Annotated in this window: 57 protein-coding genes and 1 riboswitch (2 of these 58 running past the window's edge); of the genes, 43 read left to right on the top strand and 14 right to left on the bottom strand. The window is 39.1% G+C overall.

What is annotated here, in order from left to right:
• Together MUN87_RS10660 and MUN87_RS10655 are read right to left on the bottom strand one after the other, a co-directional pair.
• Nucleotides 1-273, bottom strand: partial view of a helix-turn-helix domain-containing protein gene (locus tag MUN87_RS10660; RefSeq protein ID WP_244747745.1) — the 5' end (the start) only. Its footprint begins 2025 nt before the window's first position; the window shows 273 of its 2298 coding nt (coding positions 1-273); the start codon lies at nucleotides 271-273; the stop codon falls past the left edge of the window.
• 45 nt (nucleotides 274-318) lie between these two features.
• On the bottom strand, nucleotides 319-978 hold the full coding sequence (locus tag MUN87_RS10655) for a YesL family protein (RefSeq protein WP_244747744.1): 660 nt from the start codon (nucleotides 976-978) through the stop codon (nucleotides 319-321).
• 356 nt (nucleotides 979-1334) lie between these two features.
• On the opposite strand from MUN87_RS10655, the gene MUN87_RS10650 reads away from it, so the two are divergent.
• The 12 genes from MUN87_RS10650 (at nucleotide 1335) to larC2 (ending at nucleotide 13627) form a co-directional block, all read left to right on the top strand.
• Nucleotides 1335-2876, top strand: coding sequence for an extracellular solute-binding protein (locus tag MUN87_RS10650; protein ID WP_439649651.1), 1542 nt, complete (start codon nucleotides 1335-1337; stop codon nucleotides 2874-2876).
• Between the two features lie 283 nt (nucleotides 2877-3159).
• Nucleotides 3160-4122, top strand: coding sequence for an ABC transporter permease (locus MUN87_RS10645; protein ID WP_305037452.1), 963 nt, complete (start codon nucleotides 3160-3162; stop codon nucleotides 4120-4122).
• A gap of 28 nt (nucleotides 4123-4150) precedes the next feature.
• Complete coding sequence (locus tag MUN87_RS10640) at nucleotides 4151-5029, top strand: carbohydrate ABC transporter permease (RefSeq protein WP_244747743.1); 879 nt, start codon at nucleotides 4151-4153, stop codon at nucleotides 5027-5029.
• Nucleotides 5030-5167: 138 nt separating this feature from the next.
• Nucleotides 5168-6376: an MFS transporter gene (locus MUN87_RS10635; RefSeq protein WP_244747742.1), complete on the top strand. Its 1209-nt coding sequence runs from the start codon at nucleotides 5168-5170 to the stop codon at nucleotides 6374-6376.
• Nucleotides 6376-6696, top strand: coding sequence for a cupin domain-containing protein (locus MUN87_RS10630; RefSeq protein WP_244747741.1), 321 nt, complete (start codon nucleotides 6376-6378; stop codon nucleotides 6694-6696). The genes MUN87_RS10635 and MUN87_RS10630 overlap by 1 nt, the downstream gene beginning before the upstream one ends.
• Nucleotide 6697: 1 nt before the next feature.
• Nucleotides 6698-8197, top strand: coding sequence for a glycoside hydrolase family 28 protein (locus tag MUN87_RS10625; protein ID WP_244747740.1), 1500 nt, complete (start codon nucleotides 6698-6700; stop codon nucleotides 8195-8197).
• Nucleotides 8194-9765 (top strand): glycoside hydrolase family 43 protein, encoded by a 1572-nt coding sequence (locus tag MUN87_RS10620; protein ID WP_244747739.1) that lies wholly within the window; start codon nucleotides 8194-8196, stop codon nucleotides 9763-9765. Before MUN87_RS10625 ends, MUN87_RS10620 begins: the two co-directional genes overlap by 4 nt.
• Nucleotides 9766-9787: 22 nt before the next feature.
• Nucleotides 9788-10480 (top strand): rhamnogalacturonan acetylesterase, encoded by a 693-nt coding sequence (locus MUN87_RS10615; RefSeq protein ID WP_244747738.1) that lies wholly within the window; start codon nucleotides 9788-9790, stop codon nucleotides 10478-10480.
• Between the two features lie 289 nt (nucleotides 10481-10769).
• On the top strand, nucleotides 10770-11588 hold the full coding sequence (locus tag MUN87_RS10610; RefSeq protein WP_244747737.1) for an amino acid ABC transporter substrate-binding protein: 819 nt from the start codon (nucleotides 10770-10772) through the stop codon (nucleotides 11586-11588).
• Nucleotides 11572-12276 (top strand): amino acid ABC transporter permease, encoded by a 705-nt coding sequence (locus MUN87_RS10605; protein ID WP_244747736.1) that lies wholly within the window; start codon nucleotides 11572-11574, stop codon nucleotides 12274-12276. The genes MUN87_RS10610 and MUN87_RS10605 overlap by 17 nt, the downstream gene beginning before the upstream one ends.
• 14 nt (nucleotides 12277-12290) lie before the next feature.
• Nucleotides 12291-13037, top strand: a complete 747-nt coding sequence (locus MUN87_RS10600; protein ID WP_244747950.1) for an amino acid ABC transporter ATP-binding protein — start codon at nucleotides 12291-12293, stop codon at nucleotides 13035-13037.
• A gap of 125 nt (nucleotides 13038-13162) precedes the next feature.
• Nucleotides 13163-13627, top strand: a complete 465-nt coding sequence (gene larC2, locus MUN87_RS10595) for a nickel pincer cofactor biosynthesis protein LarC2 (RefSeq protein ID WP_244747735.1) — start codon at nucleotides 13163-13165, stop codon at nucleotides 13625-13627.
• 282 nt (nucleotides 13628-13909) lie between these two features.
• Here the strand turns inward: larC2 and MUN87_RS10590 are convergent, their stop codons facing one another.
• Nucleotides 13910-14890 carry a LacI family DNA-binding transcriptional regulator gene (locus MUN87_RS10590; protein ID WP_244747734.1) on the bottom strand — a complete coding sequence of 327 codons (981 nt, stop codon included), beginning with the start codon at nucleotides 14888-14890 and terminating at the stop codon, nucleotides 13910-13912.
• 140 nt (nucleotides 14891-15030) lie between these two features.
• Between MUN87_RS10590 and MUN87_RS10585 the strand changes: the two genes are divergently transcribed.
• The 8 genes from MUN87_RS10585 to MUN87_RS10550 all read left to right on the top strand — a co-directional run bounded on the left by MUN87_RS10585 (nucleotide 15031) and on the right by MUN87_RS10550 (nucleotide 20717).
• Nucleotides 15031-16536 (top strand): tagaturonate epimerase family protein, encoded by a 1506-nt coding sequence (locus MUN87_RS10585; protein WP_244747733.1) that lies wholly within the window; start codon nucleotides 15031-15033, stop codon nucleotides 16534-16536.
• Nucleotides 16537-16561: 25 nt separating this feature from the next.
• Nucleotides 16562-17980: a glucuronate isomerase gene (gene uxaC, locus MUN87_RS10580; protein WP_244747732.1), complete on the top strand. Its 1419-nt coding sequence runs from the start codon at nucleotides 16562-16564 to the stop codon at nucleotides 17978-17980.
• 232 nt (nucleotides 17981-18212) lie between these two features.
• Nucleotides 18213-18539 (top strand): hypothetical protein, encoded by a 327-nt coding sequence (locus MUN87_RS10575; protein WP_244747731.1) that lies wholly within the window; start codon nucleotides 18213-18215, stop codon nucleotides 18537-18539.
• A 15-nt stretch (nucleotides 18540-18554) separates the two neighbouring features.
• The gene (locus MUN87_RS10570) at nucleotides 18555-18923 is read left to right on the top strand and encodes a nuclear transport factor 2 family protein (protein ID WP_244747730.1); all 369 of its coding nucleotides are present in this window, start codon (nucleotides 18555-18557) and stop codon (nucleotides 18921-18923) included.
• A gap of 11 nt (nucleotides 18924-18934) precedes the next feature.
• Nucleotides 18935-19414 carry a GNAT family N-acetyltransferase gene (locus MUN87_RS10565; RefSeq protein WP_244747729.1) on the top strand — a complete coding sequence of 160 codons (480 nt, stop codon included), beginning with the start codon at nucleotides 18935-18937 and terminating at the stop codon, nucleotides 19412-19414.
• Between the two features lie 19 nt (nucleotides 19415-19433).
• A complete protein-coding gene (locus MUN87_RS10560) occupies nucleotides 19434-19724 on the top strand; it encodes a hypothetical protein (protein WP_244747728.1) in 291 nt (96 codons plus the stop codon).
• 14 nt (nucleotides 19725-19738) lie between these two features.
• The gene (gene fosM, locus MUN87_RS10555; protein WP_244747727.1) at nucleotides 19739-20161 is read left to right on the top strand and encodes a FosM family fosfomycin resistance protein; all 423 of its coding nucleotides are present in this window, start codon (nucleotides 19739-19741) and stop codon (nucleotides 20159-20161) included.
• Nucleotides 20162-20213: 52 nt separating this feature from the next.
• The gene (locus MUN87_RS10550; protein ID WP_244747726.1) at nucleotides 20214-20717 is read left to right on the top strand and encodes a kinase; all 504 of its coding nucleotides are present in this window, start codon (nucleotides 20214-20216) and stop codon (nucleotides 20715-20717) included.
• A 346-nt stretch (nucleotides 20718-21063) separates the two neighbouring features.
• Here the strand turns inward: MUN87_RS10550 and MUN87_RS10545 are convergent, their stop codons facing one another.
• The 3 genes from MUN87_RS10545 to MUN87_RS10535 all read right to left on the bottom strand — a co-directional run bounded on the left by MUN87_RS10545 (nucleotide 21064) and on the right by MUN87_RS10535 (nucleotide 22502).
• Nucleotides 21064-21420: a hypothetical protein gene (locus tag MUN87_RS10545; RefSeq protein ID WP_244747725.1), complete on the bottom strand. Its 357-nt coding sequence runs from the start codon at nucleotides 21418-21420 to the stop codon at nucleotides 21064-21066.
• Nucleotides 21421-21431: 11 nt separating this feature from the next.
• Nucleotides 21432-21932 (bottom strand): GNAT family N-acetyltransferase, encoded by a 501-nt coding sequence (locus tag MUN87_RS10540; protein WP_244747724.1) that lies wholly within the window; start codon nucleotides 21930-21932, stop codon nucleotides 21432-21434.
• Nucleotides 21933-22196: 264 nt separating this feature from the next.
• Nucleotides 22197-22502 (bottom strand): DUF5316 family protein, encoded by a 306-nt coding sequence (locus tag MUN87_RS10535; protein ID WP_244747723.1) that lies wholly within the window; start codon nucleotides 22500-22502, stop codon nucleotides 22197-22199.
• Between the two features lie 199 nt (nucleotides 22503-22701).
• On the opposite strand from MUN87_RS10535, the gene MUN87_RS10530 reads away from it, so the two are divergent.
• Together MUN87_RS10530 and crcB are read left to right on the top strand one after the other, a co-directional pair.
• Nucleotides 22702-23103: a fluoride efflux transporter FluC gene (locus MUN87_RS10530; RefSeq protein WP_244747722.1), complete on the top strand. Its 402-nt coding sequence runs from the start codon at nucleotides 22702-22704 to the stop codon at nucleotides 23101-23103.
• On the top strand, nucleotides 23100-23477 hold the full coding sequence (gene crcB / locus MUN87_RS10525) for a fluoride efflux transporter CrcB (RefSeq protein WP_244747721.1): 378 nt from the start codon (nucleotides 23100-23102) through the stop codon (nucleotides 23475-23477). The genes MUN87_RS10530 and crcB overlap by 4 nt, the downstream gene beginning before the upstream one ends.
• Before the next feature lie 85 nt (nucleotides 23478-23562).
• Here the strand turns inward: crcB and MUN87_RS10520 are convergent, their stop codons facing one another.
• Nucleotides 23563-24252, bottom strand: a complete 690-nt coding sequence (locus MUN87_RS10520) for a CPBP family intramembrane glutamic endopeptidase (RefSeq protein WP_244747720.1) — start codon at nucleotides 24250-24252, stop codon at nucleotides 23563-23565.
• 88 nt (nucleotides 24253-24340) lie between these two features.
• Here MUN87_RS10520 and MUN87_RS10515 point away from each other — a divergent pair, with 88 nt between their 5' ends.
• Entirely contained in the window at nucleotides 24341-25102 is a 762-nt protein-coding gene (locus MUN87_RS10515; RefSeq protein WP_244747719.1) for a MerR family transcriptional regulator, read from the top strand.
• 29 nt (nucleotides 25103-25131) lie between these two features.
• Here the strand turns inward: MUN87_RS10515 and MUN87_RS10510 are convergent, their stop codons facing one another.
• Nucleotides 25132-25533 (bottom strand): secondary thiamine-phosphate synthase enzyme YjbQ, encoded by a 402-nt coding sequence (locus MUN87_RS10510; protein ID WP_244747718.1) that lies wholly within the window; start codon nucleotides 25531-25533, stop codon nucleotides 25132-25134.
• Between the two features lie 100 nt (nucleotides 25534-25633).
• Between MUN87_RS10510 and MUN87_RS10505 the strand changes: the two genes are divergently transcribed.
• The 5 genes from MUN87_RS10505 to MUN87_RS10485 all read left to right on the top strand — a co-directional run bounded on the left by MUN87_RS10505 (nucleotide 25634) and on the right by MUN87_RS10485 (nucleotide 29945).
• Nucleotides 25634-26014: a RidA family protein gene (locus MUN87_RS10505; RefSeq protein ID WP_244747717.1), complete on the top strand. Its 381-nt coding sequence runs from the start codon at nucleotides 25634-25636 to the stop codon at nucleotides 26012-26014.
• A gap of 247 nt (nucleotides 26015-26261) precedes the next feature.
• Entirely contained in the window at nucleotides 26262-27167 is a 906-nt protein-coding gene (locus MUN87_RS10500; RefSeq protein WP_244747716.1) for a DUF1002 domain-containing protein, read from the top strand.
• A gap of 815 nt (nucleotides 27168-27982) precedes the next feature.
• A complete protein-coding gene (locus MUN87_RS10495; RefSeq protein WP_244747715.1) occupies nucleotides 27983-28357 on the top strand; it encodes a GntR family transcriptional regulator in 375 nt (124 codons plus the stop codon).
• Nucleotides 28357-29232, top strand: coding sequence for an ATP-binding cassette domain-containing protein (locus MUN87_RS10490; protein ID WP_244747714.1), 876 nt, complete (start codon nucleotides 28357-28359; stop codon nucleotides 29230-29232). Before MUN87_RS10495 ends, MUN87_RS10490 begins: the two co-directional genes overlap by 1 nt.
• Complete coding sequence (locus MUN87_RS10485; RefSeq protein ID WP_244747713.1) at nucleotides 29229-29945, top strand: hypothetical protein; 717 nt, start codon at nucleotides 29229-29231, stop codon at nucleotides 29943-29945. The genes MUN87_RS10490 and MUN87_RS10485 overlap by 4 nt, the downstream gene beginning before the upstream one ends.
• Nucleotides 29946-30121: 176 nt before the next feature.
• On the opposite strand, the gene phnE (MUN87_RS10480) is transcribed toward MUN87_RS10485, so the two are convergent.
• The 4 genes from phnE (MUN87_RS10480) to MUN87_RS10465 all read right to left on the bottom strand — a co-directional run bounded on the left by phnE (MUN87_RS10480) (nucleotide 30122) and on the right by MUN87_RS10465 (nucleotide 33598).
• A complete protein-coding gene (phnE, locus tag MUN87_RS10480) occupies nucleotides 30122-30925 on the bottom strand; it encodes a phosphonate ABC transporter, permease protein PhnE (protein WP_244747712.1) in 804 nt (267 codons plus the stop codon).
• A complete protein-coding gene (gene phnE, locus MUN87_RS10475) occupies nucleotides 30925-31725 on the bottom strand; it encodes a phosphonate ABC transporter, permease protein PhnE (RefSeq protein WP_244747711.1) in 801 nt (266 codons plus the stop codon). The genes phnE (MUN87_RS10480) and phnE (MUN87_RS10475) overlap by 1 nt, the downstream gene beginning before the upstream one ends.
• Nucleotides 31718-32494, bottom strand: coding sequence for a phosphonate ABC transporter ATP-binding protein (gene phnC, locus MUN87_RS10470; protein WP_244747710.1), 777 nt, complete (start codon nucleotides 32492-32494; stop codon nucleotides 31718-31720). Before phnC ends, phnE (MUN87_RS10475) begins: the two co-directional genes overlap by 8 nt.
• Before the next feature lie 129 nt (nucleotides 32495-32623).
• A complete protein-coding gene (locus tag MUN87_RS10465) occupies nucleotides 32624-33598 on the bottom strand; it encodes a phosphate/phosphite/phosphonate ABC transporter substrate-binding protein (protein ID WP_244747709.1) in 975 nt (324 codons plus the stop codon).
• A 276-nt stretch (nucleotides 33599-33874) separates the two neighbouring features.
• Here MUN87_RS10465 and MUN87_RS10460 point away from each other — a divergent pair, with 276 nt between their 5' ends.
• The 6 genes from MUN87_RS10460 (at nucleotide 33875) to MUN87_RS10440 (ending at nucleotide 43120) form a co-directional block, all read left to right on the top strand.
• Complete coding sequence (locus MUN87_RS10460; protein ID WP_244747708.1) at nucleotides 33875-35599, top strand: ABC transporter ATP-binding protein; 1725 nt, start codon at nucleotides 33875-33877, stop codon at nucleotides 35597-35599.
• Nucleotides 35589-37400, top strand: a complete 1812-nt coding sequence (locus tag MUN87_RS10455) for an ABC transporter ATP-binding protein (RefSeq protein ID WP_244747707.1) — start codon at nucleotides 35589-35591, stop codon at nucleotides 37398-37400. The genes MUN87_RS10460 and MUN87_RS10455 overlap by 11 nt, the downstream gene beginning before the upstream one ends.
• 84 nt (nucleotides 37401-37484) lie before the next feature.
• Nucleotides 37485-39845 carry an RNA polymerase recycling motor HelD gene (gene helD / locus MUN87_RS10450; RefSeq protein WP_244747706.1) on the top strand — a complete coding sequence of 787 codons (2361 nt, stop codon included), beginning with the start codon at nucleotides 37485-37487 and terminating at the stop codon, nucleotides 39843-39845.
• Nucleotides 39846-40333: 488 nt separating this feature from the next.
• Nucleotides 40334-40378, top strand: a complete 45-nt coding sequence (locus MUN87_RS22430) for an erythromycin resistance leader peptide (protein WP_121128006.1) — start codon at nucleotides 40334-40336, stop codon at nucleotides 40376-40378.
• Between the two features lie 328 nt (nucleotides 40379-40706).
• Entirely contained in the window at nucleotides 40707-42158 is a 1452-nt protein-coding gene (locus MUN87_RS10445) for an Msr family ABC-F type ribosomal protection protein (RefSeq protein ID WP_244747705.1), read from the top strand.
• A 122-nt stretch (nucleotides 42159-42280) separates the two neighbouring features.
• The gene (locus MUN87_RS10440; protein WP_244747704.1) at nucleotides 42281-43120 is read left to right on the top strand and encodes an aldo/keto reductase; all 840 of its coding nucleotides are present in this window, start codon (nucleotides 42281-42283) and stop codon (nucleotides 43118-43120) included.
• A gap of 759 nt (nucleotides 43121-43879) precedes the next feature.
• On the opposite strand, the gene thiW is transcribed toward MUN87_RS10440, so the two are convergent.
• Nucleotides 43880-44380 (bottom strand): energy coupling factor transporter S component ThiW, encoded by a 501-nt coding sequence (gene thiW / locus MUN87_RS10435; RefSeq protein ID WP_244747703.1) that lies wholly within the window; start codon nucleotides 44378-44380, stop codon nucleotides 43880-43882.
• An 86-nt stretch (nucleotides 44381-44466) separates the two neighbouring features.
• Nucleotides 44467-44581: riboswitch (TPP riboswitch) on the bottom strand.
• Between the two features lie 118 nt (nucleotides 44582-44699).
• Between thiW and MUN87_RS10430 the strand changes: the two genes are divergently transcribed.
• From MUN87_RS10430 to MUN87_RS10390, 9 genes are all read left to right on the top strand, one after another.
• Complete coding sequence (locus tag MUN87_RS10430) at nucleotides 44700-45668, top strand: ring-cleaving dioxygenase (RefSeq protein ID WP_244747702.1); 969 nt, start codon at nucleotides 44700-44702, stop codon at nucleotides 45666-45668.
• 908 nt (nucleotides 45669-46576) lie between these two features.
• Nucleotides 46577-47434, top strand: a complete 858-nt coding sequence (locus tag MUN87_RS10425; protein WP_244747701.1) for an HAD family hydrolase — start codon at nucleotides 46577-46579, stop codon at nucleotides 47432-47434.
• Nucleotides 47435-47642: 208 nt separating this feature from the next.
• Nucleotides 47643-48413 carry a DeoR/GlpR family DNA-binding transcription regulator gene (locus tag MUN87_RS10420; RefSeq protein WP_244747700.1) on the top strand — a complete coding sequence of 257 codons (771 nt, stop codon included), beginning with the start codon at nucleotides 47643-47645 and terminating at the stop codon, nucleotides 48411-48413.
• Between the two features lie 815 nt (nucleotides 48414-49228).
• Nucleotides 49229-50959, top strand: a complete 1731-nt coding sequence (locus MUN87_RS10415) for a sensor histidine kinase (protein WP_244747699.1) — start codon at nucleotides 49229-49231, stop codon at nucleotides 50957-50959.
• Between the two features lie 15 nt (nucleotides 50960-50974).
• Nucleotides 50975-51754: a response regulator transcription factor gene (locus tag MUN87_RS10410; RefSeq protein WP_244747698.1), complete on the top strand. Its 780-nt coding sequence runs from the start codon at nucleotides 50975-50977 to the stop codon at nucleotides 51752-51754.
• A gap of 103 nt (nucleotides 51755-51857) precedes the next feature.
• Nucleotides 51858-53183, top strand: coding sequence for an ABC transporter substrate-binding protein (locus MUN87_RS10405; RefSeq protein WP_244747697.1), 1326 nt, complete (start codon nucleotides 51858-51860; stop codon nucleotides 53181-53183).
• Between the two features lie 87 nt (nucleotides 53184-53270).
• Nucleotides 53271-54149 carry a carbohydrate ABC transporter permease gene (locus MUN87_RS10400; protein WP_244747696.1) on the top strand — a complete coding sequence of 293 codons (879 nt, stop codon included), beginning with the start codon at nucleotides 53271-53273 and terminating at the stop codon, nucleotides 54147-54149.
• A gap of 87 nt (nucleotides 54150-54236) precedes the next feature.
• Nucleotides 54237-55046 (top strand): carbohydrate ABC transporter permease, encoded by an 810-nt coding sequence (locus tag MUN87_RS10395; RefSeq protein ID WP_244747949.1) that lies wholly within the window; start codon nucleotides 54237-54239, stop codon nucleotides 55044-55046.
• A gap of 13 nt (nucleotides 55047-55059) precedes the next feature.
• Entirely contained in the window at nucleotides 55060-57171 is a 2112-nt protein-coding gene (locus MUN87_RS10390; protein ID WP_244747695.1) for a glycoside hydrolase family 52 protein, read from the top strand.
• A 132-nt stretch (nucleotides 57172-57303) separates the two neighbouring features.
• Here MUN87_RS10390 and MUN87_RS10385 read toward each other — a convergent pair whose 3' ends face one another.
• Nucleotides 57304-57671 carry the 3' portion of a YesL family protein gene (locus MUN87_RS10385; RefSeq protein WP_244747694.1) on the bottom strand. 250 nt of this gene lie beyond the right edge of the window, so the window shows 368 of its 618 coding nt (coding positions 251-618); the start codon falls outside the window, past its right edge — the gene reads right to left on this strand; the stop codon is at nucleotides 57304-57306.

Here is a 57671-nt window from a genome sequence, read left to right as displayed (position 1 = left end):
GAAGGCCATTCCGTTCATTTCTTCATCCAGAAGTGATTTCGTCTGAGCAGAACGTACAAAATAAGTCGTGGATAAATCAATATAACGGAGCACCTGCTCTACGTTCGTTTGAATTTGAAAAATGTTTTGTTTCTTTTCATCGTTTGAATAATCAACAATCGCCTGTGAGGATTGCCAATAAGATAAAACACCTGTAATGATAACGGGAACGGTGCTTAGAATGATGAGTACAGATATTATTTTGAAATAATGTTTATCAGAAAATTTTTTCATAGGCAATCTTCCTTAATCGTGAAATTTAGTACGACCGGCAATTTGCTATGAAGCAGACACCGTTGTCTGATCTAATTGTTCCTGCTGTTTTTTGAATAGCTGTCTAAAGCCGATGTGCACAACAAACATTGTCACATATGCACTGATGCTAAATGTGAAAAACAACGTAACACCAGGGTATTTTAATGAAAGATAGTAAATCCCTGCCAAAACAGTCAATGCACATATAGAGTAATGTAAGTTTACAGCACCGATAGAGACGGCATATCGAATGTATTGCCAGAAGGACAGCTGGTAATGTACATAGACGGGACCTATATACAATACAAGCATGACATAAAGAAAAGCAGCAATAATAAAAATCCCTAATAATACAGGGTATACACTGCTATCACTCATTAGTCCTGTATATTTTAAGAATACAGACAAAAAGTAGCCAATAATATATAAGATGAGACCAAATAAGTTAGCACGAACGAAATTTTTCTTATATGCGTGCCAAAAAGTTTCTGCGACAGCGGTGTCATATTCTTTTAAAACCCATTTGCGGACAACGGTAAACATTGCAATAGTTGCTGGCATGATGCCGAAGAATACGAGACCAAGCAGGGTGAAACAGATCCACAAAATATTTAACCATGCGAAACGTGTAATCCAAACACTGATCCGGTAGAATCCACCCCAAAGTCCTGACATTTCCATCATTGTTATCACCTGTTTCCTAAATAAATGTTAATATATATAAGGATAACTTTTTTTCCTTAAATAGTAAATAGTACTATTGAAGCGCTTCCAAAAGTAATCATATGATAAGGGGGAAAGAACACTTGTGGTTAAAGGGTTTGATGAACAAATATAAGTAAAAATAATCATTATCTTATATGTTTCTTAAGTCTCATAAAATAATGATTATTTACTAAAAAAGATACGTTGATAGGTAAGCGTTTACACAAACTCTGTAAAAGTGATTATATACAAAATGGTAGCGCTTCCGTACTATTAATGGTGTACACAGCGAATGGCTGTGATACCAAAAAACAATTTTTTGGAGGGTGGTTAATTTGAGTAAGTGGAAAAAATTATTAGGTATTATGCTATTGCTTTTATTGCTTGCGTTAACAGCATGTAATAGTGATAGTGCATCTGAAGATGATGGATCCACAGAAGGTGATGATACTTCTGAAGAATCAGGAGATAGTGGTGAAGAAGGTTCTGATGAGCCTTATGCATTTACTATGATGGCAAACTTACACACACCAGAAGTTCCAAATGAAAAAGTATTAACAGAAATAGAATCAGCAACCAATACAGACATTGAAATTCAATGGGTTCCGGATAACAACTATGAAGACAGATTAAATACCGCATTTGCAACGAATTCATTACCAGAAGCAGTGTTCCTGAAGAACCAGACTTCTTTCATTCAATTCCGTGATGCGATGGAAGATGAGCAGTTCTGGGAAGTTGGTCAATATTTAGAAGAATTTGAAAACTTATCTAAATTGAAAGAGAATGTATTAGACAATACACGCGTAAATGGGAACTTATACACCTTATATCAAGGACGTCCTCTTTCAAGACAAGGTCTTATTTATCGTAAAGACTGGGCAGATAATTTAGGATTAGAAGCTCCTACAACAACAGAAGAATTTATGGAGATGGCTAGAGCATTTACAGAAGATGATCCAGACGGAAACGGTAAAGACGATACATTCGGTGTAACAGATCGAAGCGATTTAGTATATGGTGCATTTAAAACAGTTTCCTCATGGTTTGGTACGCCAAACAACTGGGGTGAACAAGACGGTCAATTATTACCAGAGTTTATGTTCGATGAATACAAAGAAACAATGGATTTTTTTAGAGAAATGCACGAGAACGAATATATTAACCAAGACTTTCCTGTAACAAGTAAACCAGATCAGCAAGAATTCTTCAAAAATGGTACAGCAGGTATGTATGTAGGTTCAATGGGCGATGTTGGCAGCTTGCACAATGATGCGGTAGCGATTAACCCTGACGTTGAATTTGATGTGCATAATAATATTGCTGGTCCGGATGGCGAATTTGGTATCTGGGCTATTCCAGGCTACGGAAGTTTAGTAATGTTTCCGAAAAGCTCTGTAGAAACAGAGGAAGAGTTAAAGAAAATCTTAGGTTTCTTTGACCAAATGATGACCCCTGAGGTAATTAATATTGCGTATTGGGGTATAGAAGGTGAGCACTATAATGTAAAAGAAGGAAAAGCATTGCCTGTTGAGGATCAAGATTTAACTGATCGTGAAGTAAAACCATATCAAGCAATCGAAATTGGTGAGCCTGAAACAAACGGGCGTTATGAAGGGTTCTTCGATTATGATGTGAAAGCAAAATCTGAAGAGTTATTTAAAGATAACGAGAACCATTTAATCGAAGATCCAACTGTACCTCTTTACTCTGAAACATACGTAAATGATGGTGCTAGATTACAAGAAATCATTACAGATGCGACTTATCAGTACATTCTTGGTCAAACTGACGAAGCTGGCTTTGATGAAGCTGTAGAGAAATGGAAATCTGAAGGTGGAGATGCCATTATCGAGGAATATAACGCATCTAAATAACTTATTCATGGAGCTGTCTCTCTCAGGCAGCTCCATATCTATCAATCAGCAGAATCAGAGGAGATGATCATTATGTTATGTTAGTTGCTTTAATTGATTAACAAACAAGCGAAACCCTTGAATGACAGCTGTTTCAGCAACTCGTAAGATAATGATTATTTACGTTATACCTGATTGTAGCGTACGATTTTGATAACACATTAATCGTGTTCAAAAAAAAGGACAAGAAGCTTTTTGAACATCCACTAATAGACAAGAAATTTTAAAAGAAAGGATACTGCTTATGGAAACAACAGCACTAACTGCAAAAGAAAATGCGAAACAGGCAAAAAAAATGAAACGCTCCGAAACTTGGAGAAGAATCAAACGAAACAAGATGATCTACTTAATGATTCTTCCCGGAATTATTTACTTTCTCATTTATAAATATTTACCAATGTATGGTCTGATTATCTCGTTTCAGGATTATAAACCGTACAAAGGGATTATGGGTAGTGAATGGGTTGGCTTTGAGCATTTCCAACGTTTATTTGAAAGTACTGAATTTTGGATGATTTTTAAGAACACGCTAGTATTGTTTGGATTACAGATCTTTATCTTTTTTCCGATTCCAATTATTATCTCTTTAATGTTAAATGAAGTGAGACACAGTTTCTTTAAACGAGGTGTCCAGACGCTTATTTATATTCCACACTTTATGTCATGGGTAGTTATCGTATCTATTAGTTATGTGATGCTTACACTTGATGGTGGTATTGTAAACGCTATCTTAGAAACGCTCGGTTTTGAAAAAATAAACTTCCTGTTGAATGAAGACTGGTTCAGGCCGATGTACATTCTTCAAGTTATCTGGCGTGAAGCCGGCTGGGGAACCATTATTTTCTTAGCGGCAATTACAGCTGTAGATCCTCAGCTGTACGAAGCTGCTCGAATGGATGGTGCCAATCGTTTCCGTCAAATGTGGCATATTACAATTCCGGCAATTCGTAACGTTATCATCGTTCTTCTTATTTTGAAAATTGGTGATGTATTAGAGCTTGGTTTTGAACACGTTTACTTATTATTGAATTCTTCTAACCGAAGTGTCGCGGAAATCTTTGATACGTATGTATATGTTGCTGGTCTGCAGCAAGGTCAGTTCAGTTACAGTACGGCAGTAGGCTTCTTTAAAGGTGGCGTCGGCCTTGCAATGGTAGTATTTGCAAACTGGTTAGCTCAAAAATTCGATGAAGAAGGTATTTACTAAGATAAACAACAATTGGCGAGGTGATAATATGGCAAAACAACGAATCTCTGCAGGCAGTAAAGTATTTGACTTTTTTAATTACTTCCTGCTCGCACTATTAGGTATCATTACCATACTTCCATTTATACACGTAGTAGGGAGCTCCTTCGCTACGAGTGCGGAAGTAGCAAACACAAAATTTTTACTTTTTCCAACTGAATTTTCAATAAAAGCTTATGAGTATATTTTCTCTACAGATACGATCTTTCGTGCATTAGGGGTATCCATACTTGTTACAGTCGGTGGGACGTTATGGAGTATGTTATTTTCTACTCTCACTGCATACGGCTTATCAAGAAGAGATCTTGTCGGCAGACGTGCTATTAACTTTATGATCGTATTCACCTTATTATTTAATGGTGGGATGATCCCGACTTTCTTGGTAGTTCAACAAACTGGGTTACTGAATTCTTTATGGGCTTTAATTATTCCTGTAACGATTAATGCCTTTAACATGATTATTTTACGAAGCTTCTTTATGAATCTGCCAGCAGGTTTAGAAGAATCAGCCAAAATTGATGGTGCTAATGATTTCAGCATTTTATTCCGAATTGTATTGCCGATCTCTTTACCGGCAATTGCGACCATTTCGCTATTTTATGCTGTAACTTACTGGAACACATATATGCACGCAATTCTTTATTTAGCTGATGCAGATAAGTGGCCGGTGCAAGTATTACTGCGACAAATCGTTGTACTGGCTAGTGGAATGAACTATGATGCAGAGACATATACAGATGTGCCACCACCAGAAGTTACTGTAAAAATGGCAACGATCGTTGTAGCTACTGTTCCTGTTCTGTTAGTTTATCCGTTCTTACAGAAATACTTTGCAAAAGGTGCATTGCTAGGATCTGTTAAGGGATAATCAACCTTGGCATAAGCCAATTTATATGTAACAGAGGCATTCTCTTTTTATAAGAAATGCCTCTTGCTTTTAACCAAAAATTTGAATAAGACCACCCTGCAATTACAGTAAATGAAAAAGAAGAAAGAAGTGTACATCTTGACACAAAAGAAAGGAAATAAAGAGAAGCGGTTATCCTCTCATGCGGTGCAGATTTTAATCAACCATGCCCTTTTTCAATTTGGAGGTTCCTTGTCGATCATTTTCGTTAATTTATATTTATGGCGTCTGACAAATAGTTTATGGATCAATGGGATGTATAACTTGTTTGCCATTTTTTCTCAGGCTGCCACTACCTTTTTGATTGGCAGGGTATCAAAGAAAAAAGGCAGAACAATTATTTATCGCTATGGGATATTGATGACTGCCGTGTTTTATTTAATGATTGTCATTGTTCAGGAAGCAATTGTTGATTATTTCTATATCTTTGCTTTATTACGCGGCATTGCACAGGGCTTGTATTGGGTTGCCTATTTTACGATTGTGCATGAAGTATCATCTGATCAGAATAGGCATCGTTATTTAGGATGGAATCAGATTGTCATGGGATCTACCAAATTGCTGGCACCAGTAATTTCGGGATATATTATTAGTTTATATACTGGTTTAACGGGTTATCTGATCGTTTTTTCAATGGCTTTTTTCATGTTCTTTATTGCAACGATTGGCAGTTTCAGAATAAAAAAAGAATCCATACGACACCGCACTTATTATATGAAATATCTAAGACAAATTATCGAGCGGCAGAAGTCATTTCGAAATGCTTTAATCGGTTGGTTTATTATAGGCTTTCCTCAAGGGATTCTGATGTATGTGCCGCCAATCCTTATCTATAGTATTTTTGAAAAAGAGAGTGTTGTAGGTTATTTGAATGCGGCCTTTCTTGCTGTCTCCATTGTGGCAAGTTACATTATTTCTCGTTTTGCAAAAGTTGGGCATACCACTGCTTATTTATGGGTAGCGGCGATTGGTTTATTCCTTTCCGGAACATTTTTAGCGTGGGAGATTGCAATCTGGAGTGTGGTTTTATTTATGATCACGAAAAATATGTTTAATCCTCTTCAGGCTAATGCTTATGCGGCGTATTATTTTCAATGGATTAATCGTCTTCCGTTAGGTTCAGAATTCCGTGTCGAATCCGTTGTATTAAGAGAAACCATTATTAATACGGGTAGAGGATTAGGTATTATTACGTTTATGATTTTTTCTAATGAAATAGATACGCATACGGTGGCTTATGTCATCATAGCGGCAATGGCGATCCAGGTTTTATTACCATTATTAACAAAAGTAAAGGAGGAAGGATAATGGCAGTGAATGAATGGGAGCAGGCAGAACCTGGTGTTACACGGAAAATTCATCCGCCGGGGGAACAACTGATGATGATGGAAGTAGCGTTTGAAGCAGGTGCAGAGGGTTCCACGCACTCTTACCCCCATGAACAGCTGACCTACTGTTTGGAAGGAAGTCTGATGTTCCATGTTGACGGGCAAGATATTACGATTCAAGCAGGAGAGTCTTTACGAATTCCTTCTAATGCAGTGCACGGGGTGAAAGCATTAATGAATAGTAAACTATTAGATGTCTTTACGCCATTAAGAGAGGATTTATTAAAAAGAGGTGAATAGTGTGAGTATATATAATATTAAAGAATTTGGAGCGGTATCAGGAAAGGATGCCACAGATGCGATTCAAGGCGCGATAGACAGTTGTGAACAACATGGTGGTGGTACGGTCTACATACCAGCAGGGACATATGAAACAGGTCCAATTGAGCTGAAAAGCAATATGACTTTGCATATAGAGAATGGTGCTCGTTTATCTTTTACCGATGACTTTGAGAGGTACCCGGTTGTTGAAACTCGTTGGTCCGGCTATGTATGCCAAGGTTTTATGCCGTTAATTTATGCCAATCAAGTTACGAATGTATCGATAAAAGGCGAGGGTGTGATTGATGGGAATGGTCGTGCTTGGTGGGAGATTAATAGCAGACTGCGTAAGGGAGAAAGCTATCAATCTCCTAGAACGAAAGAAATAGCGGAAGCGAATACGGACTTTACGGAGCCGGCAGATACCAATTTAGTAGAGTGGCCATCGCAATTCTTACGTCCACCGTTACTTCAGTTTTTTCGATCTGAGCATATCAAAATATCTGATGTAACGGTGTGCAATTCACCATTTTGGAATACACACCTTGTATTTTGTAACAATGTTTCAGTTCAACAGGTTCATTTTCAGAATCCTTCTGATACACCTAATGGTGATGGATTGGATATTGATTCATGCCAAAATGTTCGGATTACAGATTGTCATTTTGATGTTGGCGATGATTGTGTCGTGTTGAAATCAGGTATTAATGAAGACGGCAGGAAATATAATGTACCGACAAAGAATGTTACCGTTACCAATTGTACGATGCATCACGGGCATGGCGGGGTCGTGCTTGGCAGTGAAAATTCTGGTGGTATTGAAAATGTTACTGTTTCTAATTGTGTGTTTGATGGGACAGATCGTGGTATCCGAATCAAGACGAACCGAGAAAGGGGCAGCTACATTCGTAATCTGTTAGTACAAAATATTATGATGGATGACGTACTTTGTCCAATTGCGATCAATTCTTTCTACCGTCACGGAGTTAGCAAAAGTAATCCGGAGCTGCTGGATGCTGCACCTGTCGAGTTTTCCGAAAAAACGCCTGTTGTGGAACATATTAAATTATCTAATATTATTGCGAAGAATTGCCGGGCAGCAGCAGCGTTTATTTATGGCTTGCCTGAAATGCCTGTGAAACATGTCAGTCTGGAGCATGTCACGCTGGAGATGACAATGGATGAGTCAATACCTGGTGGAGAGCCTGATATGGTACGTGAAGGGATAGATATGGCTGGTGAAGGCATGTTCGCAAAATATGTTGAGAATTTATCTCTGCATCATGTCAAGGTACAGCCTCGCACTGGACCCGGATTACGATTAAGTCACGCAAATCATGTCGATATTGAAGCACTTTCCTATGTACAACGAGATGAGCAGGAAACACCTGTCATACTATATGAAGAAACAAGCGAATTGAATGTAAAAGATACTGCAGAAGCTCAAAATTTCATTCAAAAAGTAGGTGTAACAAAATGAAAATGTTTAAAAACCCAATCATACCAGGATTTTATCCAGATCCCTCGATCTGCAGAGTAGAAGATGATTATTATTTAGTCACGTCAAGCTTTGAATATTTTCCGGGAGTTCCTATTTTCCATAGTAAAGATTTAGTCAATTGGAAACAGATTGGCCATGTGTTAGATCGGCCAGAACAGCTAAATCTTGATCAGACTCCTAATTCAAGAGGTATTTATGCTCCGACGATTCGTTATCATCAAGGTACTTTTTATATGATTACGACTTTTGTTGTCAGTCAGACAGGTGCTCGTCGTAATTTTTATGTAACAGCAACAGACCCAGCAGGTCCATGGTCTGATCCGATTTGGCTGGAAGGCGCACCAGGGATTGATCCTTCCCTGTTATTCGATGATGATGGCAAGGTATATTATACCGGAAATCGCAAGCCGCCATCCGGGCAGCAATATAAGAAGCACAACGAGATCTGGCTGCAGGAGCTTGATTTAGAGAAGCAACAATTAGTAGGACCAACATATAGTTTGTGGGATGGTGCTTTAAAAAATGCCCACGCTCAAGAGGCACCCCATTTATATAAGATAGGGGATTGGTATTACTTAATTATTGCGGAAGGTGGAACAGGACATACGCATGCTGTCACTATTGCGAGAAGTAAGCATGTGACAGGACCATATGAGATGACAGAAACGAATCCAATTTTAACGCACAGGCATTTAGGCAGGAATTATCCGATTGTCAATGTCGGTCATGCTGATATCGTTCAAACACAAGATGGTGACTGGTGGATGGTTTGTCTTGCCTCGAGGCCATACGGTGGCTATTATCGTAATTTAGGGCGTGAAACGTTTCTCGTACCGTTTGTCTGGGAAGACGGCTGGCCAATTGTAAATCCAGGTCAAGGGAAAATAGAGACGGAGATGCCTTTTCCCAATTTAGAAGAGCATAAGTGGCCAGCATTGCCTGCGTGTGATTCATTTGAAGCGCAACAATTAGATGACAGGTGGAATTTCTTGCGAACACCTAGAGGAGCGTTCTGGTCCGTAACGAATCGCCCAGGCTACTTGCGCTTAAAGGCGAAGAAAGAAACCATTATGGAGGAAGAAAACCCAGCGTTTATTGGCAGAAGGCAACAGCATATTGATTTCTTTGCACAAACTGTTATGGAATTCGAGCCGAAAGCTGCGAATGAGTCTGCTGGACTTGTACTTCTGCAAAACCATGATTATCAGTTCCGTTTAGAAGTATTATTAGAGGGTGAGCAACAGGTTATTCAGCTTATTCGCCGTGAAGCGGGAGATGATCAAGTGCTCGCTAAAGAACCAATGGATCATTACCGTGTGTTCTTAAAGGTGGAAGCAGTTGGGCAGAATTATTCCTTTTTCTATGCGACAGAGCCGTTCGAGTGGCGTGAGCTGGCAATAGATGCAGATGGAAGAATCTTAAGTACAGACTTGGCTGGCGGGTTTATTGGATCTTATATCGGTCTGTATTGTTCAGGTAATGGGCAGGAAAGTGACCGTTATGCTGACTTTGATTGGTTTGAATATCAGGGAACAGAAACTGAATAAAAAATAAGAAAAGAGTGATAACATGCCAACTCGTTTATTTTTGGCAGGGGATTCTACGATGGCGGAAGCGGAGGATTTTAAATATCCACAGATGGGCTGGGGGCAGACGCTTCAACAATACTTTACGGAGGATCTAATTGTGAAAAATCATGCCTCATCCGGCCGCAGTACGAAGTCTTTTATAGATGAGGGACGTTGGGATGCTATCGAAAGAGAGTTCCAGGCTGGTGACTATGTCTTGATTCAGTTTGGTCACAATGATCAGAAGCCGGATGAAGAACGAGCAACAAAACCGTTTACCACCTATCAGGATAACTTGCGATTTTTTGTTCAGCGTGCCCGTTCTTATCAGGTGACACCTATATTATTGACTTCGATTGCCAGAAGACATTTCGATGAGTCTGGTGGGCTTAAAGCGACACACGGGGATTATCCAGAAGCGATGCGGGAACTAGCCGTTGCCGAGCAGGCAGATTGTATCGATATGCTGCTGCGAACTCGTGAAGCTCTGCAGCAGATGGGGGATGCAGATTCCAAACAATGGTTTATGCAATTAGCGCCAGGTGAGTATGACGCATATCCGAATGGTGAACAAGATGATACGCATTTGCACGAAAGGGGCGCACATCAGCATTGTCAGCTGTTTGCTCAGGAAATCCTACGCTTGGAACATCCCCTTGCCACTTATGTGCAGCAGCATGCGATAAAGGGATAAGTTCTGTTTACAGGTAGTAGAAGGCGGCCAGGATTTTTACTTATACAAGCATACTTTTTCTATAAAGAGAAGAAACTAACGATAATCGTTAACGTTTCTTCTCTTTATTTTTGTGAAATTATTTAGCTTGAAACTTTTAGTGTAGAGAATTCTTATAAGTCATAAGATCCGTAAGATAATGTTTGCTGTTGCAAATGCATATAAGCTATTCGTTTTACTTTGCTGATAGCGTACTGTATAATCACCAAAGGAAGTTAAATCCGACTAACATACTGGGGGTTTGAACAACATGAAGAAATTTCATCTCGTACTTATATTGATGCTGTTTATTAGTATTCTTACAGCATGTGGTACTTCTTCTGATGAAGAGAATGCAAGTAGTGGACAAGAGGAAGAATCCTCTAATTTATATGAAGAAATTCAGGAAAAAGGCGTCATAACGGTAGGCACAGAGGGAACGTATCCACCCTTTTCATTCCATAATGATAAGGATGAACTAACGGGGTACGATGTCGAAGTAATGTGTGAAGTAGCTTCCCGTCTCGGGTTAGAAGTAGAGTTCAATGAAACACAATGGGATTCAATGTTTGCCGGCTTGAATGCAGAGCGTTTTGACGTTATTGCCAATCAAGTAGGGATCAATGATGAACGATTAGAAAAGTATAATTTTTCTGATCCATATACGTATACAGGAGCGGTGCTGGTTGTACCATCTTCAAATGAAGAAATCACTGCCTTTGAAGATTTAGAAGGCAAAAAGTCAGCCCAGTCCTTAACTAGTAATTTTAAAGAGATTGCAACAGAATATGGAGCAGAGGTTGTTGGTGTAGAGGGAATGGCACAGGCTGTTGAAAATATTAAATTAGGTCGTGTGGATGTAACGGTGAACGATAAATTAGCTGTCTTACAATATATGAATGAAACAAACAATGAAGATGTCAAGATTGCAGCGGAATTAGACGATGTATCTGAAACGGCGTTTACCTTCCGCAAAGGAAATGAAGAGCTTGTAAATGCATTTAATGACGAATTAGCGGAAATGAAAGAGGATGGAACATTAGCAGAAATTTCGAAAGAATGGTTTGGTGAAGATGTTTCTGTCAAATAATTTAATTATGACGGTGACAAGTGGTGCAGAAGCATGGGATTTAATTTCCCGTGCTTTTGGTCCTATGGTCGAAGGAGCAATTAAATATACCATTCCGCTAACACTTATTTCCTTTGCAATCGGACTTCTTATCGCTTTATTGACAGCTGTGATGCGCTTATCTTCCTTGAAAATTGTTAGGGCGCCGGCTGTTTTTTACGTTTCGGCTGTGAGAGGAACCCCGTTACTTGTTCAATTATTTATTGTGTTTTACGGGCTTCCTTCTATTGGTCTAACGATTGATCCATTGCCGAGCGCTGTCATTGCTTTTTCATTAAATGTTGGGGCATATGCATCTGAAATTATTCGGGCCTCCATTTCTTCAATTCCTAAAGGACAATGGGAAGCGGGCTATACGATCGGGATGGGGTATGGAACGACATTAAGAAGAATAATTCTTCCCCAGGCAACAAGAGTATCGATACCACCACTTTCCAATACATTTATTAGTCTAGTAAAAGATACATCTTTAGCATCGATGATCTTAGTAACAGAATTATTCCGTGAAGCGCAGGAAATCGCATCTTCTACGTATGAGTTTATGATCTTGTATGTGGAAGCAGCTGTTCTGTATTGGGTTATATGCTTCATTTTATCGCTCATACAAGAAGTGGTCGAACGCAGGCTGGAGCGATATATTGCTAAATAAGGGGGGATATGATGCTGTTATCGATCAAGCAACTACAGAAAAGTTTTGGTTCATTAGATGTATTGAAAGATATATCCATTGATATTAATAAAGGGAAAGTTGTAACCATTATGGGGCCATCAGGGTCAGGGAAAACAACATTACTTCGTTGCTTAAATGGTCTGGAGATTCCTGACCATGGCCACTATCAATTCGACGATGGTTTTTCACTTGATTTTAGTGGCAAGCGTAGTAAAAAAGACATGCTGACTTTAAGAAGGAAAGCTGGCATGGTTTTTCAATCTTATAATTTGTTCCCTCATAAGACAGCTTTAGAGAATGTTACAGAAGGACCAGTTGTTGTGCAAGGTAAGGATAAACAAACAGCAGAAAAAGAGGCCAAGCATTTATTAGATAAAGTCGGTCTGGCTGATAAAATTGACTTGTATCCATATCAGTTGTCAGGTGGCCAGCAACAGCGGGTAGGCATTGCGCGTGCGCTTGCTATTGAACCGGAGTTAATGCTGTTTGATGAGCCGACCTCTGCATTGGATCCTGAGTTAATTGGCGATGTATTAGGTGTTATTAAAGAGCTAGCCAATGAAGGATGGACGATGGTAGTGGTCACACATGAAGTTTCTTTCGCGAAAGAAGTTTCCGATCATGTCCTGTTTATGGATGATGGTTACATTGTTGAACAAGGTACACCACGAGATGTTTTGGAAAATCCGAAAGAGCCAAGAACGAAGCAATTCCTGCAACGGATTTTACCTCACGTCTAATCTATGCTATTAATAGAGTATTCAATATGCAATAGGAGATCGCGTAAAGAACTTTAAGGTGAGGCAGCAATTAGAAATTCCACGCGGTTTATTTTGTACATCTTCTAAGGTTAGAGGTGAATCGAATGAGCAAGCACCCACCAGATCAAGAACACATTGATGAGAATATGATGAAGGTAGAAGTCAATTTAGATGATACACCTGGTGAATGGCTTGGTTACGTAATGGATAAGCTGTTCGATGCTGGTGCAAATGACGTATACTACACACCAATTTATATGAAAAAAAACAGACCTGCTGTACAACTTCAGCTATTGTGCAGTGAAGATCGCTTTGCGGAAATGAAAGATATTGTGCTTGCTGAGACGACGACACTTGGCATTCGCTACTACCCTATCTCCGTCTACCGAATGGAACGACAGATTCGAGAAGTAGATACTAAATGGGGACCGGTCACCGTTAAAGAAGGTTTGTTAAGAGATCGGGTTGTGAAAGCAGCGCCCGAATATGAACACTGTAAGGCATTAGCAGAGCAGCACCATGTTCCATTAAAGGATGTTTATCATGAAGTGTGGAAGCAATTAAAATAAGGGGAGGAATCGATGATTCTCCCCTTATTTTTTTATGATTAGATGGGATCGCGAATAAAAAGTGAAAGTCGCGAATAAATCGGCGGAATCGCGAATAAAAGGTGAAAGTCGCGAATAAATCGGCAGAATCGCGAATAAAAGATGAAAGTCGCGAATAAATCGGCGGAATCGCGAATAAAAGGTGAAAGTCGCGAATAAATTGGCAAAATCAAGAATAAATCGATGAAGTTGCGATTATTGGCAATCAGTTGGGGCAAAACCCCCACTGATTAAAGGCTCACTTTATGATTGTGGTGCAGGTCCAGCACTTTTTCTTTCGGTAAGTGATGGCGTTAACTTTTTAATGAATTCATCGCTTCCTTCTGATTCAATGTGGTGAATGATGGTAGAGACAATTTCTTCTGCAAGTAAATCGACAGGTACACCTATACAGGTCATAGGAATTTCCATCGTTTCCATCTGTGGAATATTATCATAGCTGACGACGGACATATCATTAGGAATGCTTACACCTTTTTCATGCAGTGAACGGACGATCCCGCCGCTAATGTCATAGCTCCCGCCAATAATAGCAGTAGGCTGGTGAGGCAGTTGTATGATCTCCTCTACTGCTAAGTAACCGTCATACCAATCCAATCCGCTGGTATCGATACTCTGTTGCTTCAGGTTGCGTTTTTTTATCGCCTTTTGATAACCTTCAGCTTTCTCTCGTTGCAGAGCATCCTCGGTATCCAAATGCCCAACGTATGCAATATGATGGTGACCTAAATCTGCTAAGTATTGAACGGCTTGTTCCATTGCTTGCTCGTGGTTGGCATCAATAATCGGATACGCTACTTTCCTTTTTCCAGAAACACCATACGCGACAAGCGGAATTGTGTCTTCAGGTACCATTTGATGAGATTCGGCAAAAACGATCATGCCATCGACCTGAAATTTTTTAAACGTATCCAGAGAAGTTTCCGCCGAGTCTACAGAGAGAATCATCGAATATTTGGTTGCTTCAAAGGCTTTGCTGATGTTCGTCACAAGGGTAGCGAGCACAATCCGTTCAATGGTTGGCCAGATTAAACCGATTACTTCGGTTTTTTTACGAACGAGCTGTTTGGCAGCCAGGTTTGGTTCGTAGCCCATTTCTTTGGCAACTCTTAATATTTTTTGTTTGGTTACTTCTTTAACTAAAGGACTATTATTTAATGCCTTAGAAACAGTGGAATAGCTGACATTCGCTTCTTTGGCAATATCTTTAATTGTTACACCCATGATTGCTCTCCTTTTTCTTTCGGTAAATTTTGTGTTTATTGTTGTGTTCTATTTTTAAATAGTATATCATAAAAATAACAACGTTGTTATAAAAACAAGAAAATGTTTTGAAACCGTTAACAAAAAAGGAGAGGATATCGGTGGAACAAGTGAAAACTGTAGAATTAAAAAATGTAGTGGAAGCATTAGGTGCAGGTAAATTACCGGAATCATCTGATACGGTTCATGTTTATGATCAGTCTTTTGAGCAGGTGGATGGATCATCTGTCGTGATGGTGAAAACAGGAACGGAAAAGTTTCTAGTTGTAGCAGGTGATGGTGCTTTATTTGATTCCTTACAAGGGGACGAAGTAGAGAATGGGAAAGTATGTCCGCTCACACATGAAAATGGTAGAGTATTGAACGAATTTTTTGTTTACACAAAACCACAAGCATTTGGGACAGAAATTGCCACAATGGGACTTGGTGACCGACTTGGTGTTGCCTCTCCAGGACATATTGAAACCGTTAAAGGTCGGAAAGTTAAACCGATTTTGGCACAGCAAAGTGTGCGTGAATTAACATTATTAAATCGTACGATGACAGATATTCTCGATGCAGCAACTTTTGCTGTTTTTCAAGAAGGATATAAGGATGGTTTCGGCGCAGATGCCGATCATATTAAATTAGAACGAGACATTGAGTATGCACTTGGATTGGGCTTTTCCTTTTTGACACTGGATTGTTCCGAGCAAATTCGCAATGATATCGAAGGGGCAACAGCGGAAGCGATTGAGAAGGAATTCGCTGATTTACCAGTTGATCGCAAGGAATATTTCCAAAGTCATTATTTAAATAAATCATTCGATGTGCAAGGTGTAACAGTCGCATTTGACGAAGCCAGCCTTCACAAAAATGTGCTTGTTTACGGAGAAGCAATTGATTTCATGGAACATGTGTATAACGAATATATCCAAAAGGCAGACAAAGCAATCGACTTCGAGATCTCGATTGATGAAACAGAGACTGTAACTGCACCGGAGGCTCATTTCTTTGTTGCTGAAGAATTGCGCAGAAGAGGCGTTACCGTTCAAAGTCTGGCACCACGATTCTGTGGAGAATTCCAGAAAGGGATCGACTACATCGGTGATCTGGCGCAATTTGAAAAAGAATTGCATGAGCATGCAGAAATTGCAAAATATTTTGGTTACAAATTAAGTATTCACTCCGGAAGTGATAAATTCAGTGTATTCCCGATCATCGGTAAATATACAGAAGGCTTATTGCATATCAAAACAGCGGGTACAAACTGGCTAGAAGCGGTTCGCGTGATCGCACAGGTTAATCCTGATTTATACCGTAGTATGCATGTGTATGCGGAAGACCATTTTGAAGAAACATTGAAGTACTATCATGTTACACCGGACTTGACCAGTTATGCACCGTTAGATGATACGTCTGACCAAGACTTGCCGTTATATATGGATAATGATGCATCACGTCAATTATTCCATGTGACCTACGGGATTTTGTTAACGGCAAAAGACCAAGCAGGAGAAGATCTTTTCCGAACAGAATTCTTCGATACATTAATGAACAATGAAGATACCTATCGAAATGGCTTAGTCAAACATATCGGTCGTCACTTAGATTTATTAGGTTTATAAAAAAGATAGAAAGTAGGGATAGGATATGATAGAGAGTAAACAAAAGAAGGCATTTATGGATGAAAACTTTGTATTGCATAACGAAACAGCAGAAAAGCTGTATCATAACTATGCCAAGGACCTGCCAATCATCGATTATCACTGCCACCTAAGCCCGCAGGAAATCTATGAAAATACGCAGTTTGAAAACATTACAAAGGTTTGGCTGTACGGTGATCACTACAAATGGCGTGCGATGCGTGCCAACGGAATTGAAGAGAAATTTGTAACAGGTGATGCCAGTGATTATGATAAGTTTCTGGCATGGGCAAAAACTGTCCCGCAATTGATCGGGAATCCGCTCTATCACTGGACACACTTGGAATTAAAGCGTTATTTCGGAGTAGAAGAACCGTTAAATGAGAAGTCTGCTCCTGCAATTTGGGAACAAGTAAATGAGTTATTAAACAGTGGAGAATGGAATGTACGTGATTTTATTGTGAAGTCTGGTGTCGAAGTCGTGTGTACAACAGATGATCCGACTGACTCACTGGCATATCATGAAAAAATCAAAGCCGATCCAGATTTTGATGTAAAAGTATTGCCTAGTTACCGACCGGATAAAGGATTGGAAATCAATCGGGACGGATTTACCGATTGGGTTGGAAAACTAGCGGATGTATCAGGCGTATCCATTGATTCCTATGATGCTTTTCTGCAGGCATTGAAGCAGCGGATTGATTTCTTTCATTCTATCGGTGGACGCGTGTCTGACCATGCGTTAGATACGGTGATGTATGAAGAAGCAACGAAAGATGAAGTAGCAGCCATATTTGCTAAGGCGATCAAGGGTGAAAAAGTAACACTGGAAGAAGAGAAAAAATATAAGTCCCACACGCTTACCTTTTTAGGAACAGCCTATCACGCCAAAGGTTGGGCAATGCAATATCATATTAATGCCCATCGTAATAACAATGCTCGCATGTTTAATGAGCTTGGCCCTGATACAGGATATGATTCGATGAATGACAGCTTACTGGCACAGCCGTTAGTGAAATTATTGGATTCACTCGATCAGGCAGATGCCTTGCCGAAAACAATTCTTTATTCATTAAACCCGCGTGATAACGTCACGATTGCTACTATTATCGGTAGCTTCCAAGGTGGAGGCGTACCTGGTAAAATGCAATTCGGTACTGCATGGTGGTTTAACGACACAAGATTAGGCATGATCAATCAAATGGAAACATTAGCAGATATCGGGGTATTCAGCCGTTTCATCGGTATGCTGACCGACTCGCGGAGTTTCTTATCTTACACAAGACACGAGTATTTCCGCCGCATCATGTGTAATTTAATAGGAGAATGGGTGGAAAACGGAGAATATCCGAATGATGAAGAGACATTAGCCAACATCGTGCAAAACATTTCGTACTACAATGCGAAGGAATATTTCGATTTCTAAACGGGAGAGAGCACTCAGCTGTTTTAATATAGCTGGGTGCTTTTGTTGTGAGTAGGATGTGAAGGGAATGTCTGTAAGAATGGATCTGGTGGACAAAATATAGAGAATGAAGCAAAAGTTGTCCATAAAACTTCTTTACAAAACAAAATTACTATTATTTGGAATTATCTAATAAATAATCTGAAAATTATGGTAATATAAGAAGGAATAAAGGAGTACAGGAGGCGGAAGTATGTTGATTTTTACCGTAATTGCGTATTCTTCTCTGATCATTGCCATTGTCTCGGTATTATTTGCTATCAAGGGCAGGTATTTCTTTTATTGGATTTCGGCAATAGCCATTTATGTTTTTAGTTATATAGCGGGTTTTTCAATAGGACAACTGACTGTCGGTTTAACTTTTATACCTTTAACCTTGGCTGTCGGGCATTCCTTTGGCTGGATTAAAAACAACATTCATAGCTTTATGTTTCTTTGCTTAGGAATGATTGTTGGTGGTTTACTAGTTTTATACATTGATAATTATTGGTTGTTTTTTCCTTTTTGGATATTTAGTTAAATGGAGGTGAAAACAATGGAAAAAAGTTTAATAGAACAATTAAGAGAATTAGAGGAAAGTCATATTCAATTAGAAGTACGTCAAAGTCGTGAAAAACTAGACAGCATTCTTGCGGATGATTTTTTTGAGATTGGAAGTTCAGGTAGAATATTGGACAAAAAGGATTGTCTGGGAGGTGTAGTATTAACAGAAATGTCTCTCCATAATTATCAAATAAAATCATTAGCGGAAGGTGTTATTCTAGCTACATACTATATAGCCGATAAGACTCGAAACCGAAACACACTGCGAAGCTCTATATGGAAACACATTGATGGCAGGTGGCAGCTTTCTTTTCATCAGGGTACGATCACAGATTTGCAGGTAAGTGAGATCTTGAAATAAAGGGGGATTATATGAAGATAAGGCTTGCGGAAGCGAGAGACATAGAACAATTAATAAAAATGAGATGGGATTTTACCATTGAATTTGATGAAAATAAGAAAGAGGAGGCATACGATACTTTTGAAAAAGAATGCCAGACCTTTTTAGAGAATGCACTGAAGGATCTTAACTGGTTTATTTGGGTTGCAGAGGAAAATAATCAGGTCATCTCTCATATTTATATAAAATTAATAGAGAAGGTCCCGCGCCCTGGTAGAATAACATATCCCTTTGCCTATATGACAAATGTATATACAATTCCTGCGAATAGAAATAAAGGTGTAGGAAGTAGATTGTTAAGTGCCGTGAATGACTGGACAGAAGAAAATAATTATGAATTTGTAATTGTCTGGCCAAGTGATGATTCTATCAATTACTATAAGAAAAATGATTATGTCCCATGTAAAGAGCCGATGGAATATTTTCCTCTTCAAAAAAGTAGAGATACTTAAAGTAATAAGGAGTGTTAAAATGATACAGGAAAAGATTACAGCGTTCCTATTTAACCACAAAAAATATAAATTTGAAAAATTCGGATTGACACTTGTTTTTTGGTTCATTGCTTTGTTTTTGCTTTCGTTAATGAGTTTTTCTGAGATCTTTAAATTCTGGTTTGCACCTGTGTTAGCGACCTTATTTGTTTTGTCTATTGTAAAGATTTTATGGTATAACAAGACAAACAATATCAAGCCAACTGTTATAGACATGATAACGCCGTTTTTTTTGATTTTAGTCCTAATTGGCTGTTTCTATATCGATTAGAGAGGAGTGTTAAAATGGCAATAAAAGGACTCAATCATTTATTGTTTTCGGTTTCAGACCTGGAGCGTTCCATTTCATTTTACACCAACGTATTTGAAGCTAAGTTATTAGCAAAAGGCAGGACCACCGCCTATTTTGACTTGAACGGCATCTGGCTGGCACTCAATGTTGAAAAAGATGTTCCTCGTAACGAGATCAGACAATCCTATACTCATATTGCTTTTTCCATAGATGAGGGTGATATGAACGAAATGTATGAAAAACTATCTCGTTTAAATGTGAACATTCTATCAGGTCGTCAGCGGAATGAACGAGATAAACAGTCGATATATTTTACTGACCCGGATGGTCATAAGTTTGAGTTTCATACAGGGACATTACAAGATCGATTGGATTATTACAAAGAGGAGAAGTCACATATGAATTTCTTTACATAAATATTATCAACAATCTATTGAATAGAGCAGGGAAGGGAGAGGCATTGCCACAATGGAATCAACATTAATCATTCTAAGAGGAAACTCCGCCAGTGGAAAAACGACAACGGCTAAACATCTCCAGCAACATTTCGGTCGCGGAACGCTTTTGGTTTCTCAAGATATCGTTCGTCGTGAAATGCTGAAGGTCCATGATAGAGATGGGAACCTCTCGATAGATTTAATTCGCCAGATTGCGGAATATGGTAAAGGTAATTGTGAATGGGTTATTGTCGAGGGGATTTTGTATACACAACGTTACGGTGACATGCTGAAAGATTTAATTCAATTCTATCATCAACAAGTCTACACCTTTTATTTTGATTTACCATTTGAAGAAACCGTAAGACGTCACAATACCAGTTCCAAAAGAGATGAATTCGGTGAAGATGCATTACGGAATTGGTGGAAGCCGCAAGATTACCTTGGTGTCGACGGTGAAGTGATATTGACGGAGGGTATGTCGCAGGTTGATGTAATGGAAACTATCATAAATAAAGTGAAAGAACGAAAATAGGATACTTAGTTAGTATTGGGAAAGGTGATCTTATGACTCTCGCCGTTTTAAGCAGTATAGCTGTAACATTGATTATTTCATCTATTTGTTGTCTGTCAATCTACACGAGGAAAAAGAATAAATGGTTAAGTCTAATGATTGCTATAGCAGTAAATACTTTAATTCTCACTGCCACAGCAATTATTTTGTATAAAGTAGACAGATCGTATTTTCATAAGCATGCAAGTGGGGTGTTTGAAAGTTTAGGTATTCTTGCCTTTCCTTTTTTTATACCATTTGTAACGTCTATTAATCTCTTGATCCTCGAGTTATATAAAATAGTTCATATGAAAAGTATAAAGTGAAGCTATACTATCAATATGATCAGCACACTTTCAAAAATAGTGGAGCATATACATACACATACAGCTTCGATTCGAATAAAGGTTTGCAATACCGTCCTATTTTTAATAGCAGCCATCTGTCTGGCAACCTTCACATGGAAAGGTATAAAAAATAAAGAGGACAGGATTCCGCTTGTAAGTGAAATGAAAAAGTGAACGATCACTACACTGGAAGTAATCGTTGAAACAAAGTTACCCACTATAAAAACGGGAATACCTGCCCAGATAAAAAAGGTTAGTGTCATTAAAACGGCTGCCATCACAATCAACATAAAGTTGGATTTTAACGCATATTTGCTTTGAGTAAAATATAAATGCATCCTATCCCGCCTTAAAGAAACAATACCATATGCTCTGCATCATGATAAGTATTTCCATCTTTTAATGAGCGCTTCTCTGTTCCGCAAGTCTCAAATCCTAAAGACGTATATAACTGTTTCGCGATAGCATTGGTATCGACTACGGTTAAATAGATTTGCTCCAGTCCTTCTATACTTCTTGCTTTTTCCATTGCTTTAAGTAAAAGTGCCTTTCCTATTCCTTTTCCGCGCTGATCCGGTTTTACATACATCGCTACTAATTTCGAACGGTGACGTAACTTGAACAAAGGTTCCTTTACTAAAGTGATTACGCCAACTAGCTCGGTATTTTCAAATGCGCCAAAAGTAAAGGAAGCTTTTGGTGAGGCAAATCGTTTTTGGTATTTCTCAGCAGTATGCTTCTTTTCCTCCTCATAACTGGAAGCAAATCCGGCAGGGCTGTTTTGTAAACCTTCCAGTCTTATCTTTAAGTAGATTTCTGCATCTTTATATTGTAATTGCCTGACTTCCATATCATTTTCTCCTCATATGAATCACTATTTATCACGGCGCTAACCGTCCGTAATACCCCAACTGATTTAAGTCATACTTTATCTGTTTTTTTCTAAGAGCTGAATCATTTTTTTGTTTTGTTCCACCTGTAAATCACTAGTCTTTATAATTTGGTATAGCTATTTTAACAGAAAAAATACAGCTATTGGTATGCCGATTACTCTTAGCAAAACAATAAAGGCCTTAAAACGTCTTTCCTATTCCCTGATACATACTGATAATTCTTAACCGGTTACATACGTTATCCCCACGATTATAAGGATAACGAATAAGTTAGGAAGAGCTATAGCTAATAGATTCTTTATCCATCGATTTTTTTCGGTCCTTTTTTCTTTTGATTCTGTAAGAAAAATAGAATGCATTCTGTCCCCGCTAACTAATGCCCCTGAAAAAATGACTGCCAATAAGATTGGTACGATAAACGCAATGCCGGAGATGGTTAATACCAGCTCCAAATTACGAGAAAAAAGCCCAATGGTCACTGAAATGACAGCAACGCTAATTCCAATCCACCAGCTAAATTTAGTCATTTGCATAGCCACCTTTCAAATAAAAGCCAGATTCAAGTCATTTTATTTTAACATAAATATCCAGTCGATACGAGTGGAGATTAGGATTGGTAAGGGGATTAATGATATACTGTGACTATCATTTTATACGATGCCTGCCCATGCTGACTTGGAATACTTCTCACCAATAAAGTTTTGATTCATAGAAAGGTTGAACGTCATGTTCGAGCAATATAGTAAAAACATCGCAGCCATAGCGGTCGGTGCTGCTCTTGGTGCGTTAGGACGTTATGGTATAAATCTCTTCGTTGATTCGTCATTTCCACTTGGAACTGTAATAGAAAATTTAACAGGTAGCTTAGTATTAGGCTTTCTCACTGCTTTTTTTCTGGTGAAAATTCCAAAAGAATGGTTAAAAGCGGGGCTTGGCGTAGGACTTTGCGGCGGATTTACGACGATGTCAACATTCGCAGCAGATACCGTTATGCTCTTAACTGATTCATTGTTAAAAGCGACCCTTTATATTTGTATATCTTCATTCGGGGGAGTGCTGCTGGCATTAGGTGGGTATACCATCGGCAATCGGATAGCTGCCTCAATGGTGGAGGTGGAGAGCAAATGAATAGCTTATTACTTGCAACAGGTGCAGCTGTTGGAGCAGTCTTCAGATATATATTAGGACTTATTTTTATGAATAAATTCCCGTCACCACCTTTTCCAGTAGCCATGCTTACCGTAAATTTAATCGGTTCGTTTGGTCTGGGTGCATTCTACGGCATTGCTTATCACGGATTCCCGACTGATGCCTATCAAGATACGCTCTATTTGGCAGTCGGTCTCGGTTTCTTTGGTGCATTTACTACCTTTTCTACTTTTAGTATGGAGACCATTCAATTGTATCAAGCTAAGAAGTGGGGGAGTCTAACCACGTATGTCAGTCTCAGTATTATCGGTTCAGTCTTGCTGTTTAGTGCAGCATTATGGCTGTTTAATTAGGTGTCATCCTTAAAAAGGGGATAAACGAACCGAAAGTATAAGCGTGCTGTTCGTTTATCCCTGCTATCCTTTACACGGACAATATTTACGAGATTGAAGTTAATATAATTCCCAATCCATTAAAGATTCCATGAATAATAATGGCTGGAATAATAGAATTGGTTTTTTCATATGTCCATGCAAATATTAATCCTGAAATGAAATTTACGGGAAGTGTGTTATACGTCGGTATGTGAACAAGTGTGAAGATCAAAGAACTGAATAGTAAGCCAGCACCGACACCCCATTTCACCCTGAACCATTTATAAAGAAATCCACGGTAAAATATCTCCTCATAAACAGGTGAAATAATAGCGGCTGAAATGAACCCAATACTAAAGGTAAACCATGTTACATGCTGTTTTAAGGATGCTGTTTTACTATTATCAACCCCGATATTAAATGAATCCATTACTATTAAGACCAGTATACTAGCAACGATTAACACCAAACTCCAAACGATAATCCATTTCCAGTAGTGTTTGGAGAAGGAAGTCCATCCTACTTCACTCCAGTTCAGATTGTGTGGCATTAATGCAACAATGTATACCCCAGATGTAAACACAATTGCCATTATCAGTCCTGTCGCTGTACCTGCGTACAAATTGTTCTCAAATACTAAGTACAATAGATCGTTTACTACAATCTCAATGACAACCGGAACAAATGCTAAAGCCAATATTAATAAAATAATTAGTTCCTTATAGTTCCATTTCATCGACAAGTTTTCCTTCAATTTTAATTCCTCCATCTATTTATAAGTGTGATATATTTAGAATAAAGGGTGACGTAACGTAACCTGCAAGAGGTTAGGAGGAATTTTCATGCATTATTTTTTAACAGGAGAAGTAGCCAAAAGATTAAACGTCTCCGTAAGAACAATTCGTTATTATGATGAGATTGGCTTAGTTGTACCGACAAAGAAGGAGGAAAATGGAAAGCGTTTTTATACATCCGAAGATATATTGTTACTTGAAAAAGTTCTTCTTTTGAAATCTACTTCTATGCCTTTAAACGATATTGAAAAAATCATCAACAGGATGTCGACTGAAATGGTGTTAAGTGTTCATAAAGAGCAATTAGTACAAAATATCAGGCAGCTAAATGAATCATTAGATTACACCAACACACTGATAAATACGCTAAAACTTGAAGGAAATATTCAGTGGGAAAGTTTAATACCTTTACTTACGGAAGATCCTGCTTTAAATGAAGCCAGAAAGAATGATACGATGGAAGAATTATTTTCGAAAGAGGAACAAAAAACGTTAAATGAACAATTACCTAAAATGGAGTCAGATTCCAGTGAAATAACCAAATGGATTAACTTGATCAAACGAATAGAATTATGCTTGAAGGAAGGGAAATTACCTGATTCTGAAGAAGGTAAACTGATCGCTGAGGATACATTGATTCTGTCTAATGAAATGTTTAATGGTGATGTTGAATTAGAAAGGAAGTTTTGGGAAGCTCGTAAATCAAAGGATAACTCATCTGATTTAAATTTATATCCTGTCCAGGAAGCGGTTATAACTTTTATGGAAAACGCGATCGTTTGTCAGCAAAAAGACCAAATCAGTTCGTGATTTGGTCTTAAATGATCAATGACAGGATTTTATCCTTCTATTACCTTGACATGAAATTTACGCTGACGCGGACCGTCAAATTCACAGAAATAAATGCCTTGCCAGGTTCCTAACAATAAGTTGCCATTCGATATAATCATGGTTTGATTATGACCGACTGTACTAACCTTTAGATGGGCTGCTGTATTTCCTTCCATATGCAAATCCTTTGGGTGTTCCCATGGATAAACCTCACGCATCCTTCTTAGAAAATCTGTTTTTACATCAGGATCCGCATTTTCGTTAACAGTAATGCCTGCTGTTGTGTGCAACGATGACACGATCGCAATACCATCTTTTACGCCTTGTTCACGGAGATAGCTTGCTACTTCTGCTGTAATATCGATCATTTGGTCATGATGACTTGTTTTTAATTGAAATGTTTTTTCCACTGTGATCATCCTTTTTATAAAAATAGTCTCTTTCTATTCTACTAAAAATCAATTATATGTTAAAATTTTCTGTAAATAGACTAGAAAGGATGCGATAAGCATGGTAAAAGCAATACATACTGACAGAGCACCACAAGCAATTGGGCCATATTCACAAGCGATTGATGTGGGAGATTTGGTCTTTGTTTCGGGCCAAATCCCGCTAAATCCAGAAACGATGGAAGTAGTGGAAGGAGATATCGCTGCACAGACGGACCAAGTCATGAAAAATTTGGATGCAATATTAACGGAAGTGGGATTGACTTTCGCCAATGTAGCGAAGTTCACGATTTATATTACGAATATGGACGATTTTGCTACGATCAACGAAGCATATGCGAAGTTTCTGAAAGAGCCATATCCGGCAAGGGCGACAGTAGAAGTAAGCCAATTACCAAAAGGTGTCGGTGTGGAAATGGATGTCATCGCGAAAAAAGGATAACGAAGAAAAAGCAGAGGGGTTGATTTAGATGCAGCACCTCTGTTTTTTTATTTCAGGTGAGACTGTGAATCATTCCAAACGATGAAGTCATCAAGTATAGGAAAAACAAGGCTTTCCTCAATGCTTGGGAGCTGTTCCAATTTTTAATTGTGTAAAATTGATAGAAAATGACAAAAATTCTTCCCATAATTCGTAAAATCTATCATAATATATAAGGTAAGTATAAAGGTGTAAAGGAGTATTTTACATGAAAAAAATCACGTGGATGCTGGTTGTGCTGGCGATATTGGGACTAGTTGTTTCCCCTTTTGTGTCAGCAAGTGAAGGTGATGAAACGGTTATTGATGAGCGATATGGCAAACCGAAACTAGTACTTGGTGAGGCGTTGTCTGATGATCAAAAAAATAAGGTGCGCAATCTGTTAAGCGCGACAGATGCTGAGCAAGTAGACGAATACATTGTTACTGCAGAAGACCTGGTAAACTACATCGGTGGTGATCCAAGTTCAAATATGTATTCATCTGCCAAAATTACGCGTAAAGAAGATGGATACGGGGTAGTCGTTAATATTGTAAATCCAGATAGTATTACACAAGTAACGAAAGAAATGTACGCCAATGCGCTACTGACTGCAGGTGTGGAGAATGCATTAATTGAAGTAGCTTCCCCGGTGAAAGTTACAGGACATTCGGCATTAACGGGCATTTATAAGGCTTTTAATGTTGATGGAGAAACACTTGATCAAGATCGCATGGAAGTAGCGAATGATGAATTAGATGTTGCAACTGATCTAGCTGAGCAAGCAGGAATAGATCAAGAAAAAGTGAGTGAATTATTAACAGAAATTAAGAAACAAATTTCTGAACAAAATCCAGCTACAAAAGAAGAAGTTGAACAAATCGTCCAGGATCAATTAAATCAATTAAACATTGAGCTAAGTCCAGAAGATCGCCAAATGCTGACGGATTTATTTGAAAGAATGCGTAACTTGGATATTGACTTTGGACAAGTAAGGGATCAGCTCGATTCGATTGTATCCGATTTGCAAGGTAAGTTGGAGGAAGTAACAGGCGGTGATACAGAAGGCTTCTGGCAAGGCGTGAAAAACTTCTTCCAGAATATCGTTGATTCTATTAAAGGGTTGCTTGGATAATAAAATATATTTATCAGACCAAATCATTTGTTGATTTGGTCTTATTTATAAGCAAAGAAAGTATATACGTACAGTCGTAGAAGTAATCATGCTGAATAGGAAGATAGCTTCCTATAATATGGATTATGTCAACTAGCCATCGCTAGCCAAGCATCCATGTTGAGATATTTAGTGTGCTGGGATATCGCTTCGACCAACCACTCCGCGTCCTGCGGGGCACGGCTGAAGCTAACTTTGTGAAGAAGGGCGCTTCACAAAGTGGATCTTCAGCACCTGCTTGATCCCGCGGGAGTCTCCGTGGTTGGCCTACGCTAAAGTCTAGCTCTACAACTAATATCACTGCTAGTATATAAAGTGCTACGCTTTTGTGACTTACCTCATTGTTAGATGTACCATGTTTAGCGCTACTGCTTTTAGCTGTGCCAATCGTTGTAGCACTTCCCTAAAGCGTAGGAAATAGGCGGAGACTCCCGTGGAATCAGCGCGAGCTGAAGATCCACTTGGTCTGTGCCTGTGTCTGCCAGTATTGCTTCGAAGTAGGCTTCCTCGGTACAATGCAGCACAGATGCTTTTCAAGTATTAGCCTAGCTGAAGCCGTGCCCACAGGACGCGGAGCCTATTTCAGGAGCTTTGCAGCGCAGATAAAATGACCATTTTGCAATGAAGTCCCACTTTATAAGCCCCTGGTTTCACATTTTCTTTTTCCCGAACATTAATATTGGAATAAAAAAACAATTGACTTTATACATAAACCGATATATAGTTAACTACATAACTAACTAACCATTTAACATTCATGATGAAGGGGGTATAGTATGCGGGTTGCGTTAGATGATGAGAAACCGATTTTTCTTCAGATAAAAGAAATGATTGAAGACGAGATTGTTAATGGAACCTTACAGGAAGGGGAGCAGGTGCCATCGACCAATCAACTCGTCGCCCATTACAAAATAAATCCAGCAACAGTTTTAAAAGGATTTAACAAGCTGGTGGATGAAGGTGTGTTGTACAAACAAAGAGGCGTTGGAATGTTCGTGATGGAAGGTGCAGTTAAACAGTTGCGCGAAAAAAGAAAGCATCAATTTCGAGACAACTATGTATTAAATCTGCTGTATGAGGCAGAGAAACTGGATATTTCGGTTGAGGAAGTTAAAAAAATGATTAATGAAGCGAAAGGTAGGGATAATTGATGGTCGATCGCATAACAGCCAAACAAGTGACGGTGCAGTTGCAGGATAATACAGTGCTTGATAATATATCGTTTGATTTAGACGGAAAGAAAATTTATGGGTTGCTTGGGCGGAATGGAGCTGGAAAGACCACGCTGCTATCGGTTTTGGCTGCATTTAGAAAGGCGAGTGGCGGAGAAATGTTGGTGGATGGTGAACCTGTATTTGAAAATGCCGATCTTATGGAGCAGGTTATCTTCATTCGAGATGAGAAATGGGATGACGAAACAGACAAAGTGAAAGATTATCTTAAAGGTACAGCTCTCTTCAGACCTAACTTTGACAAGGATTATGCTAAGTATCTAATGAAACGATTTAAATTACCGGAATCTCAAACCATATCCAATCTTTCAAAAGGAATGCAATCAGCGTTGCAAGCTGTCATCGGCTTAGCGAGCAGAGCACCAGTCACCATTTTTGATGAAGTATATTTAGGAATGGATGCCCCTGCAAGAGAAATTTTTTATGAAGAAGTACTGCAAGATTTTATCGAACATCCTAGGATAATGATTTTATCCACTCATTTAATTTCAGAAATGGAGCAGCTTTTCGAAGAAGTAATAATACTGGATGATGGAGAAGTGTTGCTACACGAAGAAGCGGATGAACTGCGCAACAGAGGGGTTACTGTTACAGGACCGAAGGAACAGGTCATGCAATTTGCAGCAGAAAAACAAGTGTTGCATGAACAGGAACTTGGTAATACAAAATCTGTTTCTTTATATGGAAGTATGTCAGATGAAGAGATTGCAGAAGCTAAACGACTTCACCTTGATCTTCATACTATCACGTTACAACAATTATTTATTCATTTGACGAAGGAGGATGGCGAATGAAATCGAAAGCAAGTCTAGTTGGATTGGCCATGTATCAAACGATCGTCACGTGGATGTTATGGTACCTTGGTGTAGCGGTTGCCATCATGATTATAGCAGCAATTGTTGCGGCTCTTGGCGGAGATGTTCAGATTAACTTACCGGTTTTTGAAAAGCACAATACGGATTGGTCGATTGCCTATGCGATTGCTGACACATCAAGAATCTTCTTTCTTATTTGTGGCTTACTGTCTATGGGAGGCTTTATCAAGTATTTTGTGGGAAATGGGGTAACAAGGCTTGCCTATTTTAATGGAGTAATACAGTCAATGGTTGCTTTGGCTTTCACATTCTCTGTTATTATCATCATCCTTTCAGGGGTGGAGTATGGAATCGCCGCAATGACCGGATATAAGGAACCAGTAATAATGCCTGTTTCATTTTATCTTAAATTACTTGCGGATATATTGCTTTATTATATAGTGGGCTGGTTCATATCTGCCGGGTTTTATCAGGAGAAGTGGATGATTGGATTTGGTTGCATTGTATTGGCTCACCCGATCGTCATGGTTCAATCCAGTGTATGGGGTGAAAAAATTAAGCTGCCATTTTATGAACTATTACATTTGTCGGACGCATCTGCATGGTTAAGTTTACTAATAAGTGTCATTATGATTGCTGTCATTACTGGCATTATTCATACGATGACGACGAACGTCCGAATTAAGGTTTAACGAAACGAAATGCTGATCAAATGTGTAAGGGGAACAACAGTTTAACAAGGAATTAAAACGATAGCCGAACGTACACGAATATCCAAGGAAACATTCGTGTCGTTCGGCATCATTTTTTATACGATAGGAAAATGTGAAATTTTAGCAATGCAGACACACGAGATAGTGAAAAATATCTATACGATTTTTCTCCTGATAAAGCCGGAAATCTGATCAATGATCGTAACAGTAATAATGATCACAAGCAAAATCATCCCGACTTCTTCCCAGTTACGATTCATATAAGCGAAAGTGATTAATGTACCAATACCACCAGCACCTACAATACCAAGTACAGACGAAGCACGGACGTCTATTTCAAAACGGTAGATCGCATAGGACAAAAACTCCGGCAGTATTTGCGGCATAATGCCGTAAAAGAGAATTTGCAGTTTGTTTGCACCACTTGCTTCTAATGCTTCGATAACATGCATATCAATTGATTCAATCACTTCCGAGTATAACTTGCCGAGCATGCCTGTCGAGCCTATTGCAATTGCAAGGACCCCGGCAAATGGGTTTGGACCAACTGCGGCTACGAAAATAATTGCGAGAACAATTTCTGGGAATGCCCGGACCGCACCTAGTATCCACATGCCGATATTGTTGAGAACTTTATTTTTGACCATGTTAGATGCACATAAAAAGGCTAGTGGTACAGCAATAATTGCAGCGGCCAACGAACCGGTATAGGCAATGAAAATGGTCTCGATCATTTTTTCGATGATGCTTTCGGTTTCTGCGACGGCCGGCTGGAAAAAGCGCGGGATGATACGGTCAAAATTCTCTAATGTACGACTGCTGAAAATTTTATCCCAGCGAATGTTTATGCTCGAGATTGTCCAAATATAAATAAGTAAAATAATAATCAAAATACTTATTCTTTTGATTAATTTCCATTTGCTTTTAGGTGGTTGAGGAAGGGTATGCTGATCTGTCATTATACTAGTCCCTCCCTTAATTTAGCGCTAATCATGTCGATAATAACGACAACTGCAAAAACAATAATGATAATACTGCTGACAGCTGGATAGTTAAGGAAGTTCATTTCTTTATTCAACAGTTGCCCTATCCCTCCAGCACCAACATAACCTAGCACGAGTGAAGCACGGATATTTAGCTCAAATACATAAAGACTAAAAGAAATAAACTGTGGCAAAACCTGTGGCACGATTGCAAAACTAATAGTCTGTAAACTATTTCCTCCAGAAGCACGAATCGCTTCGGATGGATTCATATCAATTGCCTCAATAACTTCACTCATTAGTTTTACGAGAATTCCGATAGAGAAAATGATTAATGCCATAATACCTGAAAAAGCACCAATCCCAAACAGACCAACAAAAACAACAGCCAAAATAATGTCAGGAATAGTACGGATGAAATTCAGGATCAACCGCATCACTTGATATAATACATTATTTGTTGTCACATTGTTCGCTGTCAAAAGTGAGAACGGAATGCTGACAATAACTGCGACAGTCGAAGCGATAATAGCCATATGTATGGTCTCAAACAATTTTGGCCATATTTGAGTAACATATCCCCAATCAGGAGGAAAAAAGTCACTAATGAGCCCAAATACATTCGGTATTTTTACAAAAATATCAATAATAAACGATTCCGTCTTAATGGAACTGACTAGATAAAAGCCAACGACGACAATTAAGGCAACGGTCATGATCATTTTTGTTTTAAAAGGATAGATACCTTTTGGAATGTAGGTTGATGGCTTATTCATCCTCAACCCCTCCTCGGCGGTCTTCGTCACGGATGGAGCGACCGTAAATCTCTTCAAATGTCTTTTCGGTTACTTCACTGGCCGGTCCATCGAAGACCACTTCACCAGCCCGCATGCCAATAATCCGGTCGGCATATTCCATCGCCATATCAATAAAGTGTAAGTTAACAATCGTGGTAATCTTATCTTCACGATTAATTTGTTTTAAATACTTCATTACCTGGTGAGAAGTAGGTGGGTCCAGACTTGCCACAGGTTCGTCAGCAAGAATTAATTTTGGCTTTTGCGTTAATACGCGTGCAATACTGACGCGCTGCTGCTGACCTCCACTAAGTTCATCTGCACGATTATAAAGCTTCTCTTCAATATTGACTCGCTTTAAATTTTCGTAGGCGAGCAGTTTGTCTTCTTTTGAGAAGATATTTAGGATGCTTTTCAAAGTGCCAGTATAGCCTAAGCGACCAGAAATTACATTTTTCATTACGGTAGATCGTTTTACTAGGTTATAGCTTTGAAAGATCATTCCTATCTTGGTGCGAAGTTTTCTTAAGCCAGCACCTTTTAGTTGAAGAATATCTTCCTCTTCAACCAGTAGTGCTCCTGAGGTAGGAGAGACTAACCGATTTATACTTCGAATAAAGGTAGATTTGCCGGCGCCGGACAACCCAACAATCACGACAAATTCTCCTTCATTTATTTTCAAATTGATATGTTTTAATCCTTCTGTTCCGTTAGGGTATACGAGCGAGACATCTTGAAATTCTATCATGTTTGAACCCCTTTCTTGTATAGAGATTGTTCAAAAAGGAGAGCGTCTTAGCAGGTAAAAGCGCATTTTTGAACTTCCTCTTATAGAGAAACAGGAGAGAGCATGCTCTCTCCTGTTTCGTGCATTCTATTAATCTAAAGAAATACTGTCACCGAATTTTTCGTACGTGCTGCGTACAACATCATACTCACTGTCTTCTGCTTCAATAATAGCATCCCAGTTATACACTTCATTCATAATCGTGATCATTTCTTCATCTTCATTAAAGCCTAAGAATGTGTCTTTAATTTGTTGAACTAAGTCGTCGCTTAATTCCTTTGTAACAGAAATGGTGTCATTCGGAATATCGTCTGTGTAGCCAAGAATTCTCGTCTTCTCCATAATATCCGGATACTCTTCTTCTAAATCGCCGCGAACATCGTCAAATGTTGTTGCGACATCAGCTTCCCCGTTGTATACTGCGATCGCGGAGTTATCGTGTCCACCTGTCTGGAAAGCTTCCGAGAAGAACTCAGTTTCCGGATTTTCTACATCAAACTCATCCATGATCTGTGCAGCAGGGAATAAGTAACCACTTGTAGAAGTTGGGTCGCCATAAGCCCAAACAGCATCTTTTAAGTCTGCTAACTCTTCGTAATCAGAGTCTGCACTGACAATATACTGTGCTTTGTATGTTCCGCTTCCATAACGTTCTGATTTTAAAATAACTTCTACATCATGTTTTTCGTTTGCTAATACATACCCAAAAGCAGGGATAAAACCAATTTGTACTTCATTTGTACCCATTGCTTCCACTAGAGCTGTATAGTTTGTCATTACTTTTCCTTCAACAGGAATACCCAGCTCTTCAGATAACTTGTCCGCTAATGGAGCGACGGTATCTGCAATCGTTTCGGAATCTTGAGAAGGTACAAATCCGACTACTAGTTCTTCTGGCATATCACTTTCTTCACTTGCCTCTGCTTCATCAGAAGAAGTATCTTCACCAGATTCTTCTGTGGAACTGTTACTATCCTCGCTGCCATTCGTTTCATCCCCTGAACCACAAGCAGTGACGACAAGGAATGTTAGCAGCAGCATCAACAACAATAATATTTTTTTCATTGTTTCCTATTCCCCTTGAAATAGATAATGGTGCAAGAATATTATCTAAGTAAACATTTGGAAAATCTACTATATTGGTAAATAGTCTCACAATATTTCCTAATTATTCTTGCATAGATATTATCTATGGTAACTAGTAAAAAAGCCATAGAATTTACCATAACATTACAAATTTATAAATGCGTTAATATTTTTTACAAAGGCTTAATAGTGATAAATGGAGTAAGCGCTTTTTATTCGATATAATAAGGTAAGAAAGATAATGGGGGAAAATGGATGAGACGTATATTAAAATATGCCAATACATACCGAAAAGCGATGGGCATTGCACTGTTTCTAATGATTGTGGAATTAATAGTAGAACTTGTCCAGCCGATTATTATGGCCAAAATGATTGATGATGGGATTCAGGCTGGTAACATGCAAATTATCTACGTGTATGGTGGTGTTTTATTAGGGATTACCATTCTGGCTTTTGCAGCAGGTATTACGAGTTCGTTCTTTGCTGCTGAAGTAAGCCAAGGTGTAGGCTATGACTTACGCAATGATATGTTTGCCCGTATACAGATGTTCTCTGCGATGAAGATGCAACAGTTTGCGACTTCTACTTTATTAACAAGAATGACAAATGATGTGACACAAGTACAAAATCTATTATTTGCCTTTATGCGTATTATGTTGCGAGCACCGCTGTTTTTAATATTTGGTATTGTCATGTCATTTACGCTTAATGTTTCATTAGCCTTGATTTTACTTGCAGCAGTGCCTGTTCTGATGATCGTCATGTTCTTTCTATTAATAAAAGGGATGAAGTTATTTCGTTATGTGCAGCAGCAAATTGATCGAGTTAATAATGTTATCAGAGAGAATTTATTAGGAATTAAACTGGTGAAAGCTTTTCACCGGATGACATTTGAAAATAATCGTTTTGCAGCGGTTAATGCCAAATTAAAGGATCAAAACAGCAAAGCGTTGTGGATCATGGAAATGGTGATGCCAATTGTGATGTTGATTATGAACGTAGCAATGATTGCATTGTTAAGTTTTGGTTATTTGCAGTTGGAAACGGAATCCGCACAAGCGGGTGAAGTGGTTGGTGTCATCAATTATGCGACGAGAATGCTGGCATCTTTAGGAGTGTTTTCCTTTTTGCTAATGAATCTTTCAAGAGGTAGGGCTTCTGCCAATCGAATCGACGAAGTATTGTCTGCGCATGGCGATGATCAAGTTGATGCTGCACAAGAGCGTATACACTTAAATGGAGAGGTGTCATTTGTTGATGTGTCTTTTCAATATCCTAAATCGAATCAAAATGTGCTGGAGCAACTGAATTTCACCGTGAGAGCAGGTGAAAAGGTCGGTATATTAGGGGAAACAGGATCGGGAAAAACAACCCTGTTACATTTAATTCCATACTTGTATCATCCTTCTGGAGGAGAAATTTGGATAGATGGCGTGCCGATTGAACAGATAGGGAACGACGTGAGACATGATATCACGTTAGTTCCCCAAGAAGGGTTCTTGTTCTCAGGTACGATTCTGGACAATATTAGGTGGGGAAACGATCATTTATCGTTGAATGAAGCAAGGAAGGTAGCGAAAGAGGCGCAACTACACGAATTTGTACTGTCCTTGCCGAATCAATATGACACGGTAATCGGTCAACGGGGTGTGAACCTGTCTGGTGGTCAGAAACAACGTCTTTCTATCGCAAGAGCATTAGCTGATAACCCGAAAGTATTGTTATTAGATGACAGTACCAGCGCGCTTGATGCAACAACGGAAGCAAAGGTTTTAGAGGCGATACGCAAACGGAAATGTACTACGTTTCTTGTTTCTCAGAAAATTAGTTCAGTAAGAGATGCGGATCAGATTTTGATCTTGGATAAAGGGAGAATAGCAGGAAAAGGCACACATCAGCAGTTAATGAACACGAATCTGCTTTACCAATCCATTGCTGATTCACAATTAAAGAAAGGGGTGAAGATTGATGACGAATAAAAATCAGCCGATACAGCCGCCATCAAGACATCACCCGCCAATTAGCAAAAAGCCGAAAGTGAAAAATTTACGCGCCACCCTGTTGAGAATTTGGACTTATATGGAGACAGATAAAGCATTATTTTGGCTCGTGCTGGCAATGATTATAGCAAGTGCTGTGCTATCGTTGCTCGGTCCTTATTTTATTGGGGTTGCTGTTGATGTGATGACGGGTGCAACAAGCTCATTTTCCTTTCAAACCATATTAATTATCCTTCTAATTGTTTTTATATTACACTCACTTACATTGGCGCTGCAGAATTACTGGATGATTGATATATCGCAAAACACGGTCTATACGATGCGTCAGGAATTGTTTGATCATGTACTCCGTTTGCCACTGATGAGCTTTCAGAAAACCCAGAGTGGTGACTTAATGAGCCGCCTTACAAATGATATTGAGAATGTCAGCAGAACATTAAATACGGCTGTTATCCAAGTGACAACGAGTGTATTAACTTTAGTTGGTACCCTTGTTGTGATGGTGTTGCTAAGTCCTTTGCTGACACTAATGACCATTACTATTGTACCGCTTATGTATGCAGGGATGAAATGGATAACGAACAGAACAGGCTATTACTTTAAAGAGCAGCAACGCGAATTAGGAGAAATGACAGGATTCCTGGAAGAATCGTTGTCAGGTCACTCGATGGTAAAGCTGTTTCATCAAGAACAACGAGTGATTGACCAGTATCGCAAGCAGAATAAAAAATTGCGCGATGTGGGCTATTGGGCGCAAGTTTACTCTGGATTTATCCCTAAATTAATGAACGGGTTAAATAATTTTGGTTTTGCGATTATTGTCGGCGTCGGGGGCTGGATCGTGTTATACACCAATGCTGAGGTGATTACGATAGGGATAATCGTTACTTTCACTACCTATGCCCGACAGTTTACTCGACCATTAAACGACCTGGCGAATCAGTTTAATACCATTCTTTCAGCCGTAGCCGGTGCAGAGAGGGCATTTGAAGTGATGGATCAGGAAGAAGAAGAAATAAATCAAGGAAAACGAGAATTGGAACAGGTAAAAGGGGAAGTACGGTTTGATCACGTGTCTTTTTCCTATAATGAAGAGGAGCAGGTTTTACGTAATGTTTCATTTCATGCAGAAGCTGGCCAGACAGTTGCGCTCGTTGGACCAACTGGAGCTGGCAAAACAACAATTATTTCCTTATTGGCCCGTTTTTTTATTGAGAAGGAAGGGGAAATATTACTAGATGGTGTTCCGTTGAGTAACACAAGTAATCGCAGCATACGAAAGCATCTCGGAATGGTACTTCAGGATTCCTATCTATTTGATACAACGATAAGGGAAAATATTCGATATGGAAAATTGGACGCAACTGATCAAGAAGTATTGGAAGCGGCTCGTCTTGCGAATGCGGATGCATTTATCCAACAGCTTCCAGAGCAGTATGACACCGTTCTTGAAGGCAATGGCCGAGGAATCAGTCAGGGACAGCGACAACTGATTGCAATTGCACGGGCAATGCTCGCTGATCCGGCTATCTTAATATTGGATGAAGCAACCAGCAGTATTGATACGATTACAGAATTAAGAATTACAGATGCATTACAAACATTAATGAAAGGAAAGACTAGTTTTATCATAGCACATCGCTTGAATACGATTGAAAAGGCTGATATGATACTTGTCTTAAAGGATGGTTCCATCATAGAGAAAGGTGACCATTCATCATTGATGAAAGAAAATGGTTTTTATGCTAATCTAGTCACAACACAAACTACTTATGATTGATACAAGTATAGATAGCATATAATAATGACGACTAGCAGTGTGCGTATATATCTATCTGAAATCACCGTAATGGAGGTGGAATGAGTGTCAGAGGAATGGAATGACCAAGAATGGCAAGAAGAGAAACAAAGAGTGGACGATGTTGTCCATGAAATTAAGAAGAAGATTACTTCTTTACAATCTAAAGCAAAAGATTTAAAGGAAGACGTCATTGATATTAGACGTGATTTCTGGGAAGATGTCACCGTCAATATAGAAGAAATGGATGATAAAATAGAAACAGAAGCTAGTATTAAACAACAGGCAGAATTTTTGTCCGAAAGGGAAAGAAGCCATGGGCAAGTAAGTGAAAAATTAGATATTCTCCGCAGGCTAGAAGACAAACCATATTTCGGCAGAATTGATTTCAAGGAAGAAAATGGTTCAGAAGAGCTGCCAATTTACATTGGCTTAGCTTCTGTGTTAGACGAAGATGAAGATAATTTTCTCGTTTACGACTGGAGAGCCCCTATTTCGAGCATGTACTATGATTATCCACCTGGCCCGGCAAGTTACGACACCGTTCAAGGAAATATTTCCGGGGAAATAACGTTAAAACGACAATATATGATTCAATTTGGCGAATTAAAAGGAATGTTTGATACGGGTCTTACCATTGGTGATCATCTGTTGCAATCCGTCCTTGGTAATCAGGCAAGTACCAAAATGAAAAGTATTGTTTCTACGATACAGCGTGAACAAAATCAAATTATTCGGAATGAAAGAGCGAAAGTGTTGATTGTCCAAGGTGTTGCAGGGAGTGGGAAAACATCCGCAGCCTTACAACGTGTTGCTTACTTGCTCTACCGGTATCGTGAAACGTTGACATCTGAACAGATTGTACTTTTCTCACCGAATCCGTTATTCAACAGTTATGTTGCAACGGTTCTACCGGAATTAGGTGAAGACAATATGCAGCAAATGACGTTCTATCAATATCTACATCGCCAATTAGATGACAGCTTTCAATTGGAAACGCCTTTTGAGCAGATGGAATATTATTTAAATAAGCAGGGGAATGATTATGAAGCAAGGGTAGAATCCATGCATTATAAGGCAAGTCTCGATTATAAAGCACTGATTGATCATTATTTGGAACACTTATCAACCCGAGGCATTGTTTTTCGAAATATTACCTTTAGGGGACAGGTAATTATTCCGAAGCAAATGATAGAGAAATATTTCTATCAGACAGAAGGAAGATTACCGATAGCGGATCGCTTAGAGAAAGTATCGAACTGGATACTGCTGCAATTGAAACGCTTAGAGAAAGTGGAGCGTGAAAAGGACTGGGTATTGGAAGAAAGTGAATTGCTGGAAAAGGCAGATTATGTTGACGTTCATCATATGTTACAGGAAGAGAATCAATTCTCAGAAGATACTTTTGACGACTATGATCGTGAGGAAGAATTATTGCGAAAAAAAGTGGTGGCATGGCGCTTGCGACCTTTAAGAAAAAAAGTAAAGCAGTTAGCATTTGTGGATCCGCTAAGAACCTTCCGTCAATTATTTTCATCAGATCAGTGGATAACTGATGGTAGCTTGATACTACCGGAGCAATGGAAAGAAATTTGTTATACGACAGAAGAACATCTGAAGCAAAAATACCTGACATGGGAAGACGCACCTGCCTTTATTTATTTTGAGAAAAATTTATTAGGCTTTGATGCTCAACGCACCATTCAGCATTTGTTCATTGACGAGGCACAAGACTATACACCTTTCCAATTCGTGCTCATGAAGCAAATGTTTCCTGTCAGCAGCATGACACTGCTTGGTGATATTAATCAAGCGATATACGCACATGCGCTGAGAGATGAAACATTGCTTTCTGAAAAATGGCAGGAACGTCACGAGCGCATTGTGTTAACGCGAAGTTATCGTTCGACTGCTCCGATTGTAGAGTTTACCAAATCTTTCATGCCGAACGGTGATTTGATTGAACCATTTGAACGTGAAGGGGATACGCCAATAGTAATGGAAGTTGAACAGCACGACATGCTAGATCAAAAAATAGTGGAACAAATTGAACTGTATGAACAAAATGGCCATGAAACGATCGCACTCATCGGTAAAACATTGGAAGAATGCCAAACAGTCTATGATCGTCTGAAACACCGAGTAACAGTGGAACTGATGACACAGGAAGCCCATATTTTTAATAAGGGGATTGTTGTCATTCCGGCATATCTTGCCAAAGGAATTGAATTCGATGCAGTGATTATTCTGGATGCATCCGATCATAATTTCCAGGATGAGCTAGAACGTAACTTATTCTATACAGCTTGTACAAGAGCGATGCATGATCTTGCGTTGTTTTCAATTGGTAAACCGACGCATTTTCTACAGGACATACCGAAACAACAATATCGCCATTACAAAGTTCATCAGATCTCACAAAAGTAAGGCAAGGAGCTACCTTGTCTTATTTTTTTGTAAGTCAAGAAAGTATAAATTTTGGGCTATATGATGTTCGCTGACAGAAACGGCCACGTCCGGCTCCAGCGCCCAGAGACTAGACGACTTCGCGAAATCGCCCTACGATAAGTCATCATCGATTCGCAAGCTCACCGTGATTCCTTTATCTCAGTTGATTCGCTCCACTCGCTACGCCTCTAAACGGGCGCTTGCGCCTTTGTTCTGTTGGAAAGAAAAGTGGTTTTTGTAATATGAATTATAAACTGAGACCGTGATGCAAAATGATCATATTGATATAGATTATCTACTTAGCAAAGCTGCGGACATAGGCCCCGCAAGACGCGAAGTGCTAGGGAGGAGCGGGATCCCAGCACTTGAAGCTATAAATATCTAAGGGAACGGCTGGGTTTTGGCTGACTTTTTGACTTTTGCGGTATTCCATTCTATACTGAAGATATAAGGAGGATTATTAAAAAATGACACATTCGATGAGATTACGTTTCCCAGCTTTGAATCAGTAACTGAATACGTTCAAAGACTCTGTTTCTGTTTTTACATGCAGGGTAAACGGGATAAATCTGTCCTTTTTTAATAATCTTTATGAATAATTTATTCAAAAGAAAGGCGGAAGATTGCCTTTCTTTTTTTTACCAAATCATTTTATTCTGTTTTACTCTCGAATCACAGGCAGATTGTCTGTGATTTTTTCATATTTAAAAATATAGAATAAGGAGTGATTCCGAATGATGATGTTATGGTTTTATTGATACGAGCGAGCATTTTTAACGCAGCTCGTATCGATATCCTAGCTATCGATACGAAATTTTAGTATTTCGGGAGGTAGCGAAAATGGAACAAATTAGTTTTGAATTAGAACAGATAGAAATAAACTATTTAGATAAAGAGATAATGAAAGTGGAGCGTTTGGCCGTCCATCAATTTGATCGTATTGGCATCGTCGGTAAAAACGGAGCTGGAAAAAGTACGATATTAAGATTGCTTGCAGGTAAGGTGATGCCAACAAAAGGTACCGTGCATCGCCATGTGAGTGCAGGTTATTTTGAGCAGATGGAAGGGCCAGATACGCATCAGGCTGATCCTAAGTTATTAGGAAAATTACATGTTCCGAATCAATATGGGTTAAGTGGAGGCGAACAAACAAGGCTTAAGCTTGCCCAATTGTTTACGAATTATCATGAGTCCTTATTAATTGATGAGCCAACGACACATTTAGATGAAGACGGAATTAAATATTTATTGTCTGAGTTGCGATATTATTATGGTGCATTAGTACTTATCAGTCATGATCGTGCAGTACTGGATGAACTTGTGACAACCATATGGGAAGTGAATAATGGCAGGGTTAATGTCTATTCAGGCAATTACAGTGACTATATTGCTCAGAAAGAATTAGAACGAGATCAACAAAGGCAAGCTCATGAACAATATTTGAAAGAAAAAAGCCGACTCGAAAAAGCAGCACAGGAAAAGATGAACAAGGCTAGTAAAATCGCCAGGGCAGCTTCGATGCCGAAGAAAGAATCCAAGGCGAAGGCGAACCGAATGTTTGAGACAAAGTCCAAAGCAACCAGTCAGAAAGCATTGCAAAAAGCAGCCAAATCGATTGAACACCGAATGGAGAAGCTGGAGGCTGTAGAGGCAGTTCAAGATGAGAAGCCGATTATGTTTAGACAATCAAAAGTGGTGGAGTTGCATAATAAATTTCCTATTATGGCTGATTGTTTTACCCTTACCGCTAATGGACAGGTATTATTGGAAGAAGTGAATTTCCAATTGCCACTCGGTAAAAAAATTGCCATAACAGGTCCAAATGGCAGTGGTAAAAGTACGTTGTTGCACCATTTTGCTAGCAATCAATCCGGTTTAACCATTTCACCTAAAGCAAAAATCGGTTATTTTCGCCAAATGAGTTATCAATTCAGGACTGATGAAACGGTATGGCAATTCGTGAAAAATCGGTCAGACTATGAAGATGGGCTGTTGCGCAGCGTATTACATGCCATGCAGCTGGTTGGTACAGATCTGCAAAAAAAGGTGAAAGCATTAAGCGGCGGAGAAGCAATTCGGCTCCAGCTAAGTCAGCTTTTTCTGGGAGAATATAATATTTTGTTATTAGATGAACCGACCAACTTCCTAGATATCCATGCCGTTGAAGCTTTAGAACGATTTATAAAAGCCTATCAAGGAACAATCATTTTTGTCACACATGATCAAATGTTTATAAAAAATGTTGCAGATATACAGTTTCAAATCAATGCCAAACAAATAGAACGCTTGTGATGATGAAGCCACCCAGCTATGCTTGGTGGCTTCGTTGTGCCACGATCGTGAGCACAATATTTTAAAATTAGTATTAGAATGTGGCAATATAGGGTAAATGAGATAAAAAGGAGGAATTGAAAATGGTAAACAGTTTACAAGCTACTACGACCTTACATAATGGTGTGAAAATGCCATGGTTTGGACTTGGTGTCTTTCTAGTAGAAGAAGGCGAAGAAGTCTATCAATCTGTTAAATGGGCACTCGAACATGGGTATAAAAGTATTGATACAGCAGCTATTTATGGAAATGAAGAAGGTGTAGGAAAAGCAATAAAAGATTCTGGCATTCCTCGTGAAGAATTATTCATTACATCAAAGCTTTGGAATGGTGACCAAGGTTATGACGAGACATTACAAGCATTTGAAACGACATTAAATAAATTAGGATTAGAGTATCTCGACCTTTATCTTATTCACTGGCCAGTGCCGGATCAGAATAAATACAAAGAAACATGGAAAGCAATGGAGAAACTTTATAACGATGGAAAAATCCGAGCAATTGGTGTAAGTAACTTTAAAGAGCATCACTTAGATGATCTGATAAAAGATGCAGAAATTACACCAATGGTGAACCAGGTTGAATATCATCCACACTTGCAGCAACGCAATTTACATGATTATTGCAAAGAACACAATATCCAATTAGAAGCTTGGTCTCCGCTTAAACAAGGGAAAGTACTGGACGATCCGACTTTGACGGATATCGCAAAACGCCATGGTAAGTCAACGGCACAAGTCATCCTCCGTTGGGATTTACAGCAAGGTGTTGTGACGATTCCGAAATCTGTCAAACAGCATCGTATACATGATAATGCGGATGTGTTTGATTTTGAACTGACAGATGCAGAGATGAAGCTGATCCATGATATGAATAAGGATGAGCGTGTTGGGCCAGATCCTGATACGTTTAGTAAACGGTAAAATAGATAATTTAAAAAACGATCGCAATGAGTGCGATCGTTTTTTATTATCAGCCTGAAAATATATAAGTGAGGTCACATCAGTAATCATATGGAACATGATTAGAGTTCCTATAATATGGATTATGTAAACTAAGCATTACTAGCCAAGTATCCATATTGAGATTTTTTATGTGATAGAATACCGCTCCGTCCAACCACTTCGCGTCCTGCGGGGCACGGCTGAAGCTAACTTTGTGAAGAAGGGCACTTCACAAAGTGGATCTTCAGCGCCTGCCTGTCCCGCGGGAGTCTACGTGGTTGGCCTACGCTATGGCTTTGCTCTACAACTAATAATACAGCTAGTATTTTGAGCGGTATCCTTTAGTGTCTATACCTCATCTTTAATATGGATAATGCCTAGAACTGCTGCTTTTCACTGTTACATCCGTTGTAGCACTTCCCTTAAGCGTAGGAAATAGGCGAAGACTCCCGTGGGATCAGTCGTGTGTGAAGACCCCGCAGTGAGCGATTTTTGCTCGCGAGGAGGCTGAACCCGACCCCACAGGACGCGGAGCCTATTTCCGGAGCTTTGCTAAGCAGATAAACTATATCAAAATGAGCATTTTGCAATACAGCCTTTGTTGACATAATCCATATTATAGGAAGTTGTTTATTAATTAAGTCAGTTAGGACCGGGCGGGTTATGCCCGGTTTTTCTTAAAGCATAAAGTATCTCATTTTTCTAAACAAATAAAGCATTGATTCAACCAAGTATTCTTTATCTGTTTGATACACTTTGACGCATGAGTGGGGCGTCTTTTACTCTTGATATAATAAATAGTCTAATGATAGCCCCGGTTACACTGCTGACAAGGAATCCTGGCAAAAATGCGAATGCGCCAACAGATGATCCCATCAATACTTTAGCATACGGTACAGAAAGCAGAGAGCCAAGGACGCCTGTCCCGACCATTTCACCTATACCAGCGAATGTGCGTTTATTCGTCCATCGATATAAATAACCTGCCAGTAAAGCTCCGACCATTCCACCTGGAAAAGCAAGCAATGTACCAAGCCCTAATAAATTTCGAAGTAAACCAATCATAAAGGCAATGGTAACTGCTGGGATAGGACCTAACGTTACCGCTGCCATCACATTCACCGCGTGCTGAACAGGGTATGCTTTGGCAATACCTGTCGGAAACCAAAGAAATTGCGAACCAAGTGTCCCGATGGCGATAAATACAGCCATTGTGGTTAATAATAATGTACGATTCATATTTTTCCTCCTTTTGTTATCATAAGGGATCACAGCTGAAGGAAAATAAAAAAGCCAGATTCTAATAAAGAACCTGGCTATACGTATCAAGTATATAGCTACTTCCCTACGCTGGTATAAACCAGATCAGGTTCTTAGAGTTAAAAAGCTTATGCGCGCTTTTCTCTCAGCCTATGCTCATAGGCACCCCTAGTAGTGATCACACTTATGTCATTAACAAAAATTTTATCAAAAAATAGAAAAAAGTCAATAAGATAACTATCTTGAATTCGAGATAAAATCACGGTATACTAATTGTAAAGAAATGGAGGAATGCATCATGCAATTAAAAGGAATTCACCATGTTTCCGCGATCACTGCCAACGCGCAAGATAACTTCAATTTCTACACAACTATTTTAGGAATGCGACTTGTAAAAAAGACGGTCAATCAAGATGACACGAGCATGTACCATTTATTTTATGCAGATGAAAAGGGAAGTCCGGGAACCGATTTAACCTTTTTTGAAATAAATAATGCGGGACACACTTATACTGGTAACAATAGTATCTCGACTACCTCATTACGTGTGGCAAGTGGTCAAGCGTTAGCCTATTGGCAGGATCGCTTTGATCAGTATGATATCGTCCATGATGGGATCAGTGAACAATTTGGTCGCCAGGTGTTACCTTTTCAAGATCATGAAGGGCAAAGATTGACATTGGTTTCTGATGAAAAGAATACAGGAGTTGCTGGCGGTGTTCCCTGGGACGGAAATGGAGTGAAAGCGGAGAAAGCTGTGATTGGATTAGGTCCCGTTCACTTTACCATCCCAGACTTAACTCCAACAAAAAAGGTGCTTACGGAAGTGCTGGGGTTCCGTCATGAAGGTAGTTATTCCCTTTTAGATGGTCGTGAAATCAACGTTTTTGCTACAGGAGAAGGCGGAACGGGAGCTGAAGTTCATGTAGAAGTTCGACCAGGATTACAAAAAGAACGGCCTGGCCGCGGCAGTGTACATCACGTTGCTTTTCGTGTTGAAGATGTAGAGGAACTAGAAGCATGGCGAGATGTGATTCGTCAGAAAAGATTACCAAACTCAGGAATTGTTGATCGTTACTATTTTCAATCGTTATATTTCCGTGAACCAAATGGAATTTTGATTGAATTGGCAACAGATGGACCGGGATTTGCAACCGATGAGAATATGGAAGCATTAGGCGAATCCTTGGCATTGCCACCTTTTTTAGCGGATAAACGAGAAGAAATCGAAGCAAACTTAACGCCATTGGAAACGAATAATAAATAAAATATCACCACACGCATATAGCAATAATGCGTGTGGTTTTTATTTAACGTTAGGATAGCCTAATATTTAAAGGTTTCGTACACTTTTTGACAGGAACAGCCAAGTCTAGCGCCCAGGAAATGGCGACATCCTGCATCGTCATCGTCCTCCGATAAAGAAGATGTAGAGGGGTTCCTATAATATGGATTATGTTAACTAACAGCTTAGTGGTTATTTTGAAATATTATGTGTGGTATGATGCCGCTTCGGCCAACCACTTCGCGTCCTGCGGGGCACGGCTGGAGCTAACTTTGTGAAGAATAACGCTTCACAAAGTGGATCTCCAGCACCTGCACAATCCCGCGGGAGTCTCCGTGGTTGGCCTACGCTAGGATGTGGTCTCTACAACTTTTGTAAGACATAGCATATTGATCACTGTATATATATAACAGCAATTGAATGAATAACATAATGCCTAGATCCACTGCTTTTAGCTGTTCCATATGTTGTAGCACTTCCCTCAAGCGTAGGAAATAGGCGGAGACTCCCGTGGAATCAGCGCGAGCTGATGATCCATTTATGAAAGAAAAGCATTTTCTTTCATAAATTAGCTGAAGCCGTGCCCACAGGACGCGGAGCCTATTTCCGGAGCTTTGCTAAGCAGATGAAAACTATCAAAATTAACTACGTGTCAGACAGTTCCAGTTAACATAATCCATATTATAGGAAGTTGTATATCATTTATGTGGGCGGATTATGCTCGGTTTTTCTAATGGTTGGAGCGGGTTCTAGAGGACAAATTTAAGAAGAAACGTAAAAGCTGTCTATATGAGTATCCTCTATTAACACCACGGAAAAATCACAAATTATTTATCTGCCAACCTCATATGTTATACTATTTTCGTTGTTATATGAAAGGGGACAATCACATGAATGAGATAAAAGCTGTCTGTCTGGATATGGACGGAACGATTTTGAACAACCATAATCAATTGGAGCAAAATACGAAAAACGTGATCGAACAAATTCGGCAGCTTGGGGTCAAAGTATTTATTGTCACAGGACGCGCTTATAAAGAAGTACTAGATATTACGGAAGGTAATGTAGAACTTGATGGCATTGTTACGGCGAATGGCATGATTACGTATTTGGACGAGGAGTTATTACGTCAGCACCATTTATCGACAGAAGTTATTGACCGTGTGATTCAGTTAGCCAGGGACCATCAGATTTTTTATGAAGTACATCCGGTTAACGGGAATCGTACTACTCTAAAAATCGACCAGCCTTACATGGAACAAATGATAAAGCAGGACAAGCCAGATGAAGTGGGCCTGCATGAATGGCTGGAAAGAGAAGAAGCGATAAATCAAGCTATCGATTGGGTCGACGAACTGCCTGCTGTTCAATACGCGAAGATCTATTGTTTTGCTGATCGTCATCAGCACATGCAGCAGTGGATCTCTGAATTAGATGAACTCAAGCAGGATACTCCCTTTTCTACTTCTTCCTCATCCCCACATAATGTGGAGGTGATGGTAGCTAATGTGAATAAAGCAACTGGTATCTCAGCATTATTAGAACACTATGATCTTAATCCTGAATCGGTATTAGCTATTGGTGACAGTAATAACGACATTGCAATGATGGAGATAGTCGGTTATCCAGTTGCTATGAAGAATGCGACAGATCAGATCAAGAAAATAACAAGGGTAACAACTGAACAGACGAATGATGAAGAAGGAGTATATCACTTCTTAAAAGATTTCTTTCAACACAAACTGTAAAAGGTTTGTGTTTTTATTTGTATTTGTTTCATTCTGTGATAAAATGATAGCAAACATATTCAAAAATAAACAGTCAAATTGTATGCGGTTACAAAATAGAGATGGAATACGTGTTTGTTTTGTATAGGAAAGAAATAGTTGAATTTTGCTTAGAAATTGCCTATAGTCAGTAATAGAATGTTTGAAGAACGAAGGTAGGAGAATGGTCATGTTAGTTGCCGAAAGACACCAACGTATAGTAGAAGTCGTTAATCAACGAAAAAGTATTCGAGTATCAGAGCTCGCAAGTTTGTTTTCTGTGACGGATGAAACGATTCGCAGGGACTTGGAAAAATTGGAAAAAGAAAAGAAGTTAGCCAGAAGCCATGGTGGCGCAGTCAGTATCGCCAACTCCCAGGATGGACCGGAAATTCCTTTTCAAGAGCGAGAAGTGATGTATGTCGATGAGAAGAAAGCAATTGCCCAGGAGGCAGTAAAACATATTGTCGAAACAGATAAGATTTTACTGGATGCCAGTACGACAGCATGGTATGTAGCGAAGAACCTTCCAAATATACCGATCACTGTCTTAACCAATTCAGTTAATGTCGTACTGGAATTAAGTAAGAAAAATCAAATTACAGTTATTTCAACTGGTGGTACCTTATTACCCAGATCGTTGTCATTTGTTGGACCATTAGCTGTAAGTTCGTTGGATCTGTATCATGTCAATAAAGCTTTTCTTTCCTGTAAAGGCGTCCATCTTGAAAAAGGGATGAGCGAATCGAATGAGCAACAGGCACGGGTTAAACAGAAAATGATTGATATTGCAGATACTACTTATTTACTGGCAAATCATCAAAAGTTCCATATCCGAGCATTTGCTCATGTAGCACCAATCGATAACGTACAGCGAATTATTACGGACAGCAATGCCCCTGAGCAGCAAGTATATGATTTGAAAGAAAACGGAATAGAAGTTATCCAAGCACTTCGTTAATCATTAACGAAGTGCTTTTTTTTTACAAATAAGAAAGTATAGTCATAGAAGTAATCAATGCTAAATATGAAGATGGTTTCTTATAATATGGATTATGTAAAATAAGACTGTATTATAGAATGATAATTTTGATATATTTTATCTGCTTAGCAAAGCTCCGGAAATAGGCTCCGCGTCCTGTGGGGCACGGCTTTAGCTAGGCTACTACTTGAATTACTTCCTTGCTGCCTTGTGCCGAGGAAGCTCACTTCGAAGCGATACTTTCAGACGCAGGCACAAACTAAGTGGATCTTCAGCTCTTGCTGATCCCACGGGAGTCTCCGCCTATTTCCTACGCTTTAAGGAAGTGCTACATCATATGGAACAGCTAAAAGCAGTGGAACTAGGCATTATGTTATTCATTCAATTGCTGTTATATATACAGTGATCAATATGCTAGCTCTTACAAAAGTTGTAGAGTCCATATACTAGCGTAGGCCAACCACGGAGACTCCCGCGGGACAGGCAGGCGCTGAAGATCCACTTTGTGAAGCGATCTTTCTTCACAAAGTTAGCTTCAGCCGTGCCCCGCAGGACGCGGAGTGGTTGGACGGAGCGGTATCCCAGCACTTGAAACATCTCAAAATTACCGTACCGCTAAGCAGTTTACATAATCCATATTATAGGAAGTTGTATATAATTACGTTAATTAAGTGCAGTAGGGGATGCCTTGTTTTCTTAAAAATTTGTTTTTTGTATAATCATTTCATAGTATAATAGTAGCAGACTTTGGTTATCGCATAAACAAAGTATTATGATAGTTTGGAGTGTTTCGCATGATGCAGTATATAAGGAAATGGAATACATTAAGAAATCAACTGCTTGTCGTCTACCTTGTAGTGATGGGTATGGTGTTATTTATTGTCAGTGCTATTACTTTTATTCAAGTGAAAGATTTACTGCAAAACAATGCTGAGGAACAAATGCAGCAAACGGTTTTGGAATCGTCAGGTCGTTATGATTCTTTATTTGAGCAGTTGAATATGGTAACCAAACAAGTGATCACAAATGAACAAGTACAAGATGTGTTACAAAGAGAAGCAAACGGAGAGACCACATCATTTAACGGCAGACAATCTTTGATGAATACGACCAATTTGATTCAGGCAAATACAGATGGTATTTATGCGGTTGAAATTTATAACAGCAACAATCAACGTATTATTCCAATTGATTCTACGGTCTTAACCGATCGTCTTAATCGCAGGTGGATAATGAAAGCGGATGCAAAGGGCGGGCAATTAGTTTGGATGGGAGAAGATCCATTAGATCATAATTACTTTCTTGTAGGAAGACGGATTAATTTAATTGGCGATAACTTTAATCCTGGTGGTTTTATTGTTGCACGGGTAAATCGGAATTATTTTCAATTAAATCCTAATCAATCGGAAGATACAAACGAATACAGCATTCTAGTGGATGAGCAAAAGGAGCAGATTGTAAGTAATTATCCAGACGAAGAATTAGGAGAAATCCTGAATACGGAAGAAGAGACAATTAACATGGACGGGCAGGAATACATGCTTGTCCAGGAAACATCCGAAATCACGGGCTGGACCATGTATAATTTGTCACCTGTTAATCATTTAACAGCAGGTATATCGACTGTACAGGCTGGGATAGTAATTGCAGGACTGATTGGACTGGGCATATTTTTTATTTTCGCTTTCTTTCTGTCGACTTTTATTACAAGACCGATTACCAGATTAACGAAGACGATGAGACAGGCAGGGGAAGGAATGCTGGCCCATAATCCTGTCATTCATTCTACTAATGAAATTAATGAACTTAATCAAACTTATAATCAACTAGCAGAAGAAACCAACTATTTAATCGAAATGGTATATGAAAAAGAAATTATTAAAAATCGTACAGAGCTGAAAGCGATCCAAGCGCAAATCCACCCTCATTTTTTGTTTAATACGTTAGATGCATTGTATTGGTCGTTAGATGAAAAGGAGGAAGAAGAGCTTGCGAATGTCGTCTTGGCAATGTCAGAATTATTCCGTTATACCATTGCAAAGGAACAAGAAGATGATTGGGTGACGATAAAAGAGGAATTAGAGCACATAGACCGTTACATGCAAATTATGAGAATGCGATTTGGTGACCGTTTGAATTGGCGAAAGAATGTGAATGCCGATTGGCTGGATGTACGAATTCCTAAGTTAATGATTCAACCATTAGTAGAGAATGCCATCCTTCACGGTGCAGGAAATGTGACGGGTTCTAGTGTCGTGACAGTTGCAGTAGAGGAAGTAACTAATACAGAAAGGCTACGAATTATAGTATCAGATGATGGTCCTGGTATGAGTGAACAAAAACGTCAGGAGATACAGCGCAGAATAGAGGGAAGCATTGCTGGTGGTAATAAGCGACATGGTTTAGCTTTACAAAATGTACAGCAACGATTACGTATGTTCTTCGAGGAAGATGAAACACGTAAGATTATCATCGAAAGCGAGGAAGGTACAGGTACTAAGGTAAGCTTCGAAATTCCAATATAGAAGGGGTCTGTTAGTATGAATCAAAAAGTAATATTGGTTGTAGATGATGAGCCGAAGAGTCGTCAAGGAATCAAAAAAACAATTGAACGAACCTATATTGATCAATTTCAAGTTATCACGGCAAATGATGCAAAAGAAGCAATGGAACGCATCGATCATCAGAAGGTACATGTATTGATTACTGATATCCGTATGCCCGAGGTGTCAGGGTTAGAGCTGCTCAAGCAGTTAAAGACAAAAGCACAAGAGCCAGTCGTGATCGTAGTATCCGCATATTCAGAGTTTGATTATGCGCATGAAGCACTGGAACTAGGTGTCGTCAATTATTTATTAAAGCCAATTGCAAAAGAAAAGCTGATGAATGCAATTGAAAAAGCAATAGATGTAGAAAAGCAACGAGAAGAAACGGGCATTTTTTCAAAAATGATTGACGGGAAGTTATTAGAAATGCAGCAAAAGAGTAAGTACAGTCCTGGAGTGGAACATGCACTTGACTATATTGAACAGCACTTTGATAAGGAACTGACCTTGAAGCAAGTAGCCAGTGAAGTACATTTGAATGCCAGTTATTTAAGTGCGCTTTTTAAAGAAGAACTCCAGATTACCTTCAGTGAATATGTAACTAGAAAACGAATACAAGAAGCGAAAAAACTACTGTTATCCACTAATCTCACCATTGCAGAAATAGCAGAAAAGACAGGCTATCATACATCTAAATACTTTATTAAGCTATTTAAGCAATATGAGAATTTGACACCGAACAGTTTCCGTAAGCAAAATGTAAGCGATTCCTAAAATAAGTGGTATTTTACCTAATCGTTGTTACCTTACGGATAAATACCCTCGGTGATACACTTAAACAGAACTTAAAAAATATGCTAAATGGGGGTATTCAAAAATGATACATGCGTGGAAAAAGCTTTTGCTGCTTATTGCTTTCGCTACAGTATTAGTGCTTGCTGCATGTGGTGGTGATTCAGATGAAGCAAGTTCTGGTAATAATGAAAGCGGTTCAGATGGTGAGGGTAAAACTATTGAATTTATGCACTTATGGCCAGAAGGAAGCTCTAAACAGCATTACGAAATTGTCGAAGGAATTATCGATGAATATGAATCTAATCATTCAGATGTCAAAGTAGAAGTAGAAATATTAAGCAACGAACAATACAAAGAAAAATTGAAAGTGCTTTCTACATCAAATGAATTGCCCGATGTTGGAATGACTTGGGCAGCAGGCTTTCTGGAGCCTTATGTAAGCGGTAATATGTTTGCTTCTTTAGATGATTTATTAGAAGGACCATTAAAGGATAAATTTGTCCCTGGTACAGCAGAAGCATATGCTATCGATGATACTACTTACGGTTTACCACTAGAGCTGAATATTACACCATTGTTTTACAATAAAGCTATTTTTGAAGAAAATGGCGTAGAAGTTCCAGAAACATTAGAAGAGTTTAAGCAAGTCGTACAAACCTTGGTAGATAACGGTGTGACGCCAATTGCACTAGGAAATAAAGATCGTTGGACTGGATCAATGTGGTATATGTACCTGGCAGACCGGATCGGTGGTCCGCAAAGTTTAAATGATGCCATCAACAGAACTGGCAGTTTCGAAGATCCATCATTAGTTCAAGCTGCAGAAGAACTAAAGAGTTTAGTAGATATGGACGCGTTTCTAAACGGATATAACGGTTTAGGGAACGATGAAGCAAAAGGCTATTTTATTAATGAGCAGGCTGCGATGTATTTAATGGGATCTTGGGACTTACCAGAATGGACAACAAATGAAGATAATCCACAGGAATTCAGAGATTCGATTGGCTATATGAAATTCCCTGTCGTTGAAGGTGGAGAAGGCGATAAAGACAGCTTTGTTGGAGGTCCTGGTGTCGGACTGTTTGTCGCAGAGAATTCGGATGTGAAAGAAGAAGCGAAAGATTTTGTCAGTTTCTTTGTTGAGAAATGGGGCGAGCAATCTGTTGAGAAAGCAGGTGTAATCCCGGCAACAAAAGTAGATACAGAAGGAACTGATCTACCGCAAATGTATGTTGATGTATTAAATGACTTAAATCAGGCTTCTAATATTACGCTATATGCTGACGTACAAATGAGTGCAGCGGTAGCAGAAGTGCATTTGGATATGATTCAGGCATTATTTGGTGATGCTGTTTCTCCAGAAGAATTTGTGAAAGAACAAGAAAATGCACTAGCACAAGAAGAATAAGATTAAGCAACAGAAAAGGATATATTTTATATGAAATATATCCTTTTCTAAATCATCTATATTTTTAACATAAAGGAGCAATAAAACATGAACAAAGTCATGTCAAACAAGGCAGTCATTGCTTTATACGTGCTGCCGGCATTGATCTTAATTGTCGGTCTTATTTACGGGCCAATGCTGTTAACGGGCTATTATGGACTGATGGAATGGAACGGTATGGCTTCAATGACGTTTGTTGGTATTGAAAACTATATCGATTTAATCCAAGATCCAAAATTTTGGGAAAGTGCTAAGCATTCTTTTTTATTGGCATTTTTCTCTACATTAAGTTTGGCAGGTTATTTAATCGTGTCACTTGTTCTGGCAGGTAAGATTAAAGGTTCCGATTTATTTCGGAAAATCTATTTAATTCCAATGCTTTTATCGTCGGTTGCCATCGCACAATTATGGATTAAAATCTATGATCCTAACAATGGTATGCTTAACAGCCTGCTGATGAGCATGGGAGTAGAGACACCCCCTTCTTGGCTTGCCGATACGAATTTAGTTTTATATGCAATTTTTGTAGCGATTCTTTGGCAATATGCTGGTTTCTACATCATTATTTATTATGCAGCGTTGAAAGGTATTCCGGAGTCCTTAGTAGAAGCTGCCAAAATTGATGGTGCCAATCCTATACAAATTGCTTATAAAATTAAAGTACCACTTATCTCCGGTGTAATTAAAGTGACTGTTGTACTAGCCATCGTCGGCTCATTAAAATATTTTGACTTGATATATGTAATGACTGGCGGCGGGCCAAACGGTGCGAGTGAAGTAATCGCTTCTTATATGTACAAGAAAGCATTCGATACGTTCGATTTCGGATATGGAAGTGCGATTGCCTTTTTCTTACTGATTATTACCTTAATCGTGACCTGGTTAACACGCAAATTAACAGCAACAGAAGATGAAGTACAGTATTAACGGAAGGAAGGAATTCATATGGGAGCAGAAATTGCACAGATAAAAAAAGAAGCTGCCGGAGAAACAAGCTTATGGACCAGAATTGGTATGACACTGCTTTATATCGCCTTAATCATTGTAGCGATTTTTCAGATCTATCCATTGGTATGGCTGTTTCAGTTTTCATTAAAAAGTAATGCAGAGGTTTTTGGGATGTCCCCGTTCTCACTGCCTCAAGATCCACGATGGGAAAACTATGTCCGTGTCTGGACAGATGGAAATATCAATCTTTATTTCTTCAATAGTGTCTGGATTACAGTGGCATCGGTGTTGTTAACGATTTTGTTAGCTAGTTTTGTAACCTTTGCGATAACGAGAATGTATTGGAAAGGAAGTAAGCTGGTATTAGGTTTGTTTATGGTCGGTTTAATGGTACCTATTCATTCCGCGCTAATACCGTTATTCTCGTTCTTTTTGAAACTGAATTTAATTGATCATCCCTTGTCATTGGTATTATCGTATACAGCATTTAATTTGCCATTAACCATTATGATTTTGTTAGGTTTTTACTATACATTACCGCGTGAGATTGAAGAAGCGGCAGTAGTGGACGGGTGCTCTGTTCATCGGATCTTTTTTCAGATTACATTGCCAATGACAACACCAGTGCTGGCCACAACGGCTATTATTAATATGATTTATAACTGGAATGAATTTGTGTTTGTTAATACTTTTATCAGCTCGGATAAATTTAAGACATTGACTGTAGGAATTCAGAACTTTATCGGTCAATACTTAACGGATTGGGGCGCAATTGGGGCGACATTAATGATCAGTATCATCCCGATCTTAATAGCTTTCCTTGTCTTAAGTAACCGAATTGTCGAAGGTATTGCGGCAGGATCAATCAAAGGATAAAGGAGTTATCAATATGCCAGAGAATCAGTTTTTTAATGCTCATCATTCACCGATTGGTGCTTTCTCCAGCTTTACATTAGGTTTTCCTGGGGCTGGAGGTGGATTTGATTTAGAGTTAGGCCGTTCTCCTAAGAAAAGTGTATATATCGGAGTAGAAAGTAAAGAGGAAGCTGGTAAGTATCAGGCTTTGCCGTTTTTTGATACTGGTGAAGATGAGAGTAAACGGTATGATGTTGAAAATATCGAGCATAATCCAATTACAGAACAGCTTGTTGAACCTTTTGCAAAAGAAGAGGTAAAGCGCCAGTTCGCTTTAGGGACGGATCAGTGGTCTGCAGGAGATTTAACATTTACTATTTATTCACAAGCAGTGGGAGTGCCAGACCCTGATCTAGCGAAAGGACCAGATATGAAGCGTGCGATTGTCCCTTCCGTTATTGCGGAATTAACGATCGATAATCGAAATAGCGAACGTGACCGTCGAGCTTTTTTTGGCTATGAAGGCAGTGATGTATACAGTGCTATGCGTCGACTCAATGATACGATGGATGGCGTTGAGGGTGTTGGTCAGGGCAGATTAACCGCAATTACGTCAAAGGATCCAGATGTGCAGGCTGCACTGCAATTTAGTATCGAGAAGCTGCTGGTGACGGAGCATGAAGAGAATTGGACATTTGGACTTGGGCCGATTGGGGCACTGGTGATGGATGTTCCGGCAGGAGAAAAAAAGACGTACCAATTTGCGTTAAGCTTTTATCGAGGTGGAATTGCTACAACGGGGCTGGACACGAGTTATTACTATACAAAGTATTTTGCGAATATAGAAGAAGTAGCGGCCTATACGCTAGACCATTTTGAAGAATTAAAGGAAAAAGCCATTAACTCCAATCAACTAGTGGAGGCTGATCACCTATCAGAACATCAGCGCTTTATGATGACGCATGCGATTCGCAGTTATTACGGCTCGACGCAAATGCTCGCAACAACAGATGATGATGTGTTTTGGAATGTGAATGAAGGTGAATACCGGATGATGAACACATTTGATTTAACAGTAGACCAGATGTTCTTTGAGTTAAAACAAAATCCATGGACAGTAAAAAACGAACTTCGCTATTTTATCGAACGCTTTAGCTATACCGATACCGTTCGCTTTCCGAATGATGAAACAGAGTACCCTGGCGGTATCAGCTTTACTCATGATATGGGTGTGGCGAACGCTATCTCCAGACCACAATATTCGTCCTATGAAATGTATGGCTTGGATGATTGTTTTTCCCACATGACTCATGAGCAGCTTGTGAATTTTATTTTAACTGCTTCGGTGTATGTGGAACAAACGGGCGATCAGGCGTGGCTTGCCGATAATATCGGTATTTTAGAGCAGACGTTGCAGAGTATGGTTAACCGGGATCATCCGGATCCAGCCAAACGAAATGGCGTAATGGGGCTCGATTCCTCTCGCGTAAAAGGTGGAGCAGAGATTACTACTTATGATAGTCTGGATGTTTCTCTGGGGCAAGCACGCAATAATATTTATTTAGCAGGGAAAAGCTGGGCAAGTTACCTTGCATTAGAGCAGATTTTTAAGGAACAAGGGCTGGATGATCTTGCTTCAGTAGCAGGTGATCAAGCTGTTAGATGTGCGAATACCATTGTCCAAAACGTAACAGAAGATGGATATGTTCCTGCCGTTATTGGAGAAGGAAACGATTCAAAAATAATTCCCGCAATTGAAGGGTTAGTTTATCCGTATTTTACAAATAATATGTATGCTTTGGATCCAGAAGGACGATTTGGTAAGTATATCAATGTGCTAAAACATCATCTGCAAACTGTTTTAACAGAAGGTGTATGTCTATTTGAGGATGGCGGCTGGAAGATCTCTTCCACAAGCAACAATTCCTGGTTAAGTAAGATTTATTTAAATCAATTTATTACTCGTGAAATTCTGGGATTTGCATGGGATGAACAAGGAGCGAAAGCGGATCAAGCCCACGTAAAATGGTTAACACATCCAACCCTGTCGATCTGGAGCTGGAGTGACCAGATTCTCTCCGGTGAAATCATCGGCAGCAAGTATTATCCACGTGGTGTGACAAGTATTATTTGGCTATATGAATGAAAAGACCGGCAGTGATGCCGGTCTTTTTGCTGCTCATTACGAATATCGTTCATTGTGGAAAGTAACCAAAAAAGAAAGCTAGTGCCCCGTATGACTGGACTAGCTCTCTCGTCATCATTAAAAGCTGTTCAATTAGGATTGCAACTGCTCCTGCTTGGCAGATACTTTCTTAAAGGTATGATAAGTCGTTCCCATGATTATGTAAGCTGGTAAACTGGCGCCGAAGAAAAATAACGAACCAGGAATCAGCCACATTACGTAGAGCACACAGGCAGTTCCAGCTAACATGGCAATGTTATGTAATGGATGAATTAACATGATAAAAAAAGCATTTTTCCATACATCGATAAACCGCACGTCATAATGGACGAATGTTGGTATAATATATAACAAAGTCAAAGAAACTGCTAACATAAACAAGTATAATGGTATCTTAATAATCCCTAACAATCCCTCTTGGTTATATTGGATGAATTGGAAGTTAATAAAGAAGATAATGG

The sequence above is a fragment of the Gracilibacillus salinarum genome, assembly GCF_022919575.1.
Lineage (GTDB): Bacteria > Bacillota > Bacilli > Bacillales > Amphibacillaceae > Gracilibacillus > Gracilibacillus salinarum.
The sequence above is the reverse complement of the archived record's forward strand: the minus strand, read 5'-3'. Positions and strand labels throughout refer to the sequence as shown.

Coding starts and splice junctions, on each gene's coding strand:
- MUN87_RS10395 (WP_244747949.1), top strand. CDS start 54,237: ATGACACTGCTTTATATCGCCTTAATCATTGTAGCGATTTTTCAGATC.
- MUN87_RS10495 (WP_244747715.1), top strand. CDS start 27,983: ATGCGGGTTGCGTTAGATGATGAGAAACCGATTTTTCTTCAGATAAAA.
- MUN87_RS10605 (WP_244747736.1), top strand. CDS start 11,572: ATGTTTCTGTCAAATAATTTAATTATGACGGTGACAAGTGGTGCAGAA.
- MUN87_RS10530 (WP_244747722.1), top strand. CDS start 22,702: ATGTTCGAGCAATATAGTAAAAACATCGCAGCCATAGCGGTCGGTGCT.
- MUN87_RS10500 (WP_244747716.1), top strand. CDS start 26,262: ATGAAAAAAATCACGTGGATGCTGGTTGTGCTGGCGATATTGGGACTA.
- MUN87_RS10610 (WP_244747737.1), top strand. CDS start 10,770: ATGAAGAAATTTCATCTCGTACTTATATTGATGCTGTTTATTAGTATT.
- phnE (WP_244747711.1), bottom strand. CDS start 31,725: ATGAATAAGCCATCAACCTACATTCCAAAAGGTATCTATCCTTTTAAA.
- MUN87_RS10415 (WP_244747699.1), top strand. CDS start 49,229: ATGATGCAGTATATAAGGAAATGGAATACATTAAGAAATCAACTGCTT.
- MUN87_RS10465 (WP_244747709.1), bottom strand. CDS start 33,598: ATGAAAAAAATATTATTGTTGTTGATGCTGCTGCTAACATTCCTTGTC.
- fosM (WP_244747727.1), top strand. CDS start 19,739: ATGGCAATAAAAGGACTCAATCATTTATTGTTTTCGGTTTCAGACCTG.
- MUN87_RS10445 (WP_244747705.1), top strand. CDS start 40,707: ATGGAACAAATTAGTTTTGAATTAGAACAGATAGAAATAAACTATTTA.
- MUN87_RS10515 (WP_244747719.1), top strand. CDS start 24,341: ATGCATTATTTTTTAACAGGAGAAGTAGCCAAAAGATTAAACGTCTCC.
- larC2 (WP_244747735.1), top strand. CDS start 13,163: ATGAGCAAGCACCCACCAGATCAAGAACACATTGATGAGAATATGATG.
- MUN87_RS10410 (WP_244747698.1), top strand. CDS start 50,975: ATGAATCAAAAAGTAATATTGGTTGTAGATGATGAGCCGAAGAGTCGT.
- MUN87_RS10570 (WP_244747730.1), top strand. CDS start 18,555: ATGGAAAAAAGTTTAATAGAACAATTAAGAGAATTAGAGGAAAGTCAT.
- MUN87_RS10425 (WP_244747701.1), top strand. CDS start 46,577: ATGAATGAGATAAAAGCTGTCTGTCTGGATATGGACGGAACGATTTTG.
- MUN87_RS10590 (WP_244747734.1), bottom strand. CDS start 14,890: ATGGGTGTAACAATTAAAGATATTGCCAAAGAAGCGAATGTCAGCTAT.
- MUN87_RS10455 (WP_244747707.1), top strand. CDS start 35,589: ATGACGAATAAAAATCAGCCGATACAGCCGCCATCAAGACATCACCCG.
- MUN87_RS10390 (WP_244747695.1), top strand. CDS start 55,060: ATGCCAGAGAATCAGTTTTTTAATGCTCATCATTCACCGATTGGTGCT.
- phnC (WP_244747710.1), bottom strand. CDS start 32,494: ATGATAGAATTTCAAGATGTCTCGCTCGTATACCCTAACGGAACAGAA.
- MUN87_RS10645 (WP_305037452.1), top strand. CDS start 3,160: ATGGAAACAACAGCACTAACTGCAAAAGAAAATGCGAAACAGGCAAAA.
- thiW (WP_244747703.1), bottom strand. CDS start 44,380: ATGAATCGTACATTATTATTAACCACAATGGCTGTATTTATCGCCATC.
- MUN87_RS10560 (WP_244747728.1), top strand. CDS start 19,434: ATGATACAGGAAAAGATTACAGCGTTCCTATTTAACCACAAAAAATAT.
- MUN87_RS10575 (WP_244747731.1), top strand. CDS start 18,213: ATGTTGATTTTTACCGTAATTGCGTATTCTTCTCTGATCATTGCCATT.
- MUN87_RS10490 (WP_244747714.1), top strand. CDS start 28,357: ATGGTCGATCGCATAACAGCCAAACAAGTGACGGTGCAGTTGCAGGAT.
- MUN87_RS10630 (WP_244747741.1), top strand. CDS start 6,376: ATGGCAGTGAATGAATGGGAGCAGGCAGAACCTGGTGTTACACGGAAA.
- MUN87_RS10550 (WP_244747726.1), top strand. CDS start 20,214: ATGGAATCAACATTAATCATTCTAAGAGGAAACTCCGCCAGTGGAAAA.
- MUN87_RS10535 (WP_244747723.1), bottom strand. CDS start 22,502: ATGACTAAATTTAGCTGGTGGATTGGAATTAGCGTTGCTGTCATTTCA.
- MUN87_RS10405 (WP_244747697.1), top strand. CDS start 51,858: ATGATACATGCGTGGAAAAAGCTTTTGCTGCTTATTGCTTTCGCTACA.
- MUN87_RS10565 (WP_244747729.1), top strand. CDS start 18,935: ATGAAGATAAGGCTTGCGGAAGCGAGAGACATAGAACAATTAATAAAA.
- MUN87_RS10460 (WP_244747708.1), top strand. CDS start 33,875: ATGAGACGTATATTAAAATATGCCAATACATACCGAAAAGCGATGGGC.
- MUN87_RS10420 (WP_244747700.1), top strand. CDS start 47,643: ATGTTAGTTGCCGAAAGACACCAACGTATAGTAGAAGTCGTTAATCAA.
- MUN87_RS10485 (WP_244747713.1), top strand. CDS start 29,229: ATGAAATCGAAAGCAAGTCTAGTTGGATTGGCCATGTATCAAACGATC.
- MUN87_RS10440 (WP_244747704.1), top strand. CDS start 42,281: ATGGTAAACAGTTTACAAGCTACTACGACCTTACATAATGGTGTGAAA.
- MUN87_RS10505 (WP_244747717.1), top strand. CDS start 25,634: ATGGTAAAAGCAATACATACTGACAGAGCACCACAAGCAATTGGGCCA.
- MUN87_RS10615 (WP_244747738.1), top strand. CDS start 9,788: ATGCCAACTCGTTTATTTTTGGCAGGGGATTCTACGATGGCGGAAGCG.
- crcB (WP_244747721.1), top strand. CDS start 23,100: ATGAATAGCTTATTACTTGCAACAGGTGCAGCTGTTGGAGCAGTCTTC.
- MUN87_RS10400 (WP_244747696.1), top strand. CDS start 53,271: ATGAACAAAGTCATGTCAAACAAGGCAGTCATTGCTTTATACGTGCTG.
- uxaC (WP_244747732.1), top strand. CDS start 16,562: ATGATAGAGAGTAAACAAAAGAAGGCATTTATGGATGAAAACTTTGTA.
- phnE (WP_244747712.1), bottom strand. CDS start 30,925: ATGACAGATCAGCATACCCTTCCTCAACCACCTAAAAGCAAATGGAAA.
- MUN87_RS10640 (WP_244747743.1), top strand. CDS start 4,151: ATGGCAAAACAACGAATCTCTGCAGGCAGTAAAGTATTTGACTTTTTT.
- MUN87_RS10540 (WP_244747724.1), bottom strand. CDS start 21,932: ATGGAAGTCAGGCAATTACAATATAAAGATGCAGAAATCTACTTAAAG.
- MUN87_RS10655 (WP_244747744.1), bottom strand. CDS start 978: ATGATGGAAATGTCAGGACTTTGGGGTGGATTCTACCGGATCAGTGTT.
- MUN87_RS10620 (WP_244747739.1), top strand. CDS start 8,194: ATGAAAATGTTTAAAAACCCAATCATACCAGGATTTTATCCAGATCCC.
- MUN87_RS10430 (WP_244747702.1), top strand. CDS start 44,700: ATGCAATTAAAAGGAATTCACCATGTTTCCGCGATCACTGCCAACGCG.
- MUN87_RS10545 (WP_244747725.1), bottom strand. CDS start 21,420: ATGCATTTATATTTTACTCAAAGCAAATATGCGTTAAAATCCAACTTT.